Origin of the sequence: Corynebacterium sp. HMSC073H12 (assembly GCF_001837775.1) — a bacterium.
Classification (GTDB): Bacteria; Actinomycetota; Actinomycetes; order Mycobacteriales; family Mycobacteriaceae; genus Corynebacterium; species Corynebacterium amycolatum.
This window is the reverse complement of record NZ_KV834023.1, coordinates 1-56,221: the sequence shown is the minus strand read 5'-3', so window position 1 is coordinate 56,221 and position 56,221 is coordinate 1. Positions and strand designations below refer to the sequence as shown.

Sequence of the window (56,221 nt, the reverse complement as noted above, 5' to 3'; positions counted from 1 at the left end):
CGATCAGGTCACCGGTGACCAGCAGCTGGCGGTCATCACTGTGGCCGAAGCCGAGGAATAAAAGCCCACCCGAAACGCACCAAACAGGTCCCACACCAATCAGGTCCCACACCTACAAAACTTCAAGGAGCACTTACTATGTCTGAAAGCACCAAGATTGCAACCGCCATCCTCGACGACGAATACGTGGAACTGCAGAAAGTAGTTCGCGAATTTGCCAACGAAGTTGTCGATCCGGTTTCCGCCGAGCACGACCGCAACCACACCTTCCCGTACGAGATTGTCTCGCAGATGGGAGAAATGGGCCTGTTTGGTCTGCCATTCCCTGAGGAAGTCGGCGGCATGGGCGGCGACTACCTGTCCTTCGGTATCGCCCTGGAGGAGCTGGCTAAGGTCGATCAGTCGGTCGCTATCACCCTGGAAGCGGGCGTTGGCCTAGGTGCCATGCCGATCTTCCACTTCGGCAATGACAAGCAGAAGGAGACCTACCTGCCCGAGCTGACTGCTGGTAAGAAGCTCGCCGGTTTTGGTCTCACCGAGCCGGATGCAGGTTCCGACGCCGGTGCCACCCGCACCACAGCCCGTGAAGACGGCGATGATTTCGTCATCAACGGTGCCAAGCAGTTCATCACCAACTCCGGTACCGACATCACTTCGCTGGTTACCGTCACCGCAGTCACCGGCCAGAAGGACGATGGAAAGAAGGAGATTTCCACCATTATCGTGCCGAGTGGCACGGAGGGCTTCGTCGCGGAACCGGCTTACGACAAGGTCGGGTGGAATGCCTCCGACACCCACCCGCTGACCTTCACCGATGTCCGCGTCCCGCAGGAGAACCTGCTGGGCACCCGTGGTCGCGGCTTCGCTAACTTCCTGTCCATCTTGGCCGAGGGGCGTGTCGCAATCGCAGCGCTTGCCACCGGTGCTGCGCAGGGCTGTGTCGATGAGTCGGTCCGCCACGCCAAGGAACGCCAGTCCATGGGCCGTGCAATCGGCGAGTACCAGGCTGTTTCCTTCAAGATCGCACGAATGGAAGCGCGTGCGCATGCTGCACGTATGGCGTGGTACGACGCAGCCGCAAAGATGGCCGCGGGCGCAGAGTTCCGTCGTGAAGCGTACATCGCCAAGATGATTGCCTCCGAGGCCGCGATGGACAACGCGCGCGACGCGACGCAGATTTTCGGTGGCTACGGGTTCATGAACGAGTACCGCGTGGCACGCCACTACCGCGACTCCAAGATTCTGGAGATTGGCGAGGGCACCACCGAAGTGCAGCTCATGCTGATCGCGCGCGGATTGGGGCTGTAAAAATGGCTGACAACAACGCAACCGAAGTCACCCACGACGTCGTCCAGCGCGGACTGTGGTTCGAAGAGTACGAGGTCGGCGCGCGTTACCTGCACCGTCCGGGGCGAACCGTCACTGAAACCGATGACGTCCTCTTCACGACGCTGACCATGAACACCCAGCCACTGCATCTGGATGCGCACTGGTCGAGCCAGCAGCCGGGATTCGGCGGCGAGCGCCTGGTCAACTCCATGTGGACGCTGTCGACGGTTGTCGGGCTGTCCGTCGGGCAGCTGACGCTCGGCACCATCGTCGCCAACCTCGGCTTCACCGAAGTGGCGTTTCCTGCACCGATGTTCCACGGCGACACCCTGTATGCAGAGACCGTCTGCCGTAACAAGCGTCTGTCCAAGTCCCGCCCCAACCAGGGCATTGTCGAGCTCGAGCACATCGGACGCAATCAGGACGGCACCGTCGTCTGCCGCGCCGTCCGGTCCACGCTCGTCCAATGCGCACCGACTTCGCTTGACGACGGCTCCGAGAACGCAGCTTCAGCGGGGAAGTGAGTGGCCCATGTCTACGCATAACTCCTGGCAGCCGCTGGGCCCCGCAATTCTGTTTGCGCCGGCAGACAGGCCGGAACGATTCGCTAAAGCTGCTGACCGTGCCGACATGGTGATTCTGGACCTGGAGGACGGCTGTCGCGCAGAAAACCGTGAGGCTGCCCGCGAGGCTATCGCCTCCTGTGAGCTCGACCCGGCGCGCACGATTGTGCGTGTCAATCCACCGGAGGTTGAGGACTACGCAGCGGATATTGATATGCTGCGCGACACCGCTTTCCGCCAGGTGATGCTGCCCAAGGCTTCCTCGGCTCAGCAAGTGGATGAGTTGGTAGCGGCACTGGGGGAGAAGACCCAGGTCATTGCCCTTATTGAAACTCCGCTTGGGGTCATGCGCGCCGAAGAGCTGGCGCAGGCCGATGGTGTCGTTGCACTGTTCTGGGGCGCAGAGGACCTGGTGGCGGGATTGGCGGGAACGTCATCACGCTTTAGCGAAGCAGAGGCTGCACTCGCGCCGGGCCGTATCCATGCGGGTAGCTACCGCAGTGTGGCGGTGCATACCCGCAGCCACGTTCACCTGGCGGCAGCGGCGCACGGTAAGGCCAGTCTGGATTCCATCTACGTCAATATCTCCGACGCGAATGGGCTAGCTGCGGAGGCAGCGGATGCCGCTGCGTTGGGATTTGCCGCCACCGTCTGTATCCACCCCGGTCAGGTCCCGACAATCCGCCAGGCTTACCGCCCCAGCGACGAGGAGATTGACTGGGCGCGTCGGCTCTTGGCGGAAGCGGAAGAGAACACCGGTGCCTTCAGCTTTGACGGCCAGATGGTGGATGCGCCGCTCTTCCGTCAAGCAGAAGCCATTGCTCGGCGAGCTGCTGTAACCGGTTAGTCCCACAGCCGGTAACGACCACTGATTTATCCCCCTAAAGAACACATTTTCCTCTCACACACTCTGCACTCTGCGGAGTCACTTAAACCAAGGAGATCTCCCCATGACCGCGACATTGAAGAACCACGCAGAACAGCGCACTGCTGATCCTTCGAAGCTGCCGGAGGGCTTCACCACTGTGCCGGCACCATACGGCAAGGATGTTGTCGATGCCGATGGCAACAAGATGAGCCACGTGTTCGGCGCCGGTGTCGAGCAAGGTGCCGCTCCACTTCGTGATGAGACCCTCGGCGAGAACCTGCGTGCGATTGTGGAGAAATTCCCTTCCCGCGACGCCGTCGTTGACGTCTACGCGGATGTCTCCTTTACCTTTGAGCGTTTCTACAACCGAGTTCTGCGCCTGGCCAGCGCTTTCATCCGGGAGGGCTACCGTCCAGGAGACCGCATCGGCATTTGGTCCACCAACCGCTGGGAGTGGACCGTGGTGCAGTACGCCTGCCACCACATCGGCCTGGTGCTGGTCAACATCAACCCGGCTTACCGCCAGCACGAGCTGAACTACGTGCTGGAAAAGGCAGGTGTGCGTATGGTGTTTGCCGCTCGCCGCTACAAGGACTCCGATTACCGAACCATGCTGATCGAGGCCTCCAAGCAGCGCGGTGTGCGCTTGGACAAGGTCATTTACTTCGGTTCATCCGAATGGTACGAGCACATGCACAGCGAGATCGACGACCTGAGCGAGTACACCTCCCAGCTGAAGCCGGATGATCCGATCAACATCCAGTTCACCTCGGGCACGACAGGCTTTCCCAAGGGCGCTACGCTAACGCACCGCAACCTGCTGAACAATGGATACTTCATCGGTGAGCTGTTGGGCTACACCGAGACCGACCGCATCTGTGTGCCGGTGCCGTTCTTCCACACCTTCGGCATGGTGATTGGCACCTTCGCCGCCTTCACCCACGGTGCCGCTATTGTCATCCCGGCCCCGTCGTTTAAGGCGCGTGAAACACTCAAGGCTGTGCACTCGGCCAAGGCCACCAGCCTCTACGGTGTGCCGACGATGTTCATCAATGAGCTTGAAGAAGCTCATGATCAGGAGGAATACGGATCCCCTTACGACCTGTCGCTCCTGCGTACAGGTGTGATGGCAGGTACCTCGTGCCCGTCGAAGACCATGCGTGATGTGATGGACAAACTCAATATGCGCGAGATTGCCATCTGTTACGGCATGACGGAGACCTCGCCGGTGTCCTTCCAGACCCGCGCGGATTCTCCGCTGGAAAAGCGCGTCAACACCGTCGGCCAGATCATGCCGCACTTGGAAGCCCGCATCATTTGTGAAGAAACCGGAGAGACGCTGCCGCGAGGCGAACAGGGCGAGGTTGTCGTTCGCGGATACTCCGTTATGAAGGAGTACTGGGAGCACCCGGAAAAGACCGCCGAGGCCATCGACGCCGACGGCTGGATGCACACCGGCGACTTGGGTGTGCTTGACGACGAGGGCTACCTGTCCATCACCGGACGTATTAAGGACATGCTCATCCGCGGCGGTGAAAACATCTACCCGCGCGAAATTGAAGAGTTCCTGTTCACCCACCCGGCTGTCGTCGATGCGCAGGTCATCGGTGTGCCGGATGACAAGTACGGCGAAGAGATTATGGCATGGGTGATTCTGCACGACGATGTGGAAGACCTCACAGCTGACGATGTGGCGGCCTTTGCCCACGGCAAGCTGTCGCGTCACAAGATTCCGCGCTACGTCCACGTCGTCGAGGAGTTCCCGATGACCGCGTCGGGCAAGGTCCGCAAGGTCGAGATGCGTGAGATGGCTCCGCGAATCCTGGGCTGGGTGTAGAACAATGTCAAAAACAACTAATCAGACCGGCCGAGAGCTTGTCGCAGGCCTTGTCACCGATGGAATGACCCTGGCAGTTGGCGGCTTTGGCCTGTGTGGTGTGCCATATACCCTCATCGAAGGCGTGCGCGACTCCGGGGCAAAAGACCTCACCATCGTGTCCAACAACATGGGCATTGACGGTACTGGACTCGGCATTCTGTTGGAGAACAAACAGGTGGCAAAGGTAGTGGCCTCCTACGTCGGCGAGAACAAGGAGTTTGCCCGCCAGTACCTCGAAGGCGAAATCGAGGTGGAGTTCACCCCTCAGGGAACTCTGGCTGAGCGGCTTCGCGCAGGGGGCGCAGGTATTCCCGCGTTCTACACCGCAACCGGCGTCGGCACGCTCGTTGCAGAGGGCAAGCCTCACGCCGACTTCGACGGGCAGACCTACGTGCAGGAGCGTGGCATCGTTGCCGACATTGGCCTGGTGCACGCCTACCACGGCGATATCGACGGCAACCTTGTTTATCGCCGGACCGCGCAGAACTTCAACCCGCTGTGCGCAGCATCCGGCAGGGTGACCGTTGCGGAGGTGGAGCACTTGCTTGGCCGCGGTGAGATCGACCCGGATCTGGTGATGACTCCGGGTGTGTATATCCAGCACATCGTCCGCGGTGACGGCCGCGAGAAGCTCATTGAAAAGCGCACAACTCGGCCACGCAATACCGATTCCAGCCACGATGCCGGTGACGCGGCAGCAGGGGAGGAGATTTAAATGGCACCTGCGAAGACAATTATGGACAAGGGCTGGAGCCGTGACGAGATGGCACAGCAGGCCGCCGAAGAGCTGCGCGATGGCGACTATGTGAATCTGGGTATCGGCATTCCGACACTGGTGGCAAACCATATTCCCGAAGGTGTGCGCGTCCTGCTGCAGAGTGAAAACGGAATTCTGGGAATGGGCGCCTTCCCATATGAAGGTGAAGAGGATGCCGACCTTATCAATGCGGGCAAGCAGACCGTGACGTTGGTGCCGGGCGCGGCAATCTTCGACTCCGCCACCAGCTTCGGCATGATTCGCGGCGGTGCTGTGAAAATGGCCGTGTTGGGTGCAATGGAGGTTAGCCAGTGCGGTGATCTGGCCAACTGGATGATCCCGGGAAAGATGGTCAAGGGCATGGGCGGCGCGATGGACTTGGTCGCCGGTACCCCTCGAGTAGTGGTTTTGACCGATCATGTTTCCAAAGATGGCAAACCAAAATTGGTAAAAGCCTGCGAACTGCCCCTCACAGGTGCGAAAGTAGTGAAAAGGATTATTAGCAACCTGGGAAGCTTCGATGTCGCTGATGACCACCTGGTGCTACGCAGGCTGGCACCCGGGGTGACACTGGCTGATATCGAGGCCAACACCGAAGCCGCATACGTGGTTGACCTCGAGAATTAAATACGCAGCAATCATGGTCAGTCCACACTCATCAGATTTGACTTAGGAGAATCCATCCATGAGTAACCTTCCAGCTCCCAGCCCGAATGATGTCGTTATCCTCGCCGGTGCCCGCACCCCGCAGGGCAAGCTGCTCGGCCAGCTGGCACCGCTTACTTCCGTCGAACTCGGCGCACATGCTGTCAAGCATGCTGTCCAGCGTTCCGGCGTTGCCCCGGAAGAGGTTCAGCACGTCGTTCTGGGCCAGGTGATTCTCGCAGGCGCTGGCCAGAACCCGGCCCGACAGGTCGCCATTAAGGCAGGTCTGCCATGGAATACGACCGCTGAGATCGTTAACAAAGTCTGCCTCTCGGGCCTAAACGCTGTCATTCACGCTGCTCGCCTGATTCGTCTCGGTGACGCAGACGTCGTTGTTGCAGGTGGTCAGGAGTCCATGACGCACGCTCCGCACGTTGCACGCGGTGTTCGTCAGGGCAAGTCCTTCGGTGCGCTGAAGCTGGAGGACACCTTGGAGCGCGACGGTCTGGTCGACTCCTTCGATGGTGTGTCCATGGGTACGCTTACCGACGGTCCGAACAGCGACCTCGGCATTAGCCGCGAGCAGCAGGACGAAGTTGCGGCCGCTTCTCACCAGCGTGCAGCCAAGGCGCAGGAAGACGGCATTTTCGCGCAGGAAATCGCTCCAATCGAGATTCCGCAGCGCAAGGGTGACCCGGTAGTTGTCGACACCGACCAGGGCATTCGCCCGGAGACCACTGTGGAGACCCTGGCTAAGCTGCGTCCGGTCTTCCTGAAGGAAAACGGCACCATCACTGCCGGTAACTCCTCGCCGATTTCCGACGGTGCCGCAGCAGTTGTGCTGGCATCGCGTGCCTACGCAGAGAAGCACGGTCTGGACTACCTCGCAGTTGTGGGCAAGGCCGGCCAGACCGCAGGTCCGGATAACTCCCTGCACGCTCAGCCGGCGGACTCTTTGAAGGAGGCCCTGCGTCGCGCTGAGTGGGACGCGCAGGAGCTTGACTTCATCGAGATCAACGAGGCATTTGGTGCGGTGGCCGTCAAGTCCCTGCGTGAGCTGGACTACCCGCTGGAAAAGACCAACATCCACGGTGGCGCGATTGCCCTCGGCCACCCGATTGGCTGCTCCGGTGCCCGCCTGACTCTGACCGCTGCAATGGAGCTGAACCGTCGCGGTTCGGGTCGCGCTGGTGTGTCCCTGTGTGGTGGCGGCGGCCAGGGCGACGCGCTGCTGCTGTATCGCGACTAACCGCATAGGTTAAAAACTCAGCAAACCCGCGTTGTGGTTTCCGCTCTATGGGCCCCACAACGCGGGTTTTGTTACCTCCTGGGGGAGCCCCTGCGCGAAGGTGATTCGAGTTTTCAATTAGGTTAGGAGCTATGACAGGCTTTAGCTCCCTCGATGGTGAACAGTCCTTCCCTTGGCTTCCCTCTGGCCCGGCGCTACTCTTCGCCCCGGCTGACCGTCCGGAACGTTTCCAGAAAGCTGCTGAACGATCGGACATGGTCATTATTGACCTGGAGGACGGCGCTGCCGTTGACAATCACGAGCAGGCACGTGCGAACATCATCAACAATCCGCTCGACCCGGAGGCGACTATTCTTCGGATTACCGGTCCTGGGACTCCGACCTTCGCGGAGGATGTCGCCTTTGCCCGTACATGTGACTACGACATCGTCATGGTGCCCAAGATTCGAGGCTCCATCCCCGCAGAGCTCGAAGGGTTGAAGATCATCGCGATGATTGAAACCCCGCAGGCCATGATTAATATCCAGCAGATTGCCACGCACCCGGACGTTGTGGGTCTGTTCTGGGGTGCCGAAGACCTGACCGCCGAACTCGGTGGGGTGTCCTCGCGCCAGAGTGTGGATGAAAATCCTCGTCGCCACTACCGCGATCCGCAGCGATTGGCTCGTGCACTAGTTCAGGTGCATGCAGCTGCAGCGGGTATTGCCGCCATTGATGCCGTTCATACTGACTTTCGCGATGAGCGCGGCCAGTACCTAGAGGCTCTCGATGCCGTGGGCTGTGGTTTCTTGGCTACGGCCTGCATTCACCCGGCGATGGTGCCGCCGGTGCGCAAGGCATATAAGCCGTCGGAAGCAACGCTCGCCCGCGCCCGGAAGATTGTCGATCACGCAGGTACGCACACTGGCGCCTTCCAGCTCGATGGCGAGATGATTGACGCGCCCGTCGTAAAGCAAGCGGTGGCAGCGCTCGCGCGTGCGGGGATTTCGGAGTAACTAGCGGCGGGATTTCGCCAGGTTCTCGGTGACTTTCCGGTCGATGCGGCCGAAGTTGTAGTACGCCGCACAAGCGCCTTCGGGGGAGACCATGCAGGTGCCGATGGGGGTCGCCGGGGTGCAGGCGGTGCCGAAGACCGCGCATTGCCACGGCTTGATGTGTCCGGTGAGCACAGATCCGCATTCGCAGGTCACGGGGTCTGGGATACGGCGCCCCGGCACCTGGAAACGGCGCTCGGCGTCGAATGCTGCGTATTCCTCAGAGATGCCGAGGCCGGAGTTTTCAATCCAGCCGAGACCGCGCCACTCGAAGGTGTCGCGGAGGGAAAAGACGCGGTCCATAAGTTTCTGCGCAGTGGTGTTGCCTGAAGACCGAACGACACGCGCGTACTGGTTGTCCACCCGCGACTTACCGGCAGCAACGTCGCCGCTGACGAATTGATCTAGCAGCATGACGACGGCCTGGAGTACATCCAACGGCTCAAAACCGGTGACCGCCACTGGCAGATTGAACTCGCGCGGCAGGAACTCGAAAGCGTCCGTGCCGGTGGTGGTGGCCACGTGGCCTGGGCCGATAAACCCATCAACCTTGGTTTCGCCGCCGTTGACGATGGCGCGCAGCGGCGGTTCGATAAGTACGTGGTTGGAAAACACGGAGAAGTTTTCCACACCCTGCCGGCGTGCGGCCTCAACTGTCACGGCAGTCGACGGGGCGGTTGTCTCGAACCCGACGGCGAAGAAAACAACCTGCTTATCGGGGGTATCGGTGGCGATCTTCAGCGCGTCGAGAGGCGAGTAGACAAAGCGTACATCGGCGCCGCGCGCACGTGCCTGCATCAGCGAAGTCTCAGATCCTGGCACGCGCATCATGTCACCGAAGGTCGTGAAAATGACATCTTCTTGCTGTGCCAGCCAGATGGCATCATCGACGCGCCCCATGGGGATGACACAGACGGGGCAGCCGGGGCCGTGGATGAGCTCGATGTTATCGGGCAGAAGGTTTTCCAAGCCGTAGCGGTAAATGGTGTGCGTGTGCCCGCCACAGACTTCCATCAGTGCGATGGGCTTTTCCAGCTTGGTGGCCTCGCGATCAATGCGCGCGAGCAGCTTCTTGGCAGCAGCGGGATCACGGAATTCGTCGACGTATTTCATGATGTCTTATTGCCCTCAGTTGATTTGTGACGATGAGAAGGATTCCAGCTCGTCTTCGTAGGTGTCGCCACCAAGTTGTTTAATTTGCTGGAGCGAGAGTTTGGCTTCTTCCTCGTCAATCTTGCTCATGGCGAAACCGACATGTACGAGAACCCAATCACCTTGTGTGAGGTCCTCATCGACGAGTAAATCGGTGGAAATCATGCGTGCGACACCACCAATTTCAACTGTTGCGCGGGCCGCATCGTGGACTTCTGTGATCACTGCAGGGACACCAAGACACATACGCTTCTCCTCGTTTGCAATACTTTTCGAGACTACCATCAGGGGCAGTGCGCCTCGTTTTTGGAGTATTAGTTGCGCAATTTGTCATTGTCCGCCTCGCAGCCGTGCAGTTTAAGGATATGTAGCCATGCAGCCGAAGAATCGTCTGAACACCAACGAAGCCAAGGTCAACACCAATATCGGGCGCGTTCGGGCGCGTCCGTTCAGGCTTCTCGATGACTACGTCACCCTGCAACACGGCTCCGGCGGAAAGGCATCCGCCGCTCTGGTTGAACAGGTCTTTTTCGACGCCTACGGCAATGAGATTCTCGGACAGGGAGGAGATTCGGGACTCTTCGCAGCCGATGCTGTTGTCGAGGCTGCGGCCGCTTCCGCACATGGCGGAGCGCGGTTGGCTATGTCCACCGACTCCTATGTGGTCAACCCCATCGAGTTCCCGGGCGGCAACATCGGCGATTTGGCCGTCAACGGCACAATCAACGATCTGGCGGTAGCCGGAGCCAGGCCGCTGGCGCTGACCGCATCGTTCATCCTGGAAGAGGGGCTGGAGATCGCGACTCTCCGTCGCATCGTGGCGAGTATGCGCACCGCTGCCGATGCCGCAGGGGTGAGCATTGTCGCCGGCGACACCAAGGTTGTGCCGAAGGGCGCAGGTGACCAGGTCTACATCACCACGGCCGGGGTGGGCGTGGTCAGCAGCGACTACGCCGGTGCCGCTACGGCAGGATCTGTCTACGCAAACATCGAGGTTGGGGACCGAATTCTTGTCTCCGGTCCGATCGCCGATCACGGCATGGCCGTCATGCTCGCCCGTGGCGACTTGGCTTTGGCCGCACCTATCGAGTCCGATACCCGCGCCGTCAACGGTCTGGTCGAAGCGCTACTTGAAGCTGCACCCGGCACTCGCTGGATGCGCGATGCCACCCGCGGCGGCCTTGGCACGGTCGCCAACGAGCTCGCCCGTGGCACCGGTTTTGGTGTCGTGCTTGACGACGAATCCATTGCGGTTCGTGAAATGACCCGTGGGGCCTGTGACATGCTCGGCATCGACCCCCTCTACGTGGCCAATGAAGGCACCTTCGTCGCCGTTGTCCCCGCTGAGCAATCCGAGGCAGCGCTCAGTGCGCTCCACGCAGCCGGGGCTTCCGAGGCTCGTGATATCGGCTCCATCGAGGACGAGCCCGCCGCTTCCGTGGTGCTGGTCACCGGATTCGGTGGCACCCGCATGGTGGACATGTTGGTCGGCGACCCGCTGCCGCGCATCTGCTAGACATCCATGCCGGTTGCCGCCAGTAGGCGACCTGCCACCGCCTGGCCAAGACTCAAGCCGCCATCGCCCGGCGGCACGATTTGATGCTGCAACAGGGTAAAGCCCTCAGCTGCAACTTCGCGCCGCAGCAACTCCATCAACAGCGCATTATTTGCGCAACCCCCGCTGACACCGACAACATCGGTTCCAGCTTCCTCCGCCGCCTGCACCAATCGCTTGCCGACGACGGCCGCAACCCCACTGTGAAACAAGAATGCGGCCTGCTCAACGTCAGGCGATGCTACTGCCTCCGGGATGACCTCCTGGAGGGGCACCGGCTTCGTCCCCGAACTGACCGCTCCGAGCGCTTCCGCATGCGATCTCACGTAGCGAGTCGCCACTGCCTCCAACTCCATGGCCGCTTGCGCCTCATAGCTGATGGCCGCACCACCGCGCCAACGAGGAAGCATCAGAGCTGCGGCGGCATCGAATATGCGGCCTAGAGACGAAGTTTGCACGGTGCCGATTCCCGTCGCCAACTGGCTTTTAACCAGCGCTACTTCGTGTTCGTTGGGGAGGTTGCGTAGGAGACGGTCGTCGTCAAGCGCCCATGCGTGGGTGAGACCGAGGGCTAGCCGCCACGGATGCGTGACGGCACGATCGCCGCCTACCAATGGGAAAGAGGGGCAGTGCCAGGTGCGTTCCCAGCCTGCGGAATTGCGACTGAGCGTGAGGATTTCTCCGCCCCAGATGGAGCCATCAGTGCCATAGCCAGTGCCGTCGAGGGTAGCGACGACTGCGCGACCGGCACCGGGGGAAAGGAGGCGGTGTTCGGCGAGTAGGGAGAGCGCGTGGGCGAAGTGGTGTTGAACTGAGAGCAGCTCGATGTCGTGCTCGGCAGCGAAGCGTTCGGCGAAGGCGGTAGTGGCGTAGCCCGGGTGAAGGTCGCAGACGACAAAATCCGGGGTCGCGTCACGCATGGAAAGGAGCTGATCAACTGCTCTCTGGTAGGCCTTCTGACTGGCCCACGAACCCATGTCACCAATGTGTGCGGAGACGTGAACGAGGTCCCCATGCGCGATCGCGAAAGTGTTCTTCAGTTCCCCGCCAGTCGCGAAAATGGTGGGTTGCGACGTACTACGGGCGCTGGTGCCAGGGCCAGTGCCGGTGCTAGTGCCCGTGTCGCTACGAGAATCGGTGGCCGTGATTGAAACGGGGATGGGAGCGAAGCCACGGGACCGGCGCGATGGGGCGGTGCCGATGAAAACCGAATCTTCAACGGGTACGTGGATTTCGCGGTCGTGGAGGATGAAAGCGTCGGCGATGTGACCGAGCTTCTTCAGCGCGTCGGCATTGTCGGTACACACGGGCTCGCCACTGAGGTTGCCGCTGGTGACCACGAGCGGGCGATCGCAAAGCAACAGGTGAATGCCTGAGTATGGAAGCATAATGCCGAAGCTGTCGAGGCCAGGGGCGATGAGATCGGAAAGCGGCCCCGACCGCTGCTTCGGTGCAATCACAATCGGTGCCTCAGGGGAGTCGAGGAAACGCTTCTCCTGCTCAGTTAACTCAACCAGTTGGGCAGCGGTGTCAACAGTGGGAGCCATTACCGCCAACGGTTTGTCGGGTCGACGCTTGCGCATCCGTAGTTTCTCGCAGGCAGCGTCGTTGGCGGCATCGCAGACCAGGTGAAAACCACCAATACCTTTGACGGCGAGCAGGGCGCCGTCGTCAAGCAGCGCCTGTGCGCGACGAAAGAGTGCGAGAACCTCCTCGCGGGAGGTAGCGGTGGTGGTGCCGCCTGCATCGTGCCAGCTCAGACGCGGGCCGCAGTCAAAACAGCTGATTGGCTGGCGTGATAGCGGCGGTCGGCGGGGTCGGTGTATTCGCGCTCACACGGGGTGCACATCGGAAAGGCCGCCATAGTGGTGCGCGGACGGTCGTAGGGCAGTTCAGTGATGATGGACAGACGCGGCCCGCAGTTGGTGCAGGAAATGAAAGGGTAGAGGTAGCGCGGGTTGGTAGGGTCGAAAAACTCACGGCGGCAGTCCGGGCACAGTGCAGTGTCGGGCGGAAGCAGCGCGCGGCCGGAGTAGCTGTGGCGAGAGGGCACGATGGTGAACTCGCGCTCATGGCCCAGCGCAGCGATGTGCTCGGCGGAGTGATTGATGATGCGGGCAAGCGCCGGCAGTTCGGTGAAAAGCTGGCTGCGGAAGGCAACGAGGGCGTCTGACGCGCCTTCTACCTCGATGAATACGCCCTGCTCATCATTGCCGCAGAAGCCGACGAGACCCGCGCGCCGGGCGATGGTGGCCACAAAAGGGCGGAATCCGACCCCCTGGACGATTCCTTCGATACGCCAGCGAATGCGTTGAATGCCCGTGCCCATCCCCGCCCCGGTCGTGCCTGCCTTTTCCATGCGTTCAACTTTACGTAAGCGACTCGGGTCCGTTCGCACTGCTACTTTGGAGATTGTGCACGAAGTAGCGTTGAGCATGCAGTTGGCGAAGGTTGTCACGAGAGCAGCCGAAGGTCGAACTGTACGCACTGTGCACCTGCGGATAGGCGCTCTGCGTCAGGTTGTTCCAGAAACCCTTTCATACGCGTGGGATTTCGTCAGTCGCGATACCGGTTTGGGGCACGCGAAGTTGGAGATCGACTGGGTACCTGCCGTTGTCGAATGCGCGCACGGGCATCGCGAACAGGTCGGGCCACTCGACGGTCTGCTGTGCCCCACGTGCGGAAAGCCAGGACGCGTAATCTCGGGGGAAGAGTTCACAATCGTCGACATCGACGTCGACGCGCACAAGTAGGAGAGACGGTTTAATCATGGGACGTTTCCACCGGCATGACGGCGATGACGCACACCACCATCATCATCATGACCATGACCACCACCACGGCCATGACCACGTTCATCTCGCCGACCCCAATGACACCAGCCACGGCGACCACTCGGGTTATGAAACTGGTGTGGAACGCGTGACCATCCTCGAGGACATCTTCAGCGAGAACGACCACCGCGCGGAGCATAATCGCGAGCTGCTTGCCGAACATGGTGTTGAGGCCATCAACCTGATGAGCTCCCCGGGTTCAGGCAAGACCGCGCTGTTGGAGAAGACACTGGTGGCTGCGCAGGGCAAGCTGCGCGTCGGCATTATCGAGGGCGATATTGAAACGGCCCTCGATGCCGATCGCCTGGAGGGCTACGATGCCCAGATTTCGTTGCTGAACACGGGCAACGGATTCGGTGGCGAATGCCACTTGGACGCCCCCATGGTCTCCCGCGCGCTCGAGGGGCTGGATCTGGACACGCTTGACCTGGTCATGATTGAAAATGTGGGAAACCTCGTCTGTCCGGCTGAGTTTGAGGTCGGTGAGACTCGCAAGGCAATGGTCTACTCCATTACTGAAGGTGAGGATAAGCCGGTCAAGTATCCGGTGATGTTCCGCTCTGTGCAGGTAGTGGTTATCAACAAGATGGATCTTGCCCCGTACCTTGACTTCGACATGGAGCTCTTCCGCGCCAACCTGGAAAAGGTCAATCCAGGGGTGAAGGTGATTGAGGTCTCCGCTAAGACCGGGGAGGGCATCGACGAATGGCTCCGTTGGGTCAACCCTGCGCTGGTTGATTAAGCGCGCGCCGGGGTCGTCGTGAAGCAGGGGGCATTACGGCATGCTTGACGACGGTCCCGCTACCCCCTCGTTTCGCTCCACCTTAGTGGGGGATAGGTGATATTCGGCCGTAATCTGCCGCGGTTTTTCACGTTCATTCCCTGTACCTGGAGCTATATTTACGCAATATTTATCTTGCATATTATTTTGTTATAACCGCTGCGCAGCACCATTATTCAGGTTGTTCTTAGGTCGCTATACTTGGCCATGTATAGGCAATGGGCCTGGGTAGTTGTAAAACCTCGAAACCAATATTCCTAATAACTAAGCAGAAGGCGCAGCGAAAAAAATGATTAGTGGCGCGAATTGGCAGGAAGGCACCCTCGGCGACAACCTCGCTAGAGCTGGTGTCTCACGGCGCAGTTTCATGAAGTTTTGTGGCACCATGGCGGCAATTTTTGCCGCGGGAACTCCGAATGTCGGTGAGGCCGCGGCGCAGTCGCTGACTCCCTCGGCGGAGGAAATCGCAGACAAGCTCTCAGCTGTAAAGAAGCCGAAGGTGGCTTGGTTGCAATTGCAGGAGTGCACCGGATGTATGGAATCCGTATTGCGTTCCGGAGGCACTACTGCTGAAGACGTGGTGCTGAACTTAGTTTCGATGGACTATAACGAGCTGCTCATGGCGCCGTCCGGGCACGCGGCCGAAAAGGCTTTGGATGACATGAATGCCGAGGACCACATTCTGGTGGTCAATGGCTCGATTCCGACCGGCGAGCACGGTGCGTATTGCACCATCGGCGGTAAGTCGGCAGAACAGGTGCTGCTCGAGGCTGCTGAGAAGGCCACGGCAATCCTGGCCGTTGGTGCCTGTGCTGTCTGGGGTTCTGTTCAGGCCGCTAAGCCGAATCCGACCGGCGCTAAGGGCGTCGATGAGATTATCAAGGACAAGCCAGTGATTAACGTCTCTGGTTGTCCGCCGATTGGTGAGGTTATTACCGCCACTCTGACGTACGTGCTCACTTATGGCAAGACTCCGGAGGTTGACGCTGAGGGGCGGCCAAAGTTTGCCTACGACCAGCGTATTCACGACTCCTGCCCGCGCCGCGCACATTATGATGCCGGTCAGTTCGTGAAAACCTTCGATGACGAGGGTGCACGCAACGGCTGGTGCCTTTACGAGGTCGGCTGTAAGGGGCCATCCACGTTTAGCCCATGTCCAATCGTGCAGTGGAACCTTAAGTCTGGCTGGCCAATCGGTGCTGGTCACCCATGTATTGGCTGTACTGAGAAGGACTTCTTCGACCAGTTCACTCCGTTCTATGACAAGCTGCCGGGAATCCCGGGTATTGGGGTGGAGTCCAGCGTGAACAAGGTCGGCGTTGGACTGCTGGCTGCCACTGCCGCGGGTGCCGCAGTCCATGGCGGACTCACACTGGTGAAGGAACTGAAGATAAGGCGCTCCAACGGCGAAGAAAAGGTGTTGGCTGCGTTTGGCGGTGTGGAAGGCAAGGAGCCTCCGATGGTCGACCGTCCTTCAAACTCACCGGGCACGCAGAGTGAGACAGCATCCGATTCGAAGGACGACTAAGGGCATAGGACATGGCTACGGAAAAAGTTGTAATTGACCCGATTACCCGAATCGAGGGACACCTTCGCATTGAGCTGGAACGCGAGGGAGACCACATTAAAACCGCGTGGAGTGAAACTACTCAGTTCCGCGGTATCGAAACCATTGTGAAAAACCGTGATCCTCGCGATGTCTGGGCGTTCGTTGGTCGTATCTGTGGTGTGTGCACGGGTACTCACTCGGTGGCATCCATTGCCGCGGTCGAAGATGCCATTGGCTCGACACCGCCCCCGCAGGCACGTCGTATTCGCGACCTGGTGATTGGCTCGCAGGAGATTCACGACCACGTCGTGCACTTCTACCACCTGCACGGTCTGGACTGGATTGATGTCACGAAGGCTCTCGAGGCAGATCCGAAGAAGACCGTTGAGTTCGCGCAGTCGATTGGCTCGACGTGGAAGGGCAATACCGAAGAAACCTTCGCCCGAGTCAAGGAAACCGTGCAGGGCATTGTGGACTCCGGCCAGCTGTCCATCTTCACCGGCGGCTACTGGGGGCACGAGGACTACCGCCTGCCGCCCGAGGCCAACCTGATGGCAGTGTCGCACTACCTCGATGCCTTGGCTTTCCAGCGCTCTATCATCCGCATTAACACCGTATTTGGCGGTAAGAATCCCCACCCGAACTTCCTGGTCGGAGGTATGGCGTGTTCCATCGACCCGGAACGCTCGGAGACGGTCAACCAAGTCGGCATTGACCAGATCAAGTCCTGGATCGATGAGATCGTGGAGTTCGTCAATGACTGCTTCTACCCAGATGCAGTCGCCATCATGAGCGTTTACAAGGATTACTTCGACATCGGTCGCTCCTCCGACAGCTTCCTGGCGGTCGGCATGGCCGGCGCCACTTACTCAGGCGACCCGGCTAAGTCCCGTGTCCAAACCGTGCATCCAAACATCAAGCCCGGTGTCATTCTCGACGGTGATTACACCAAGCTCCACCCATTCCAGCCGGAGAAGATTGAGGAATTCATTAACTCCGCCTGGTACACGCAGGAAGCGGGCGACGATGTCGGCCTCAAGCCGTACGACGGTGAAACCACAGTGAACTACACCGGACCGAAACCGCCGTACGAGTGGCTGTCCGACAATGAAAAGTACACCTGGTCGAAGGCGCCGCGTTACGACGGTCGCGCTGTTCAAGTCGGTCCGGTTGCACGTGTGCTGTTGGCGTACCTGCAGAAGGAATCGGAGACGGTGCGCCTGGTCGACGAGGTTATGGACAAGCTCGACCTGCGTATTGAGCAGATGAACTCCACTGCGGGACGCACCTACGCTCGCGCCGTGGAATCTGTGACTACCGCCAATTACTTGGCAGATCACATTTTCCCAGAGTTCGTTGAGGCCTTGAAGAATGGCGATATTGATGTCTTCGACAACAGCCGTTGGGAGCCGTCCTCGTGGCCGGAAAAGTGCCAGGGCGTGGGCTTTCTCGAGGTCGCTCGCGGCATGCTCAGCCACTGGGTCAAAATCGAAAATGGCAAGGTGACCAACTACCAAGCCGTGGTTCCTACCACGTGGCTGGCCGGTGGCCGTGACCCCAAGGGGCAGCTTGGCCCGTACGAGCACGCGCTGGCTGGCGATGGCACGCATCCGCTGGTCGATCCTGAGCAGCCGCTTGAGCCACTTCGCACGATTCATTCCTTCGACCCATGTATGGCCTGCGCGGTCCACGTTTTGGATCCGTCTGGTCAGGAGATGTTTAAGGTGACGACGGCATGACATCCGACGGCATGACCCCCTCAGTGAGTGAAAACCCGGAACTGCGACTAAAGGATTCCAAGGGCAACCCCCTGGTTATTGCGGTTATTGACGCACACACCAGCCACTGGTTGTCGCCATCTGAGGTCATTCAGGCCGCAGCGATTGTTCCGGACGAGTCCCGCGATCCTGTCGACCTTGCGCTGAAGGTCAGCTTGCGTCGTCGTCGTGACGATCTTTTCCACCTCGACGGCACGCCACTGATGAAATTGACCCCGGATTCGTACGATCCGGCAACACCGGATCGCCGTTACTCCATCGCTAAGGTGCACGGTCTCAATATCGCCGATCAAACGGTCGATGTGGCAATCATGCGTGGTGAACTGGACTCAGTCGTAGAGGCATCCACGATGTCCCGCGAGGAAGGTGTTCTACTTCGTCGTAACGCGAACATGCACCATGGCCGCGGTCATCGCAGCATGGGTGTCGCACTCGCTCCCATTGACAAAGACGGAAATATCATCGGAGACTTCATCTTCGAAGGTTTCGTGGCAATGGGTCTGCGGAAACTTGACGAGGCCATTGCAGAGAATAAAAAGGGCTCCGGTTCGTGGGTCGAGGTTCACCTGTGGGGATGGGCACTGCGCGTTCAACACTGGTTGAACCTGGCGCTGATGTTGGTGATGACCTTTACCGGTTGGTACATCATGCAGCCCTATTTGACCGAGCGTACTTATGACGGCACGGCCGCGGGTTTTGCGATGGGGTATGTGCGTTTCGCGCACTTCTTAGCCGGATTCCTCTGGATTGCGGTGGGATTGTGGCGTGCCATTCTGTTGTTTGTTACCCACGACCGACAAACACGATGGCGTGCGCTATGGCCGATTTATAACAAGCAGGATGTTAAAGACCTCTGGCACACGATGCAGTACTACCTCTTCCTACGCAAGGAAGGGCCGTTCTACTTCGCTCACAATCCGCTGCAGCAGCTGGCATACACCGGCATTTACGCGATGTGTCTCATCCAGATGCTCACAGGTCTGTCGCTATACGCGATGATGGATCAGTCCAACTGGTTCTTCCAGCTGTTGGCTATGCCCACGCACTGGATTGGCATCGGTTACTTCCGCCTGATTCACACAATCATCATGTACCTGATTTGGCTGTTTGCCATCATTCACGTCTACCTGGTCATCCGCTCCGATGCGGTGCACAACCACGGTGGTCTGTCCTCGATGATTGGTGGCTCTGTCTGGCTACCGCGCGGAACGCAACCGGTTGACTCTCCACGCATTGGATAGGAGATCATTGGGTAACGATAAGACGTCCGACGGAGTCACCGGCGCCGATACTGGAACCCCGTTGGTGACGGTTCTTGGCATCGGCAACCCCGTCATGGGCGACGACGGCATTGGTCTCGAACTGCTGAGGCGCCTCGCCCCGGAACTGGAATCTGCAGGCATGAGGCAGACAACTCAGGCCGGAGATTCTGCGCATTTGGTCTGGTCGCCCTCTCATCTCGATGATCCTGCGAACATCGCCGGGCGAGGGGACGAATGGACGGGTGCGGTTGCCTACATCGATGGCGGCACCTGTGGTATGGAGTTGCTGCCCATAGTGCAGGAGGCCAAGAACTTATTGTTGCTCGATGCTCTCGCTGGTCCGGGGGATCCCGGTACCGTCGTCAAGCTCGTCGGTGACCAGATTCCTCGACTATTGGCGGCAAAGCTGTCCGCGCACCAGGTCGGCTTGCTGGATTTGCTCACCGCGGCGCGCCTGTTGGGGCAGGAGCCTGCGCGCGTCGGTGTGGTGGGAGTGGTCTACGAGTCGGCTGACATGGTGGTGGGGCTCAGCGACACGGCACTTGGCGGCATTGAGGAAGCGACTGAGGTTGCGCGCGAGCTCATCGACAGCTGGCTTGCCGATGAGCGCGACAGCGACGTCTAACTCTCGCCCTCAGCGTTGACTTCAATACTGGAGATTTCAAACTCGCGGCCGTGCCGTAGATCCGCAGTTGGTGTGCCGCAGACGGGGCAGGTTAGAGCATAGAATTCATCGATTTCATGCTCGGCCTCGCAGGTGGGGCAGTAGACCGTCGACACAATGAGCTCGGCGTCTAACTCGGCGCCCTCACACTGCGTCGCGGCACTGGCCACGGGCCACGCGGCGATGAGGGAATCGTAGACGACTCCGGAGCGGTCGCCCACACGCATTGACACCTTTGTCACGGTGCGTCCCGGGCAGACCTCGGCAATCTTTTCCACCACGCTGGTCAACAATCCAAGCTCATGCACAGATACCATTATGGCGAAGCACTCAGCGCAAAGGAGGCGCAGGCGGACCATGTCATCCAAATCCGTTCCGGTTACCCAGCACATCCAGCTCGATGAGCTTGTTGACCCATTCGAGGCACGACTGGATGTCTATCGCGATGACAACGGCGCCATCACACAGGTGTCCTTCGACCTTTCAGGGCTACCGCGTATCGACGGGATGCTCGTGGGCAAGCAGGCGCTGGCCGTACCAGATATCACCAAGCGGCTGTGTGGCCTGTGCCCGGTTGTGCATCATCTTGCAGGCGTGCGGGCGGTAGAGGACCTCTACGGGATCTCCGATATTCCTCGAACCGCACAGTTGATTCGAGAGCTGCTGGCGGCCGGGTCGACCTTGGATAATCTAGCGACCAAATTTGTGGCCGTCGACCGCGAGGGGGCACGGGCAATGAAGCGTGCCGGAAAAGCTCTGATGCGTGCAGCGGGAGCACCGTCGCACTTCCCGGATGTCGCCGTCCCCGGCGGTGTGCGCGCGACAGTGGATAAGACGCTGGTTTCTGAGGCAGAAACTGCTCTGGAGGTACTGGCTGAGACGGCGGTAATCAAGGAAGTGGAGCTTCTTCCCACTCCCGATGCTTCTGATGCTTGGACGGATACTTTTGACGGCCTCGATGTGGCAGTTGTCGATGCCGACGGTGAGCTTGCGCCACTGGGAAATTACCTGGCAGTCGCGCGGCATGACACCGATACCGCGGCGGAGATTTTCCCGGCTGCTGATTGGCCCACACGTGTTCGTGAATCCCGTCCGGGCGATGCCGCTCCCAGACCGGTGTTTGATGCCTCGAAGCAGCTGGGCAAGCATGGCTGTGAAGGTCAGCGGGCCGATTTCTACCGGGTGGGGCCGGTCTCCAGGCAGGTTGTCGTCGATAAGCGTGGAATTAGCCCACGCGACGCCCAACGCCAGCTTCTCGCCGACACCGCGGCTCGGGCGAGGCGGGTGCTTGCCGACGGGGAACTGCTCGGCGACCATGTGTGCGATCCGAATGCCGCGACGGCGATTGAGAATGCCGACTTCGAAGGACATCGCAGCGGTGTCGGGATGATTGACGGGCCGCGTGGGCTGTTAGTCCATCGCTATACGGCAGGAGCTGACGGCATCATCACGGATTGTCAGATCATGACGCCAACTGCGCAGAATGAACTCTGGCTGACTCGTATGCTCACCGAGCAGCTGTGCGGTGGCGGGGAGACTGCGGGGGTCGAGAAGTCCATCTGGGCCGCTGATCCGTGCTTACCGTGTAGCTCGGCACCCGCGGGAGTGATGACATTCAAAATGCAGGAACATGCCGGTGCACCTGTGGACAATATGACAACGGATAGCCGTGGTTCAGCGGACGCCCCGACTGTAGAGGAGAGGACGAAGTAACTCGATGTGTCTTGGAATTCCTGCCCGGGTTTTGGCAATCGCCGATGGTCCACTGCCGATGGCGACAGTGGATATGGCGGGGCAGAAGCGGCAATGCTCGGCAATGTACGTGCCTGAGCTGGTGGTAGGTGATTGGGTGTTCGTCCAGAACGGGTTCATCATGAACGTGCTGGACGAACAGGAAGCCAAGGAGTCCTTAGCCGCAATTGAGGAATATAACCTCATCGAACATGTCGCTGAGGTCTCCCCGAAGGGACGGGCCTAGTTCACGCAGGTCACACCGGCGGCGTCGATAGCGGGGCGATCTTCCTGCGGAATTTCCCCGCCCTCCTGGCCGATGATGTCGCCATTGGAACCATCCTCGACTTCAGGTGCGGGTTCGGCACCGTCGCCCGAATCAGGGGCCATTCCCTCTGGAGTCAATCCCGGGCCTTCGTAGTCACCGGCAATTGTCACTGAGATGTGGTGCGGATCGAGGTATGGATCGTGGACAATCGGTACGCCACCGAGTGCCTCAGAGATGGCCTCAGCTGCCGGATCCTCTGGGTCAGCCGCATTGATCTGGCTGGAGGCAACGCCGGCGAACTCAGCGTTGCCGACCTCTCCCTGGGTGTAGCCCTTTTCCGTTAAGAAACCTGAGACGCCGCTGGCCAAACCTTCAATGCCTGTGGCGTTGTAAACGCTGACTGTAGTTTCAGCCGCGTTGGGGTTAGCCTTCTTTTCGTCGCCTTCCTTCGCCGGAGCTTTTTCTTCTTTGGTGCCCAGCAGGGTCTCGAAGTACTGGTGAACCTGGCCCTTATCGATTGTGACCACCGACTCGCCATAGTCACCGACACCGTCAATCGAGGTCACCGGGATAGTTTCAAACTTCACGTTGCCACCACTGAGGCCCTGCATCTGGGTAGCAAATCCGGTGACATCCCAGTTGTCGTCGAGCACCACCGAGCGCTGGACGGCGTTGCCCAGTTCAGACAGCTTCGCGGGATTGGACAGTGTGCCAGCGCCGAGCAGCTTATTGGTGAACGAGGCCATGAAGACCTGTTGGCGAGTAATTCGGTCGAGGTCACCGCGGGGCAGGCCGTGGCGCTGGCGGACGAATGAGAGCGCGTCGGCACCCTTCAACGTCTGTGAGCCCGCCGGGAAGTCCGCACCAGAGAACTCGTCGTAGACAGCGTCATTCAGACATACATCGACACCGCCGATGGCGTCGGTGAGCAGGACGAAGCCGAGCAGGCCGACTTCTGCGTAGTGGTCAACGGTGATACCGCTGAGGTCGCTAATGGTTTCAATCAGAGCTCTACGTCCGGCCTCGGTCGAGCGACGCTCAATGTCTTCCGGCGAGGCCCCGCTTCCTGCGAGTTCCTCTTCCACCATCTGCTTTGTGTTGCCGTAGACACCATTAATCTTTGTGTTGCCTAGGCGATTGGTGTGGACATAGGTATCGCGCGGAATGGAAATTGCCGTCGCTGAAGAGCCATCGGCAGGAACACGAATCACAATAATCGTGTCTGTATTCGTGGCTTCTTCGTCGCCGGCACGCAGAAGCTCAACTTCTTCCGGAGTCAGCGGGTTGCCCTGGGCATCGGTGCGGGAGTCTGAGCCGACGAGCAGAATATCGGTTGCGCCGTCCTTCTCACTGCCCAGGCCGAAGTCGCCACCCGAACCCAAGTTGTCGGTGGTCCTACCGAGTGTCCACCAGCCAACTGCGGAAATAACCAGGATAATGGCCGAGAGCAGCACAAGCGCATTGCGCAGCATCGGCGGCCAAGCTTGGGCGGTACTCTCTGCAGAGGACGGTGGCGCTTGAATATCGCGTGCGTGACGCGCGCGTGGCGTGTGGCTGCTCAAACCGGGGCTCCTCTTAAACCGTTTTCGAAAATATAATTTGTGCTGCATGTCTGCGTGGGCATTCCACACATCGTGGAGGGCAGTAAGCAGCTGCGGAAACTACATAAACCTTAGCCGTCCAACCGTGTGCGGTTGCACCTCAACACAGTGTCAATCCGTATCCGGTTGCACCTCAACACAGTGTCAATCGTATCTACGATAGTGATAAAGAAGAATATGTCTGAAATATCAGTCTCGCATTTCGCCACTCATGGACCAACCCACAGCAACTCGCGGCGTCCCATTATTGCCATAACTGGTGCGGCTGGACAGCTGGGTACTGCGCTTCAGCGTGATTCTTTCGCCGCCGATGTTGAGGTGCGCCCTCTCACTCGGGCGCAGTTGGATATCACTGATTCGGATGCTGTGGAGGCATCGCCTCTGCTTGACGACGTCGACATCATCATTAACGCGGCAGCGGCGACCGATGTCGATGGTGCAGAATCCGATCCCGGTTCGGCACACCTAATCAATGCACTCGGACCGAAGTACTTGGCGGCTCGGGCGAAAAAGGAAGACGCGTATCTCATTCATATCTCCACCGACTATGTCTTCGGTGATGTAGCAATCGATGAGATGACGGGGCAGCGCCGAGCGCTGCGAGTTGATGATTTCACCGCGCCTCAGACTATGTACGGACGTACCAAGTTAGTGGGGGAGAACAATGTGCGTGATTCGGGCGCGCGTTCCGCTATTTTGCGTACGGCGTGGGTCTGGTCGGGGCCCACACAGCCAGAGGCCAAGGACTTCGTCTCCACGATGATGCGTCTGGCGGAGACGGCGACTGATGACAAGGGCAACCCGGCAATTATTAAGGTCGTTGACGATCAGCACGGCAACCCCACCTTTGTTGGTGATCTCGCCGGAGCTATCTGGGAGTTGTGCGATCGCGTGTTGTCCGAACCGAGCAGCGCACCGACCGGCACCTTCCATGTCACGGGCAGCGGTGAATCAACATGGTTCGAGGTGGCTCGCGAAGTGTTTCGGCTCACCGGTCACGATCCACAGCGTGTGGTGGCGTGTACCAGCAGTGAGTTCCCTCGTCCGGCCCCGCGTCCGGCCTGGTCCGTGTTGGATGGTTCCGCATGGAGTGAGGTAGGTCTACATTCGCTTCCGGAGTGGCAGGACACTTTGCGTGCAGTCCTGACCTAGGGTCTAGGTTTGTGAATGCAACCTCGAATTCCCCGCAACCCTCGCAGCTTCCGCTCGGTGTGGTCACCGTGACCTTTTCGCCCGGTGAGCACCTGAGCAAGCTGGTGGATTCGCTGGGCCCCGCCGCCAGTGCCTCCACGCGTCTGATCATGGCCGACAACGGCTCGACGGATGGTTCCGTGGAGAAGGAAGAAGTTCGGGCCAAGGAGACCGGAGCGGATGTTCAGCTTCTGCGCACCGGCGGCAACATTGGCTATGGTGCGGCCGCCAACCGTGGCATTGCGGAGCTGGGACGGGCTCGCCGTGCCGGTGAGATTAATCCTGATTACGTCATGCTGGTCAACCCTGACGTGGTGTTTGCCCCTGGCGCAATCGATGTTCTGTTGGAATGCGCGCAGCGCAATCCCAAAGCCGGAGCGATTGGTCCGCTGATTCGCGAGGCGGATGGCAGCGTGTACCCGTCGGCACGCGCGGTTCCTGAGCTTGTCAGCGGTATCGGACACGCGCTGCTTGCCGATATCTGGCCTACTAACCCTTTCTCACGGCGCTACCGGGATGACGCGGATATGGATCGCGAGCGACCGGCCGGCTGGTTGTCGGGCGCATGCCTGCTGCTGCGATGGGATGCGTTCGACCAGATTGATGGCTTTGATACCCGCTACTTCATGTACATGGAGGACGTGGATTTGGGCGACCGACTGGGCAAGGCTGGTTGGAGCAATATTTTCTGTCCCCGTGCAGAGATTCGTCACGCGCAGGGGCATTCTGCCAGTAAGCACCCAGAAATTACCGTAAAGGCCCATCACGAGTCGGCCTACCGCTTTATGTCAGATCGCCTGCCGGGGCAGGCGCTGGCACCTGTGCGACTGGCATTGCGTTTGGGGCTGTTCCTGCGTGGCAAAGTCATAATCGCGGTCAAAAAGCGTAGGAATTAATTAACTGTTGGAATGATCCATCGAAGAAAGTTACCGATTTCATGACTACCGAAGTTCGTCCGAGTGCTGGGCATGGCTCCGCTTTCCAGCCGGGAGCGGATGCTGCACAGCAGGCGGGGGCCACGTTGGCTGAACAGACTGACGCTGTCATTCTGGTCGGCGGGCAAGGTACGCGTTTGCGTCCCCTTACTGTGAATACGCCGAAGCCGATGCTGCCCACAGCAGGACATCCATTCCTGGAGCATCTGCTTGGCCGCATTCGTGCAGCAGGTATGAAGCACGTGGTATTGGGCACCTCCTACCGAGCTGAAGTATTTGAAGAACACTTCGGCGACGGTTCGGATTTGGGTCTCGAAATTGAATACGTCTTTGAGGCTGAGCCGCTGGGTACCGGTGGCGGTATCCGAAACGTCCTAGACAAGCTGCGCTATGACACCGCGATGATTTTCAACGGCGATGTCCTCGGCGGTACTGACTTGCGCGCGGTGTTGGGTACTCACGCGGAGAAGGATGCGGACGTCACGATGCACCTCGTGCGTGTGCCGGATCCACGCGCGTTCGGCTGTGTTCCGACCGATGAGGATGGGCGCGTCCTGGAGTTCCTGGAGAAGACCCAGGATCCGCCAACCGATCAGATTAATGCCGGTATCTACGTGTTCCGCCGCGAGATTATCGAATCGATTCCGGCTGGTCGTCCTATTAGCGTTGAGCGTGAAATCTTCCCAGCACTGCTCGACCGCGGTATGAACGTCTACGGTCACGTTGATTACGCCTACTGGCGTGACATGGGGACTCCGGGCGACTTCGTCCGCGGCTCCTCCGATTTGGTCCGCGGTATCGCGCCGTCACCACTACTAGAGGGTAAGCACGGCGAAGCGCTTGTCGACGAATCTGCGTCGGTCGGTGGCGGCGCTCTTCTCTACGGTGGCTCTGTCGTCGGCCGTGGGGCGGAGATTGGTGCGGGAGCTCGGATTGATCAATCAGTGATCTTCGACGGCGCACGCATCGGTGCCGGTGCTGTGATTGAGCGCTCTGTGATTGCCGATGGCGCCGATATTGGTCCGCGGACGGTCATCAGTGATGCCATTATCGGCGAGGGTGCCGTCGTTGGTGCGCGCTGTGAATTGATCAACGGTATCCGCGTTTGGCCGGGCGTCCAGATCCCCGATCACGGAGTACGTTTTTCGACGGATGTCTAGTCTGCAGCCTTCGGCGTGTCAGACTTTTGTCGGCAATATCTGATTAGAATTGCCGAAGTGTCGCCAAAGTTGCTGGTGAGAGGCATGTGGCGAATGTGGTTGAGTTCAGGTGACAGGTTTAGGGTTTAGGCACCATCCTTCAACCTGAACTTAATCCCCAACGCGGGGGGAGGGGCTTCAGGGGCAATGAAAAGTATTGGGGCAAATTCTCTCTTCGGCTTGACCGATGGTGGGTTACACGTGTGTAATCACAAATGTGTGTTTCGCACACTAAGCCCAATTTAAAGACCCGCAGCAACAACCATCAGGAGGCCCTCGGCATGGAAAAGTCCAGCATGTTTGATGGCGGCTCTGCTGTGGATAGTGAGACGAATGCGGGTGACATCGCTGTGAACGATAGCTCCTCTGAAAACCAGCCTCGGCCGTTGACAGAGTGGGCAGATGACCTTTCGGGGTTGTTTGAAGCCGTCGATCAGGACTGGCAGGAGCAGGCTCTGTGTGCCCAGACTGATCCAGAAGCTTTCTTCCCTGAGAAGGGTGGATCCACTCGCGAAGCAAAGCGTATTTGTCGTGCTTGTGGTGTGCGAGATGAATGCCTGGAGTTTGCTCTCGAGCATGATGAGCGCTTCGGTATTTGGGGTGGCCTCTCTGAGCGTGAGCGTCGCCGTTTGAAGCGGCAGATTGGCTAGAACCGCGCGGCTAGTTTTCGTGTGCGCGCAATGCCACAGTCTCCCTTGGGGTAAACCCCTGAGGGATTTTTCGTTGAACGAGTTTTTCTCTGCTCTCTAGGGAGCTCCTTAGAAGAAAGCTTTCTACAGGAAGTTCTCGTCGAAACTAGGGTCCACCTCAGCCGGATCAATGCCCAGATATACCGCCACCAGGCGGGTCAGTACATATTGCAGCATCTGGTCCAGTTCCACTCGGCCCGACACACGGCGCTCAATGGGGCGGCGGAACACTACTACGCAGGGGCGGGTGGGGTTGCCTACGCGGTCAATACCAGCAGGGATAAGCCGTCCCAGTGGTACGGGCCCGTCAGCGACAACCTCTTCCGGGAAGTACATGTCCGGGCGCAACTGCATGCGAGGAATCGTATCGATGGCGATGTCCAGGTGTGACAGTTGTCGGGACCAGCGCTGATCCAATGGGGCATAGGCGTCAATAACCGCCTGGTCAAAAGCTTCTGAACGGCTCTTCCAACGAGGTACTTCCGGCGGCAACAGAGGTCCCCGAGGTCCGCGACCGCGTCGCAGTGAGCGTCGCAATGAGCGCGGAGTATAAGCCGATGAATTCATATTAGTTGAGCATAATCGGTCGGCTTGTCAACGTGGGTGAGGCCAGTTTCCGGCCATGTCGCAGGTTTACTGGGTAAGGCTGGGTTGCTCCGGGGGAGCGTCGGAAAGCGAAAAACGCCCGGAGTGGGAGAAAAACTATCGAAACTTAAAGTTAGGGTCTAGACTTTGATGCCGTGAGTGTTTTTAGACGTTGTTGCCGGCCCGGCTGTGGCAAACCTGCCGTAGCTACGTTGACGTATGCCTACGCGGAGTCGACGGCTGTGGTGGGGCCGCTCGCCGCCGCGTCCGAACCGCATAGCTGGGATCTCTGTGAGAAGCACGCGCGTTCCATCACCGCACCGCTGGGTTGGGAGCTCGTGCGTTACGACGTGCCGACGCCCGCCCAGGACGATGATGATTTGACCGCATTGGCGGAAGCCGTCCGTGAAGCTGGCCGCAATGCGACTGGCCTGGTGCTGCGGGATGAGGTCGACAACCGTCCTCAGACCTACAAGATTGATTCCAGCCGTCACCCGTCGACGCGGAAATCCGCGCGCGGTCACCTGCATGTAGTTCGCGATCCGGAGGATTCGGACGACTAACGGGTCGGGCGCCGTGCCCCAGCTCATGCCATCTTGCCGCGGCATTTCTTTGTGAGAGCCTCTCTGTGGCTAGTATCATTTTTCACAAAACTGATACTTACCCAGAGAGGTTTTTCGTGGGCACTTACAATCGTTCCGATTTGGATGCCGTCATCAAGGCCTATGACGTGCGCGGTGTTGTCGGTGAGGGCATCGACGCGGACCTTGTCGGAGCCATCGGCGCCGCCTTTGGACACATCATGCGTTCAGAGGGCGCAACGCGTGCCGTAGTTGGCCACGATATGCGTGAGTCCTCGCCGGAGTTGGCGGCTAGTTTCGCCGATGGCGCCGCAGCGCAGGGGCTCAATGTCACCCTGCTTGGCCTGACCTCTACGGACGAGCTGTATTTCGCCTCCGGAGTAAGGGAATGCCCGGGCGCGATGTTCACTGCCAGCCACAACCCAGCTGAATACAACGGCATCAAGATGTGCCGTTCGCTGGCCCGCCCAATCGGGCAGGAGACAGGGCTTGCTCAGATTAAGGATCTGCTTGTCGACGGAATCCCGGAGTACACCGGCACTCCGGGCGAAATTGATCGTGAGGATGTTCTGCAGGATTACGCGGCGTTCCTCCATGGGCTGGTCGACATCCGCTCCGGCCGTCGCCTGAAGGTCGCAGTCGATGCCGGTAACGGTATGGGAGGACTGACAGTCCCGGCAGTGCTCGGAGAAGACATGGATGTTGCTGACCTCTACTTTGAGCTCGACGGCAACTTCCCGAATCACGAGGCCAATCCATTAGAGCCCGCCAACCTCGTTGACCTACAGAAGTTTACGGTGGAGCAGGGCGCAGACATCGGTATTGCCTTCGACGGCGACGCTGACCGCTGCTTCGTCGTCGACGAGAAGGGCAACCCGGTCAGCCCATCGGCCATCTGTGCGTTGGTGGCCACCCGCTACCTGGAGCAGAACCCGGGCGCGGCTATCATCCATAACCTAATCACCTCGCACGTCGTGCCGGAGATGATTGTGGAAAACGGCGGAACCCCGGTTCGTACCCGTGTTGGGCACTCCTTTATTAAGGCGCAAATGGCCGAGCACAGTGCTGTTTTTGGTGGCGAGCATTCGGCGCACTACTACTTCAAGGAATTCTTCAACGCTGACTCCGGCATGCTGGCTGCCATGCATGTCCTGGCCGCACTGGCAGAGCAGGATAAGCCACTGAGCGAATTCATGGCCGAGTACAACCGCTACGAGGCCTCCGGTGAGATTAATTCCCGCCTGGGCAGCGCAGAGGAGCAGCAGGCCAAGCAGAAGGAAATCGAGGCTGTGTTTGCCGATCGCACAGAGTCCTCGGACTGGATGGATGGTCTGACCATTGAGCTGGCGGACTCCAAGGCGTGGTTCAACGTCCGGGCCTCCAATACGGAGCCGCTGTTGCGTCTGAACGTCGAGGCGCCGACGCGTGCTGAGGTCGACGCTCTTGTCGACGAAGTTCTCGGCATCATCCGCGGTTAATCAACCCCACGCACCCGTTTTCAGGCATGCTTGGGAGTATGACCTCGTCATTTAACTCCTCCCATAACCCGCGCCAAGAGGCCCTGTTCTACCGTATGGCCACTGCCGGTGCAGGTCTTAGAGCTGCTGCCTCCGCGACTCGCGGGGGAGCGTTTGCTCAACTTCCACTGCCGCGCAGTGCGGTCATCCTCGTGGGAAATCGTCGGGCGCAGCTCGCCGCCGAATCCGTGCGCGCGCTTGCCGACGACATCCGCTGCCCGGTGGTAATTGCGCATCGGTTGCCCAGTTATGTCGGTGCCCTCGACCTGGTCATCGTCTGTGACGACAACCCCGGCAGCCCACTGGGGGCAGCTCTGGCTGAAGCTGATAGGCGAGGTGCTGCCACGGTCGTGGTGGATCCCGGTGAAGGGCCACTGCGTGCCGCCGGTAGCCCCGATACGGTTGTGGTTCCGCGCCCGGCGATGGCGGAGTCCGCGTCCTTTACCGCCTATGTCGGTGCCATCGCCAGCGCGCTCACCGAATGTGGTGCCACCACCCTGGCTCCGGCCGGGGTAGTGGAGGAAGTCGCTGATGCGGTGGACGCCGATATTGCCGCCTGTGCTCCGCAGCGAGATGAAACAGTTAACCCCGCGCGGCAAGTAGCGCAGTGGGTGGCAGGCCGCAGAATGCTTGCAGTGTCGACGACCTCGGCGCTGGCACCGGTAGCGGAACTGGCATCGTTACAGATGCTTGAGGCGGGCGTGGTCTCGGCAGCGTCGTCGATAGGCGAATTGTCTCTTAGCGTGGGCGCGTTGCTCGCTGCAGAACCCCAGGAAAGCCGCGATATTTTCTATGACCCGTTCATTGATGGTGGGGATGAAGGGGCGACAGTGCTACCGTTGGGGGCGATTGTTTTAGCTGCGCCGAACAATGTGGGCCACTACCGGGACCACTACGGCGAGGTTGGATGGGCTCGTGTGGAGTGCCCTGCGCTCGATGCGGAGACTCATCATCCATTGGTTGAAGTATGTGTTGCTGCAGCCAGAGTTGGTGCGATTGCGGCGTTTTCTGCGTAATCGCCGGGTGTCACCGAAGGCTTTTGGGCCTTCGGTGAGATTGGCGTGCTTGCGCCAGAAGTGACTATTAGAGGAGTGATACGGGCATGGAGCTGTTGGACCCCGTGCTGCAGTCGTACCCCTGGGGGTCTCGTACACATTTGGCGAGAATCACCGGTGCGGACGCTCCCACATCGAAGCCCTGGGCGGAACTGTGGTTTGGTGCGCATGCACTGGCATCGGCCACGGTGGCCGGCACGCCGCTGGATGAGCTCATTGCGCAGGATCCGGCAGCTGCGCTCGGATATGCAATTGACACCGACAACGGCAGGCTGCCGTTCCTGTTGAAGCTGCTCGCAGCCGATGAGCCGCTATCGCTGCAGGCACACCCCACCTTGGCAGAAGCTCAGGAGGGATTTGCACGCGAAAATGCAGAGGGCATTCCGGCTACTGCACATTTCCGCAATTACCGGGACAACAACCACAAGCCAGAACTTATTGTCGCCCTGACTACCTTCGACGCGTTGGCCGGATTCCGCCCGGTGGAGCGCACGAAGGAGTTGCTCGCGACGCTGGCGGTACCGGAGCTCGACCACTACATGGGACTGCTCGATGCCGCCGATGACGAGAGTGCTCTGCGGGCATTGTTTACAACGTGGTTGACGTTGCCCCAGGATGTTCTCGATGAGCTGGTCGAGGCCGTGGCTGCCAAGTGCGCGGATTACAGTGGCGATGACGAGGAGTTCTCGCGAGTGGCCGAGACCACTTGCGAACTGGCTCGAAAGTATCCGGGGGACCCGGGAGTCCTGGGGTCGATGCTGCTTAATCGCCTTCGCTTACAGCCGGGCGAAGCCATCTACCTTGGTGCGGGACAGCTGCATGCTTACCTCAATGGCATGGGCGTGGAAATCATGGCCAACTCCGACAACGTGCTGCGCGGAGGCCTGACCTCTAAGCACGTTGATGTCGTGGAGCTACTACGTGTCCTCTCTTTCCGCCCGCTGCCAGATCCGGTGCTGCAGTCGCGGCTGACCGATGATGGCTGGAATGACTATGACGCGCCGGTGCGCGAGTTCCGCCTTCGTTCGCGGGACCTAGAGCCGGGCGAACATGTTCTGCTCGACGAAGAATCCGCCACGGTTGTGTTGTCTACAGCGGGCACGGTGGCGTTGCGTCACGACGACTCCGTGGTTGAGGTTCCCAGCGGCCATGCGGCCTGGGTTCCGGCTGTCGACGCAGTCGATATTGAGCTGACTGCGCGCCAAGACGGGGCAACCGTCTTTGTCGCGACAGTCCCGCGGGTGGGTTAGTCCTCGTCGTTATCGAAGAGATTTCCCAGGAATCCGGAGTCCTTGGGCTTTTCCGGGATTGGGGGAATCTTGCTATTGCTAGCCCCATTGCCGCCAGTGGTGTCCTTCTCCTGCGAAGAGGTCTGGCTCTTCGGAGGTGTCGGCTCCTTCGGGGACGTCGGCTCCTTCGAAGGAGTTTTCTGAGGAGTCTCGGACGGAGTTGTGGTTTGCGTACCCGACTGGGACTGCGCCTGCGATGAAGGCGGCTTCGGCTCCGCTGCTGCACCACCGTCGCCTTCCGGAAGGCTGTCGTTCGGCTTTTCCGAGTTATCTTCCGGTAGCAGTGGCACCGGCTTGCTGGGCGTCGGCGAAGATACATCGTCAGAGGTGGGCTCTGTGGTCTCCGTGGTCGTCGGAGGTGTCGATGTCGTCGACGTCGGAGTTGTCGCACTTGAGCTTGTGGAAGTCGGGGGGATGTACGCCTGCGGTGGCAGGTACGGATCCTCAGCGATCTCGGTGCTCGATGACGTGGTCGGACGAGGTACTAGACTGTCGTTCGTCTCAGTCAGCGAGGAATCTGAATTCGGTTCAGTGGTCTGCCGCAGCTCGGCATCACTAGGAACTGGAGGCAGTGGAGCAGAGGTCTCCATTTTCGACTGAGAGCCGGCGTTTTCCGGATTCGCCCCCTTGGCGGCACTGCTATCGGAGCAGCCTACGAGCGTAGCGCTCAGGGGAAGGGCTGCGAGCAGAAGAGCTCCAAAAGCCTTCTTCACCATGGTAGGTACTCCTTTCGTGTCATGCATGAGGTCGCCCTGTAACGAAAAAGATAACAGTTGCATTACGAGGTCTGGGAACTAACTTAACATGCCCGTTATCTTCTCTCTAGGGTGAAAATTGTGTTGAAGGGATTAAATATGTCTCTCGAACTGTAAAAGCGACGAAAAGTCGGGTAGAACTTCGGTAAGGCCACATGTGGTTTTCCGGCTAGCGGTACGTGCAGGCGACAGCCCTTAGGTCGGCGGCCAGATTACCGTGGGCTCGTCGAAAAGCGCTCTTTGGAAAGCGCTCGTCGATAGACGAAACTGGCTATTGGTTCGAAGCGCGAAAGGAGCGTGGCCACCTATCATGTCCATCTGGGATACTGAGATTTTTGGTAGCGATTCGGTCATTGAACTCTTCGATGAGGTTCAGGATCTCGACTCACAGGATCGTGTTGGTGCATTGATTGATGCTGGCCGCATTGGAGTGGATTCCGAAAATAGCGATGAGAAAGCATGCGCACTCGCGGCGGCTGTGATTATTGCAATTTGGAATGGTGCGCCATTTAGCGGCGGTGACATTGTGGAGGACTACAGCTTCATCCGGGAGGGAATCTCGGAGGCGCACGGCAGCGAGGAAGATGCGTTGGCTATCGCATCCGAGGTGTTCGATAGTCTTCTGGGGGAACTCAGTGAGTCTGACCAGGCGGCGCTGGAAAACTGCGTCGAAGCGGTAGAGTAACTCTCGCGTCCCCAGTAGTAATTCTTTAAGAAGAATCTCACGTCAAAGAATCTAGAGAAAGCGTTACATGTCCTCGAAGAACATTGATTTCAAGGTTGCAGACCTCTCCCTGGCTGAGGCCGGTCGTCACCAGATTCGTCTGGCTGAGCACGAGATGCCAGGTCTAATGGCGCTGCGCGAAGAGTACGCAGAGCAGCAGCCACTGGCCGGTGCCCGTATTTCCGGCTCCATTCACATGACGGTTCAAACCGCAGTGCTCATCGAGACGTTGACGGCGCTGGGCGCACAGGTCCGTTGGGCCTCGTGCAACATCTTCTCCACACAGGATGAGGCCGCTGCGGCAGTCGTCGTTGGGCGAAACGGCACTCCGGAGGATCCGCAGGGTGTTCCGGTTTTCGCTTGGAAGGGCGAGACACTGGAAGAGTACTGGTGGTGCCTCGACCGCATCTTCGACTGGGGCGATGAAGATGCCAACATGATTCTGGACGACGGCGGCGACGCCACCATGGCTGTCATTAAGGGCATGGAATTCGAGGATGCTGGCCTGGTGCCGCCTGCAGAAGAGTCGGATTCGGATGAGTTTATTGCCTTCAAGGACATGCTTCGCGCCAGCCTGGAGAAGGATGCCGGCCGTTGGCACCGAATTGCAGAGTCGGTCAAGGGTGTCACAGAGGAGACCACCACTGGTGTCCACCGTCTCTACCACTTCGCAGAGCAGGGAGTGCTGCCATTCCCGGCCATGAACGTCAACGATGCGGTCACCAAGTCCAAGTTCGATAACAAGTACGGCACCCGGCACAGCCTTCTGGACGGCATCAACCGCGGTACCGACATGCTGGTTGGCGGCAAGAGCGTACTGGTCTGTGGCTACGGTGACGTGGGTAAGGGATGCGCAGAGGCACTGGCTGGCCAGGGCGCTCGCGTTCAGGTCACCGAGGCCGACCCGATTAACGCATTGCAGGCATTGATGGACGGTTTCGACGTTGTCGCTACTGAGAGCGTCATCGCAGATGTCGACATTGTCATCACCGCCACAGGCAACAAGGACGTCATTACTTTCGAGCACATGCAGCAGATGAAGAACCACGCGCTGCTGGGCAACATCGGACACTTCGACAACGAGATTGACATGCACAGCCTGCACCATCGCGATGATGTCCGTCGTGTGGAGATCAAGCCGCAGGTCACCGAGTATATCTTCCCGCATGCAGACGGCGAAGAGCGCTCTCTGATCGTGCTTTCCGAGGGGCGTTTGCTCAACCTGGGCAATGCCACCGGACACCCGTCCTTCGTAATGTCGAACTCCTTCGCCGACCAGACGATCGCGCAGATTGAGCTCTACTGTAACGGCGAAAAGTACGACAACTCTGTCCACCGTCTGCCGAAGATTCTGGATGAGAAGGTCGCTCGCATTCACGTCGAGGCACTTGGCGGCGAGCTCACCCGGCTGTCCAAGGAACAGGCCGAATACATTGGCGTTGATGTCGAGGGCCCGTATAAGCCAGAGCACTACCGCTACTAGTTCTAGCCAAGGCTAGGCCGTAGCCATGTGTGCGAGGGGAAAGATTTGATTATCGCAGTCGAAGGAATCGACGGTGCTGGCAAGAACACGCTTGTCACAGCTGTTACCAATCAACTCCGAAGTCAAGGGCACTCCGTTTCATCGATGACCTTTCCGGCGTACCGGCAGACAATCTTCGCTGATTTCGCCGATCAAGCCTTGCACGATCAGCTCGGCGACACTGCGGACTCCGCCTGGGCAATGGCACTCCTGTTCGCTCTGGACCGCAAAGAACGTCGTCAAGCGATTGTTGATGCAGCGCGCGAGAACGATGTTCTGATTATCGACCGCTACGTCGCGTCCAACGCGGCCTACTCCCTGGCTCGCACACAGGATCCGGCGATCGTCGAGTGGATTGAGAAGACCGAATTCGGAGATTTCCAGCTTCCGCTTCCCGACGTTCAGGTCTGTCTGGCCACGTCGGTGGGAGTGGCAGCCGAACGCGCACGCAATCGGGAAGCCGCTGATGTGCAGCGAACTAGGGATACCTACGAAAAGGACTCGGGTTTGCAGGAGCGCACGCTGGCGGCGTACCAGAAGTTCGCGGGGGGCTCGTGGCAGTCACCATGGTTGATGCTTACGGGGGATGATGGGGCGGACCGTCTTGTGGAATGGATTAGTGCACGCCTGCGCTAGCCACCTCAACTGGAAACTACAGAACTAGATAGCTTTACGTTTAGAATATGACGCATGAGCTCAAAAATCCTGGTTGTTGATGATGATCCGGCCATCGCCGAAATGCTCACGATGGTGATGGAGCGCGAGGGCTTCGACACTGTAGTAGTCGACGATGGCCTCGAAGCTGTCAAGGCAGCAGAGCGGGAGAATCCAGATTTGATTCTGCTGGATCTCATGTTGCCGGGCATGGGTGGTGTCGATGTCTGTCGCACTGTGCGAGAGACATCGGCGGTGCCGATCATCATGTTGACTGCGAAGACCGACACGGTCGATGTGGTCCTCGGCCTGGAATCCGGTGCGGATGACTATGTCACGAAGCCCTTTAAGCCGAAGGAGCTCGTGGCGCGTGTGCGCGCTCGGCTGCGTCGTCAAGAGGACAGCCCGAGTGAGACCCTCGAGGTCGGCGACCTGACTATCGACGTGCCCGGTCACGCCGTGTTCCGCGATGGCAAGGAGATTTCTCTGACCCCGTTGGAGTTTGACCTATTGCACACTCTTGCATCCCGTCCGAAGCAGGTCTTTTCCCGTGATGAGTTGTTGGAAAAGGTCTGGGGATATCAGCACACCTCGGATACTCGACTCGTCAACGTTCACGTTCAGCGGCTGCGCTCGAAGATTGAACTGGATCCGGAAAACCCCCAGATTGTGCTGACCGTCCGCGGTGTCGGGTACAAGACGGGTGACTAATCAAGGCCAGTCAGCTTTAGTGGGAGCCGATTCTTGCGTCGATTAATAACGAAGCTTCGAGACTTCACCAATAGGGGAGTGACCTGGGCGGTTACGCTCTGGCGCACGTCTATCCAAGCGCGCATTCTGACCTCTGTGGTGGTACTGAGCGCGATGGTGATTGCGGTACTCGGTTTCGCGCTGGCAACTATTGTTACCCAGCGGCTTATCGACGCAAAGGTTACCGCTGCCGACGAGGAAATTGACCGTGCTCGCGCGGTGGTGGAGCAGGCGATTGAGAACTCTTCGTCCAACGAGCTGCAAGCTCTGCTCAACGTGGGGCGCGATGCCCTTGTGAACCGTGCAGCCGGTTCCGGTGCTGCGCCACTGACAAGCTATGAACCGCTGCTCGTGGCGCCGGTGCCACGAGGCACGGTGTTGGCTTCATCGCCGATTAAGGCCGATGTCCCAGAACGATTGCATGAAGTAGTCCGACAAGGGCAAATTGCGTATCAGGTACGCCAAGTCACTGATAATCGCGGAGATACGTACTCGGCGTTAATCATCGGTAGCCCTACTTCTACCTCGGTTGATGGGCTCGAGCTCTATCTGGTCACCTCTATGGCTGCAGAGGAATCGACTATTAAGTTGGTTCGTGGTCTGCTCGCCGGTGCGACTGTAGTCATCATGGCGCTTCTCGGCGGTATTACTTGGTTCTTCTCCAATCAGGTGACGACACCAGTGCGTTCCGCCGCCCAGATTGCCCAGCGCTTTGCCGACGGCCACTTGCGCGAACGCATGGTCGTGCAGGGTGAAGATGACATGGCGCGACTGGCCATGAGCTTTAACAAGATGGCCGAATCGCTGTCGACGCAGATTAGACAGCTGGAGGAATACGGCAGTCTGCAGCGACAGTTCACCTCCGATGTTTCGCATGAGTTGAGGACGCCTTTGACCACGGTGCGTATGGCCGCCGATCTTATTGCTGACGGCGCTGAGGACCTCGATCCGGCGACTCGCCGCGCAGCTGAGCTGATGAATGAGGAGCTTGAACGTTTTGAGATGCTTCTCAATGACCTGCTTGAGATCTCACGTCACGATGCCGGCGTCGCTGACCTGTCCGCAGAAAAGGTCGATGTCCGTCGCTGCGTGGATGCTGCCTATCAGCAGGTAACGGTCGTGGCTAAGGAGACCGGTACACCCATCCGCTTCCACCTGCCCGATGAACCGGTAATGGCAACAGTCGACTCGCGTCGTATCGAGCGCGTGCTACGCAATCTTATGGCCAACGCTGTTGACCACAGTGAGGGCAATCCGGTGGATGTTACCGTGCGGGCGAGCGACTCCGCCGTCTCGTTTACGGTTGTTGACCACGGTGTGGGGCTCAAGCCGGAGCAGCAAGAGCTGGTGTTTAACCGGTTCTGGCGTGCTGACCCCTCGCGTGTCCGACGCACCGGCGGTACCGGACTTGGCTTGGCGATCGCGCGTGAGGACACACAATTGCATGGTGGGGAACTGGAGGCATTTGGCGTGCCGACGGTCGGTAGCTGTTTCCGCCTGACTGTGCCACTGGAGCCTGATGCGAGCTTCGGTGAGCATCCGCTCGGCCTGGGAGTTCCTCCGCTGCCCGATCAGATTCCGCATCAGCGGGAAATTGGTGCACGGGAGTTGGAATCGGATTCGATTGCACCGCAAGTCAAGAGCCAGAATCAGGGTAAGGGGCAGCCGACTAGCGATAGCGAATCCCGACAGGCACGAGAGGAGGATAGTTAAATGACGGCGCAGCAACAGTCAAAGGCTCGTCGCGTCCTGCGTAAGACAGTGGCGCTTAGCTCAGTGATCATTTTGGGCACAGCCGCAGGATGTACCACCATTCCGAGGAACACCAGCCCCCAGGTGCTGCGTCCGTTTGAGCCGCCCCAAGTTCGTATTGAAGTTCCGCAGCCACGACCGAATGTCAATGCAGACATTGTTCTGCGCGACTTTTTCGCCGCAGCCGCGCATCCGGTTGATGATTTTCAAGCTATGCGTGCCTTCATGACCCCGGAACTTGCGGCCAGTTGGAAGCCGCATGATAGCGCCCGCATTCTCGACGGTGTCAACCTCATCGCTCAACGGGATGAAGGAGGTTCTCGACAGTCCTTCGTTGCCCGAGGTCGCAGCGTTGGTCAATTTGGTACTGACGGTGCCTATGAGCCCCAGTCCGGTGACTATGAGGAAACCGTGGAGATGAAGCTCGGTTCGGATGGGCAGTGGCGCATTTCCTCGCTGCCCGACGGTGTTGTCATGGAGCGTCAGGCATTCCTGGAAAACAATGTGCCTCGCAATGTCTATTTCCTCGACCCGGCGGGTAATCATTTGGTCACAGATCGTCGTTGGCTCTATCGTGGCGTCACCGATGGCGCGACCAATCTGTTGACAAAGCTGAAGAACGGACCATCAGCACCACTGCGGCCGGGCGTCACCACAGTGCTCAAGCCCAATGCGTCAATTGCGGTGGAAGCAGGACCTGTGTCCAACTCGGACGGTCGCAGGGTCGAAATCACCGGATTGGGTGATGTTTCCGAGGAACTGCGTGTCATGCTCGCGGCACAGATTATCTGGACTCTCGACTCGGCAGATTTCCGTGGTCCGTGGGTCCTCATGGCCGACGGCGAACCACTAGTTGCCAGCCACGACGAGCCGTGGACGAAGGATACCGACGCAATCCAGCTCTACGACCCGAATCATCTACCGGCTGATAACGCACCGTTGCGGACGGTCGACCGCAGCGGTATCTACGAGATTGCTGACGGCCACGCCACACCTGTGGGACGCGGCTGGTCCGCCAGCGGCAGCACTGCGGTGTTTTCCGCGGCAGTGGGCATCAATCCCAATGGCAGCGAGCTTATTGCCGCCGTGTTCCGCTCGGCTGTGGGTGGTCGTACCGGTTCGTATGACCTTGGGGAGTCCACATTGATGCTCGGCGGAATACAAGATCAGCCGGTTCCTGTGCTGACTGGCGAGAGTCTCACCCGTCCGACATGGTCGCCAGATGCCGAGGCGGTCTGGACAGTGAAGGACGGCACAACCGTCGTACGCCTGGTTCGGCAGCCGACGTCATCCCGGATTCAGCAGGAGGAGGTTGATACCTCTGAGGTCAATCACCTTCTTGACGGCGGCGAAGGCACGGGGCACCCTAGCGCCGGTATTTCTGAATTCCGCGTCGATTCTTCAGGCACCCAGGTAGCGATGATTATCGCTGGTGAGGTCTATATCGCCACCATCGAAAGACATGACGACAAACCGTGGAAGTTGACGCATCCGCGCGCTCTGCCGCTCCCTGAAAACGTTTCCCCGGTGTCGCTGACGTGGTCGCCGAATCAAACGGTCACGGTGGGCGGTTACAGCGGAGACACCCCGATGTGGAGTGCCTTCCCGGACGGTGCGACCAGCTCCGTTCTGCCGAAGCTCAACCTGACACCGCCAATTCCTGTGGTTACCGCGACCTCGTCGAAGCGTTACGCATTGGATGCCACCGGTGTCATGGAGCTGATCTCCAGCGAGGGGCAGCAGCAGTTCTGGCGCCAGGTTCCGGGTGCGCATGGTCGAATGGCTCCGGTGTCTGTGGAGTAAGCGCAAATCGGGGAGGGGATCAATGGCGCAGGGGAAATCATTGCAGGGTGTACTGCGCGTGCTTTACGACGTCACTCGCGATGCGATCGGCCTCGTGATACCGGAAACCTGTCCGGTGTGCGGCTGCTCCGGGACACTGTGTCGTGATTGCAAGGACGATCTTCAGCAACCTCCAGTGCGGTTTTCACCGCGGGCTGCGTTACGCGCAGCAGCGTGGACCTGCGGTCCGTACTCCGGTGCAAGGAGACATCTCATTTTGTCGGCCAAAGAACGGGGCAGTGGTGAAGCCAGACGAATCATGGGGGCCGTGTTCGCCGCTGCGGTACGAAGGCTGGTCTCAGACGGCCATATAATGCCCCCGGAAATTACCCCCGTCATTTTGATTCCCGCGCCGACAAGATTGTCATCCCGCCGACAACGGGGTGGGGATCCGGTAACAATTGCCTGCGACTTTGCCTGCAGTCAGCTCCCCTCTAGTTCGGTATTGTCCCTGGTGCGCATTGGTGGGCGCACGCGGGATTCTGCGGAGCTTGGGGCTTCTCAACGCAGACGAAATCTTTCTGGCCACATTGTGCCGCTGACGCAATTCAAGCACGGAATTAGTGACAAGCTGCGACAACGGTGTGCCCAGGCGACAGTGATTCTGGTTGATGATGTGGCCACCACTGGTGCCACTGCAGCGGAAACCGAGTTGGTGGCAGCGTCATTGGGGATTCGCATCGACATGGTGTTGGTGCTCGCCCGAGCGTAGGCGCAGGGGTGTCGTCGGCAAGCGAAAAATAAACGAGGGGAACGTGGCATTGGTTACCCCCGGAACTGTATCCTGGGGGTGCAGAAAGACTCGTCACCGTAGACGCCGTGAGTAATCCCGCTCACGGAAGGGCGGTGGCCATACCGGGAGGTAGGTAGCAAGTGTCCACACCTGCTGACAACAACGAGGTACTCAGCCCGAACGCTCAGGTGACCATCACCGGGCGCAATGTTGAGGTTCCAGAGCACTTCGCAGATCGTGTTAAGGCGAAGCTGGCGAAGATTGAGCGCCTCGACCCGACTTTGACCTTCTTCCACGTGGAGCTCCAGCACGAGCCGAATCCGCGCCGTGCAGACCGCTCTGACCGTATTCAGATCACCGCTACTGGCAAGGGGCACCTGGCTCGTGCGGAAGCGAAGGAAGATAGCTTCTACGCTGCACTGGAGTCTGCTCTGGGCAAGATGGAGCGCTCCCTGCGTAAGGTGAAGGCTCGCCGCAAGATTAGCCGTTCTGGCCACCGTGCACCTATGTCCGTCGGCGAGGCAACTGCTTCGCTGGTTGCAGAGGCTGAGGCAGCGGCTCCGGAAAAGGCTGATCCGTACGAGGATCTGGTTGAGGACGTACGTCCGGGCCAGGTTGTGCGTACCAAGCAGCACTCCGCAACTCCGATGACGGTGGAAGATGCTCTGTCTGAGATGGAGCTCGTCGGTCACGACTTCTACCTCTTCGTTAACGAGGCAACCTCTCGTCCGTCCGTGGTCTACCGTCGTCACGCATACGACTACGGTCTGATTGAGCTGGCAGAGGAAGACGAGAAGTAAGTCTTCACCAAAAAGAGCACGCAATACCGCACAGAGTTGTGTATTGGTAAGTAATTGCTCACATGAGCCCGTCTTCTCTTAGAAGGGAAGGCGGGTTCGTCGTATAATCAACCGTTGCACATTAAAGTTCGACGTGAATCGGCCGGAAAGGTCCCAATTTAGTGTTTTCGCTCAGCAAGTTGCTCCGCATTGGTGAAGGCCGCGCTGTCAAGAGGCTTGGCAATATTGCAGATCAGGTCATCGCCAAGGAAGACGAGTACGCAGCTCTTTCAGACGATGAACTCCGTGCCAAGACCGAGGAGTTTAAGAAGCAGCTGGCTGACGGTGCCGATGTGGACGATTTGCTGCTGGATGCTTTCGCCACGGCGCGCGAGGCATCCTGGCGCGTGCTGGGGCAGAAGCACTACCGCGTCCAGGTTATGGGCGGTGCGGCACTGCACTTCGGCAACGTTGCCGAGATGGGTACTGGTGAAGGTAAGACCCTGACCTGTGTGCTGCCCGCATACCTCAATGCGTTGGCAGGCAAGGGCGTTCATGTCGTTACGGTTAATGACTACCTGGCTAAGCGTGACGCCGAGTGGATGGGTCGAGTCCACCGCTTCCTGGGGCTTGAGACCTCCGTGATTCTCTCTGAGCTCAGCCCGGACCAGCGCCGCAAGGCCTATGCTGCCGACATCACTTACGGCACGAACAACGAGTTCGGCTTTGACTACCTGCGCGACAACATGGCGCATTCGCTCGACGATTTGGTGCAGCGTGGGCACCACTTCGCCATCGTCGATGAGGTTGACTCGATTCTGATTGACGAGGCCCGTACCCCGTTAATTATTTCCGGTCCGGCGGATGGCGATCCGCACTGGTACCTGGCGTTCTCCAAGATTGTGCCGCGTATGAAGCGCGACATTCACTACGAAGTCGATGAGCGTAAGCGCACCATCGGTATTCGTGAAGAGGGTGTTGAATTCGTTGAGGATCAGCTGGGTATTTCAAACCTGTATGCTCCGGAAAATTCCTCGCTGGTCAGCTACCTGAACAATGCCCTGAAGGCCAAGGAGCTGTTCACCCGCGACAAGGATTACATTATCCGTAATGGTGAGATTCTCATTGTCGATGAGTTCACCGGTCGTGTGCTGGCAGGCCGTCGCTATAACGAGGGCATGCACCAGGCAATTGAGGCCAAGGAAGGGGTGGAGATTAAAAACGAGAACCAGACGCTGGCAACCGTTACGCTCCAGAACTATTTCCGCCTCTACGACAAGCTGTCCGGTATGACCGGTACGGCTGAGACTGAAGCGGCTGAGCTGCACCAGATTTACAAGCTGAACGTCATGGCGATCCCGCCGAATCGCCCGAAGCAGCGTGAGGATCTGCCCGACCTGATTTACAAGACTCAGGAGGCAAAGTTCGCCGCTGTTGTCGAGGACATCCGCGAATGCCATGAAAAGGGCCAGCCAGTTCTCGTTGGTACGACATCAGTCGAGAAATCCGAGTACCTTTCCAAGCTCCTGCAGCGCGAAGGTATTCCTCACTCTGTGCTGAACGCAAAGCACCACGAGAAGGAAGCTGAGATTGTCGCGGTGGCGGGTCGTCTCGGAGGCGTTACCGTGGCAACTAACATGGCCGGTCGTGGTACTGACATCGTGCTGGGCGGTAACCCGGACATCATCGCTGACCTGAATCTGCGCTCTCGTGGTCTGGACCCGGTGGAAACTCCGGAAGAGTACGAAGAGGCGTGGGACGCTGAGATTGAGCGTGTTCGTCAGCAGTCGAAGGAAGAAGCTGACAAGGTACGTGAGGCCGGTGGACTCTACGTCCTGGGCACTGAGCGCCATGAGTCGCGCCGCATTGACAACCAGTTGCGTGGTCGTACCGGTCGTCAGGGAGACCCGGGTGTTACCCGCTTCTACCTGTCCATGCGCGATGACCTCATGGTTCGCTTCAACGGTCAGCGCATGGAAGCGCTGATGAACACTCTGAATGTCCCGGATGACGTTCCTATTGACTCCAAGGTTGTCTCCAACTCCATTAAGAGCGTTCAGGCTCAGGTGGAAAGCCAGAACTTCGAAATCCGTAAGAATGTTCTGAAGTATGACGAGGTTATGAACCAGCAGCGTAAGGTCATCTACGCTGAGCGCCGTCGCATCCTCGAAGGTGAGGATTTGAAGACTCAGGTTCGCGACATGCAGGACGACGTCGTCGATGCGTATGTCAACGGTGCCACCGCTGACGGTTACGTGGAGGATTGGGACCTCGACGAGCTGTGGAACGCCCTTGAGCAGCTCTACAGCCCGACGTTTACGGCGCAGGAGCTCATCGATGGCTCTGACTTCGGTACCCCGGGTGACCTCTCGGCCGATGAGCTGTCCAAGGCTCTGCACACGGACATCTCCGCCAGCTACGACCAGCTTGAGGATGCGGTCTCCGCAATTGGTGGCGACGACCAGATGCGCAACATTGAGCGCTTCACCATCCTGAATGTCATGGACCAGAAGTGGCGCGAGCACCTCTACGAGATGGACTACCTCAAGGAGGGTATTGGCTTGCGCGCCATGGCCCAGGCTGATCCGCTGGTGGAGTACCAGCGTGAGGGCTACGACATGTTCACCGCGATGATGGACGGCATCAAGGAAGAATCGGTTCGTCAGCTGTTCCTAATCCGTAAGCAGGTTATGCCCGCAGTGGAAAATACTGAGGGGCAGGAAAACCAGGCTCCAGCTCTGCCGACGGAAGCTGCTGAGCAAAATCAGCAGATGACCTACTCGGGCCCCAGCGAGGACGGCAGTGCAGAGCAGCAGCGCGTGGATCAAGAGCCTGAGGGCAACCGAGCACAGCGTCGGAAGGCGGCTCGCAAGCGCCGTCGCTAAGCACTAAAGCACACGAAACGCGGTCATGATCCATGGCCGCGTTTTTGCTGTTCCGCGGCGGAACGTACCCGTGAACGCGCGAACGCGCGGACCGACACGGCAACTACCCAGGAACTCCACCTTTTTGCCATCCGCGGAAGCGCTGGCGTGGAAGGATTGCAACGCGACACCTTTGAGGCTGGTGTTTTTCGACAGCGTAAGTATCGCAGCGTGAATAATTGGGTCGATGTTGATGCGACGCAAATCGTTGACTCGCCTGCGACCCGCGATGATGTCGAAGACGCGGCGAGTAATCGTGCCAAGCTCCTGTCTCAGATTCTGCTCACAGTGCTGGACGACGTGCGGTGTTTGCGGCGTCTTTTTTGCAGCAGGAGTGGCCACGGCGGGCGGTAGCGCCGTCATGACAGCGGTCCCGGAAGCAACGGAACATCCGCTATAGGCCGATGTCACTTTTGCGGTTGGAGAAGTGGCGACATTAGCTGACTGGCCAAGTTGAATTGTGTGGAGAAGCGAGAAGCCCGTTGCCGGTTCGATGAATTCCCTGCCACTGGATCGGTTCTCAGCGGCGTGTGACAGCGCGTAAGGCATCGGCGCCTGCGATGTTGGTACGTGAGACGTAGGTGCCATGGATTAATCCCCCTAAAAACTCTCCATTGGCAAGTTCCCCCTTGCTGAAGACCATTGTCCTACAAGTGCTTTAAGTGTGCAGCTTGTGAAGGGGAATTCACGGCTGGCATGGGGGTGGGGAGAAGATGCAGCCGCGAAATGGGCTGAGTGTCTCGCTGCTAATAGCCCTATAGGTTTCCGTCAAAGCCGTTCTGGTCGTCTATAAATTGGCGTAACGAACAGCCAATTAACACGCTGAACTGGAAAAAAGGCAAACGTGCAGGTCATGCGATAAACTACAGGCCATGCGCGGAATGATTATCGATTACTGTGGTGTCCTCGACGGTACGGATGAAGACCAGGCACGTTGGCGTAATTTGCTGGTAGAGGCGCGTGCAAATGGTGTTGGCCTGGCAGTCCTGTCGAATGACCCAGGTGGCCCATCGGCGGATCCGATTCGCAAGCTCGAAGATGAGGGCCTGGTAGACGCAGTTGTGCTCTCTGGTGAAATTGGCCATGAGAAGCCTTCGGCAGAGGCTTTTAATGCAGCTGCTGCGGCTATTGAGCTGCCGGCACGGGACTGTGTGTTGGTGGATGATTCGATTGAGAACATCCATGCTGCCGTCTCTAACGGCATGGTGGGAGTCTTCTATCAGCAGTTCGACCGCGCAGTGGTCGAGATTGCCGGTCTACTGGGTCTCGAGGGCGAGTTCTAATGCGTGTCTATATTCCAGCGACTTTCTCCATGCTTGAGGCGCTGAAGGAGGATGAGCTCTTCCACGCCCGCGGTGGTTGGGGCTTTGCTGTCACTGAGGCGCTGCGCGATTTCTTTACTGAGGGCGATGATGAGGAACTGGCAGATGTGGCCTTTGATGAGGCTGCGCGTGCGTCGCTCCGTCTGCTCGATGCTGCAGAAGAGAAGTTCCCGCACCGCCGAGTAGTCATTTCCGTCGATGTGGAGGCGGAACCGCAGTCGGATATGGGCGATGCTGTGGTTAAGGTCGGCGGCCCAATTTCGCTTGCCGACGTTGCAGCGCTCCACATTGATGTGGAAGAGGCGGAAAGCAAGGTTGAGGCTGCGATCGAAGCCGTCGATAAGGCAGATCTCGGTGACGAGGATGCGGAGCTCACTGTCGGCGATGCGCTGGAGATTCCGCTGGCGTGGTATGACGTAGCTGAGCTCGGCATGGTGGTCGACTTTCTGTAGTAGCGCGTGCTTGGCGTTGAAGAAAGGGACTGGGTTTTGGAACCCAGTCCCTTTTTGTATGGCACAAGTTTTTTCTGCGGGGGTATAAAAGGCGGGATTGTTTTGTGTGGAGAAGCTCCATGTCAAAGGGGGCGTTTCGCAGGAGAGCGGGGGTAATGACAATTTCGCTATTTGTGTCAAAATCATTTGTTTCTCTTGACCAATAACTTACCGCTCCGTAGTCTACGTCTAAGTAACTTACGGACACGTAATAATGAATCGGGCGGGGAATGCCTGCTGGTGAACAGTGTTATTACTTGTTCTCCCGTGACAGTCAGGAGGGCCAAGAATGGGGCTTAAGACCAAAGTTTCCCGGGTATTCAAGCATTTATCCACGCCACTTTTGCCCGATGACTACACGCATTTGCTAAATCCGCTGTGGTCAAGTCGCGAGCTGCGCGGTCAGATTGAGGCCATTAATCCCACATCTCCTACTTCAGCAGAGTTGATAATCCGTCCGGGGTGGGGGATGCCAACAGACTTCAAGCCGGGTCAGTTCATCGGACTCGGCGTAGAGGTCAAGGGGAAATACCTGTGGCGTTCCTACTCACTGACAAATGCACCGCGGCCTCATGACGGGCTGCTGACTATCAACATTCGTGCACTCAACGACGGCTACGTGTCCCAACACCTCGTCGCCAATGTAAAACCGGGTACTATCGTCCGCCTGGCTGCCCCGGCTGGGGATTTCCATCTTCCGGAGCCACTCCCAGCCCGCATTGCGTTTGTTACCGCAGGCTCCGGCGTAACTCCTGTGATTTCCATGCTGCGTGATCTTTCAGCTCGCAATGCATCAGTGGAAGTCGAACACATTCACTCCTACCGCGGCGAGGCAGAAGCTGTGTTTGTCAACGAACTCCGGGAGCTGGAACAGCGCAGCGCTGTTAGCGCGTTGAAGTATCGCCTGCATGCCCGGAATACGGAGACGCAGCCGCGGATTGACGCTGCTGCGGTTACCGACATCATTGCTGACTTTGGAGCGCTGGCATCGTCGGCAAGCGCCTATGCCTGTGGTCCGGTTGAACTGCTGAAAAACCTTGAGCCGGAGTTCCCCGGGCTGCGGACGGAACGTTTCACCGTTGACCGCTCGGCGGCGGAGGACGTCGGTGGCACGGTGAGTTTCGGCAGCCGAGGCGATATCGACGTAGACGGTGCAACCACCATCCTGGAGGCGGCGGAGAGCGTCGGGATTGACCTGCCGTACGGCTGTCGGATGGGAATCTGTGCGACGTGCGTGCAGCAGCTCTCCGACGGCGCAGCGCGGGACATCCGCACCGGTGCGACGTTTGTGGCGGGGGAGCGAGTCCGAACGTGCGTCTGTGCGCCGGCGGGGCACGCGCGTATCGAACTGTAAGTTCGCCCCACATCTATCTCAACCTGCATTAACCAGGAAAAACTACCTCAAAGGAGTTGGGACCCTTCCCATGGCAATTTCCGATATCGCATCGTATGCGCACTTGAGCGAAGAAGACGTCGCAGAGATTGGGCGTCGGTTTGCGGAAATCGAAAAGCAACACCGCGATTCGCTGGGGCAGAAGGATGCTCGCTACATCCGCACGCTCATCCGCATTCAACGTACCCTTGAGGTGACTGGTCGAGGTCTGCTGATGGTGCCGACCGCAGGCATGGCCCTGAACAAATTGGGGCTGCTGCCGAAGTCGTGGAAGAACACCGCGCACTGGGGTTTCAAATGGGCGGGTGCCTCAGCGCTGGGGCTGGCAAAGATTTTGGAAAACCTCGAAATCGGCCACAACACCATGCACGGTCAGTGGGACTGGATGAATGACCCCGAGATTCACTCGGCCACCTGGGAGTGGGACAATTCCTGCCCATCCAGCGGGTGGAAGCACTCCCACAACTTTGTCCACCACAAGTACACCAACGTGCTCGGTATGGACAATGATGTGGGATACGGCATTCTCCGGGTGACTCGTGACCGCCGTTGGAAGCCATCGACGCTGCTGCAGCCGGTGTCGAACGTGGTGTTGGCCAGCCTTTTTCAATGGGCAGTGGCTTTCTACGACGTTGAGCTCGGGCGTGTGTTCGCAGGCAAGAAATCCTGGGATGAGGCCCGGTCGCAGCTCATGGAGGTTCTCAACAAGTCGGGGCGCCAGGTGATTAAGGACTACGTTCTCTTCCCGGCGATGGCGGGTCCTCGTTACCGCGAAGTGGCATTTGCGAACATGATGGCGAACCTCGCCCGTAATCTGTGGGCCTACGCTGTCATCTTCTGCGGACACTTCCCGGATGATGCCGAAACCTTCACCAAAGAGCAGTACAACACCGAGGACAAGAGTGAGTGGTATTTGCGCCAAATGCTGGGCTCGGCGAACTTCCACGGTGGGCTGGCGTTGTCGGTGCTCTCGGGAAATCTGAATTACCAGATTGAGCACCACCTCTTCCCAGACATGCCATCCAACAGGCTCGCGCAGATTTCGAAGCAGGTTCAGCAGATTTGCCGAGAATACGACCTGCCATACAACACGGGGTCGTTCCCGAAGCAGTTCTTCCAGGTCCAGCGCACACTGCTAAAGTTGTCGCTGCCGGATCGCTTCTTAGTCGCTGACCCGGACAACGCTCCAGAGGTACGTTCGGAGGCGGCGTTCAAGAAGTATCCGCAGGTTGAAGCGGAGCTCCAGTCCAGTTCCCCGCAACGCAAGGGCTTAGCGACGGGCCTGCGAATGCTCCGCCGTCTTCGCCCAGGCGTCCGGGAAATTGTCCGAGCCTATACAGGTCGCTCAACGCACACTGCTGCGTGCGGTTAGCCCTCGACCCGCTTGCGGACCGCAGCTGCGGCTGCTGGTTCGCGGTTCCATGGCATTGATTGCTTGTGGGGGAGCCGTAGCCAGGCACGAATTATGGTCACAGTTAGTGTCGCAGTTGCACCAGCGAGGAAGAGCGCTAGGTAAGCCGAGGAATTCTGGCCGGTAAACTCCACGGTCACGATCAGTGCGAAAAGTGGAGCTGCCATGGATGCCGACAGGAAGGCCGCCGCTCCGAGAATCGCAAAGTCGCTCAGCGGAACTGAGGGCATCAATGGCTGTACGAAGCAGCCGACGATGAAACCGCTGAGCGCGCCAAGGGCAAAGCCGGGCGTCAAGAGACCACCGACGGCACCCGAACGGAAAGTAACGAGAACCGCGACAGCTTTCGCAATCAGCAGCATGACCGCAAAACCCAGCAGCGGGCGGTCCATGAGAACTGTGGTCGCAGCGATACGACCATTGCCCAACACTTCTGGAACCCACAGTGAAATCACACCAACCAGCGTGAATGCGAGGGGGATGGCCCAGGCAGAATGCCAGCCAGTCGGTGCTTTGTCCGACATCCGCGAGCTGAGAATGCGAAATGCGTAGCCAATGGCGCCGCAGATAACACCGATGAGCAGTGCTGCCCCGAGGTTGCCCCATCCGTCTGAGAGATTGATTGGGCTGTAGAGCGGGCTACTGCCGACCACAATGCCCGACGTCACCGTCGCAATGGCCGAACAAGCCAGCACCACCATCACCGCGGTAATGCTCAGTGAGCCCAGCAGAATCTCCAACGAGAAAACCGCTCCAGCCAGCGGGATGTGATAAATCGCCCCCAGGCCGGCACCGGCCGCTGCTGCGACCAGAATACGGCGGTGTAGCGGATCGATGCGTAGTCGATGCGACACCTGTGAGGCCACCATTGCACCTAGCTCACGCGGGGCATTCTCGCGTCCCATGGATGCACCTGCGGCTACGGTCGCCATCTGCAAAAACACATTGACAAGAGTCGACCACACAGGCATGAGACGGCCGTGCATGCCTGCCTCAACGCTTTCAATGGGCTTGGCTTTTGTGCGCAGCGCCGCCCACAGCGGTCCTGCAATCAGGCCCGCCACCACAATTCCGACAAAGCGCTGGAGACCGGTGGTTCCATCGGTCACGACGGCCACGTCACCCTCGTGCTGTCCGTAGACCGCGTACTCGATGCCGTGCATAATCAGTGCGAGGCCGGCTGCTCCGAGCCCTGTCGCAAGCCCAACGATAAGCGTGTAGATGCACAGCCGAATCCAGCTTCCGGGCCCGGGGTAGAGCCCGGATTCCCCCTTGTCCGTCTCAGCACTTGCCGAGGCTTCAGAGGACGTCTCTTCAGAATCGGTGTGGCTAGTCTCTTTCAATGTCCAGCTCCCAGTCCTCGTTGTCGCTGATAGCGATCAATAGACGACGCACTGCCATCGCTCGACGGTGCTGAACTCCCTCCAGCTTGTCCAGGGCGCACTCTGGATCCGCGGGTGGTCCCAAATGGGTGCAACCACGTGGGCATTCATCTGTTGCCGCCTGGATATCTGGAAACGCCGCCAGTAGCGTCTCCGGTGTCACATGAGCCAGGCCAAAGGAACGAATACCCGGGGTATCAATGATCCACGAGGGCGCGCTGTTTTCGCTTTCCGACGGCAACATCAGCGCCACCGACTGCGTGGAGGTATGGCGGCCCTTACCCACACCACTGACTTCGCCGGTCTCACGGTTGGCTTCGGGAACAATCCGGTTGACGAGGGTTGATTTCCCAACACCGGAATGCCCAACCAAAGCTGTCACTCGTCCGGGAATATCGATGAGCTCTGACAAAGGAGCCAAGTCATCGTTAATACCGCAGACAACGACATCCACTCCGAGTGCGGAAAACTCCCCGGCGAATTCCTCTGGATCAGCCAAATCAGACTTAGTCAGGCAGAGCACGGGACGGACACCGCCGGCGTAGGCCGCGACCAGCGCGCGTTCGACAAAACCGGTGCGGGGTTCAGGATCGGCGACTGCACACACAATGAGCAGCAGGCTGGCATTGGCCACGACAATGCGCTCATACGGGTCATTGTCATCAGCGGTGCGACGCAAGACCGTGCTGCGCTCTGCCAGCTTGACGATGCGGGCCAGTGTGCCCTCACGGCCGCTGACATCGCCGACGACACCGACACGGTCACCGACAACGATATTGGTGCGGCCGAGCTCGCGGGCACGCATGCATGTCACTGCAACATCGGCGTTGTTATCGAGGACTACACCCCAACGACCACGATCCTTGGTCACCACCATGCCCCAGTGGGCATCTGCGTGGCTGGGGCGATCCTTCGTCCGTGGCCGAGACCCTCTACCGGGGCGGATGCGTACATCGGACTCGTCCCATTGCCGTCCACGCCTGCGTGCCGCCACTGTTATTTCCCTGCCTCGGTTCCGTCCTCCATGCCATCAAGTCGAGCTTCGACCGACTTTTCCAACGAGCTAGGGCTGGGGGAGGCCAGTCCGAGCATCTCCAGCCAGCGCAGGTCGAATCCAGGCATGGTCTTAGCGGTGGTACCGATGTTTTCGACTTCCACGCCCTCCGTGCGCAGGCCAACAATGGCACCAGCGGTGGCCATTCGATGGTCGGCGTAGCTGTGCCAGAGGCCACCGTGGAGCGGAACGGGGTCAATCGCAATGCCGTCGTCAAGCTCCGTAGCGCGACCGCCGAGGCGGTTGATTTCCGTGGTGAGCGCGGCAAGACGGTTGGTTTCGTGACCGCGCAGGTGTGCGATACCCGCCAGCTCGGTGCGGGTGGTGGCCAGGGCGGCGATGGCAGCGACCGTTGGGGTCAGCTCGCCAATCTCGGACATGTCCATCGTGATTCCGCGCAGCTCCGATGGTCTTGGACCCACGACGGTGAGGCTGGTGCGGCCACCCTCGTGACGGTTGAACGTCACGGTAGCGCCCATCGCGGTGAGGATGTCTCGAATGCGGTCGCCCGGCTGCGTGGTGTGCTCTGGCCAGTCGGGCACGGTGACGCTGCCACCAGTGACGGCCGCAGCGGCCAGGAAGGCGGCAGCGTTGGACAGGTCGGGCTCGATCTGCCAAGTACGACCCATCATTTCGGTGGGGCGAATGGTGAACGTTGTGCGTGGTCCCTCAGGTGTGTCGGCCGTGGTCTCCTCGATCTGCACACCGGCCTCGCGAAGCATGTCCAGGGTCATGTCAATGTGTGGGCGGGATGGAATCTCACCGGTCGGGCGAAGTACGAGGCCACGGCCATAGCGCGGCGCTGACAGCAACAGGCCAGAGACGAACTGGCTTGAGGCCGAAGCGTCAATTTCCACTTCGCCGCCGATGTCCGGCAGATCTTGCTCTTGGACCGAGTCACCGAGGCGGTTGCCCTGGTTCGGACCCTGTGGATTGACCGTGAAAGGAAGCCCATTGCCGGCGATGTTCACACCGAGGCTGCGCAGGGCATCCAGCACGGCCGACATCGGGCGAGCCTTGGCCTCTACGTCGCCTTCGAAGAACACCGACCCCTGCGCAAGAGCTGCGATAGGCGGCACGAAGCGCATAACCGTACCTGCAAGGCCACATTCCACGACACCACCGCGGAGCATGCGTGGAGTGACACGGAGCGTGTGGTTCGGGGCACCCGAATATGTCGAGTCGGCACTGATATCAGTTCCCAGGGCCTGCAGTGCGCGAATCATAAGATCGGTATCGCGAGAGCGCAGAGCACCATGGATAACCGATGGGGTCGAAGATAGCGACGCGATGACAAGAGCACGGTTCGTAATCGACTTCGAGCCGGCAATCTGCACCGTGGCGCTAAAAGGCCGTCGACCGGATTCGGCACCGTCGACACTTACAGTAGGGGCGGACCAATTCTGATTTTGGGAACACACACAACCAATTATGGAACACTTCCACCCCAGACCTCGACTAGAGGGGGAGTCATCGGCACAATCAGTTGGTATGTGTGGTCGTTTCGTCAATTTCGCAGTCGCCGAAAAGCTGCTCAGCACCACGGCTGAGATTCCCGGTTTGGCGCCCGTGCGTGCCGACGGCCCGTTGTCCACCTCCCGCTACAACATCGGCCCGACCATGCCAATAGTCGCTCTTGCCCGCGAGCACCCCGGCCGCACAGGAACCATTGCAGCCACCGTGCGCTGGGGTTTAATTCCGCAGTGGGCCCGCGAAGTGCCAACGACACCTTTCTTCAACGCCCGTGCGGAAACCTGGCAGTCCAAACCGACTTTCCAGGACGGCCTTCCCTGCGCAATCCCCATGAACGGTTGGTATGAATGGAAAAATCGCCAGCCCTACTTCGTCAGCTTCGGTGATGATGCACCACTTTTCACCGTCGCGGGGCTGTGGGCACGCTGGGGAGATATAGTCTCCGCCACAATTCTCACCACCGACGCCGTGGGACAGCTCGCGGATCTGCATCATCGTATGCCACGCGTGCTTGCCGACGATGAAGTCAGCGATTGGCTGGATCTTTCGGCCTGGGCAGCAAACGGAGATGTTGGCGTGACCAGCGCCGAGGTGGTGGAAAAGCTGACCATCCGACCGGTCAACCGCGCCGTCGGCAATGTTGCGAATGAAGGGCCGCACCTGCTGGATGAGCCCGATGGTGCGGTACCCGGCCACAACGAGGAGCTGTTCTAAGGCCGTATCAGCGGGGAGGTTGCAGGAGTAGCCGCAGGATTAACGGGCGATGTCGGCGACCGTGGCGTCGCAAAGCGAAACCAGATCAGTGGGTGACAGTTCGATGTCCCACCCGCGGCGACCACCGGAGACGAACACAGTGTCGGAGAGAGTGGCTGTCTCATCAATGACGGTGGGGAGCTTGCGGCGACCGCCAAGCGGGGAGATGCCGCCAGGAACGTAGCCGGTGGCAAGCGACGCGTCATGGGGGTCGGCCATCGTGGCCTTGGAAGCCCCGATAGCCGCGGCGGCGGCCTTGAGGTTGAGCATTCCGGTGGCGGGGACGACGGCGATGGCCAGCCCAGTGCGTTTGCCGGATAGCTCGATAATGAGAGTTTTGAAGATGCGTTCGGGCTCGACGCCGAGGTGCTCTAGCAGCCAAGATGCGGCCTCTTCGCCGAAGTTGTCGCTGCCGTGGGGAAATTGGTGAACGTGGAAGTCGATTCCGGCGTTCTGACAGAAGGCGATGGCCGGGGTGGCGGCAGCAGATTTTTTGGCGGACTTCTTCGACATACTTTCCCATCGTTGCACACCAGCGCAGTGACGCTACGAAATGCCTGGTGACGGGGTCTGGCCGACTCGTGGGTGAGGATGTTTTAGGATAGGTAGCATGTCAGGTGATCAGACAGGAACATCGGCCATCCGGACTGATGAGTCGGATGAGGAGCTTGCGCAGCGCTTTGAGCGTGATGCCATGCCGCTTTTGGATCAGCTCTATGGAGCGGCGCTGCGGATGACACGCAACCCCGCCGATGCCGAAGACCTGGTGCAGGAGACCTATATAAAGGCTTTTCAGGGCTTCCGCTCCTACAAGCCGGGCACGAATCTGAAAGCGTGGCTCTACCGCATTCTGACGAATGCGTACATCAACAACTACCGCAAGGCGCAGCGTCGTCCTGCCGAGTACGCCACCGATGACATTACGGATTCACAGATCGCGGAAACCGCGTCGCACACTTCGATAGGGCTGCGCTCTGCTGAGGTTGAAGCGCTGGAAAAGCTTCCTGACGAGGAAATTCGTGACGCTTTGATGAGTCTCAAAGAGGATTACCGGATGGTGGTCTACTACGCCGATGTCGAGGGATTGCCCTACAAGGAAATCGCCGAAATCATGGGCACGCCCATCGGAACTGTGATGAGTCGGCTCCACCGTGGAAGAAAACAGCTCCGAGACGCGTTGCACAACGTGGCCGTGGAACGTGGATTCTTGAAAGAAGAGAAGGGAGATTCTCCGCGATGAGCCGAGAGTCGAGCCAAGATATGGAGCAGACGCCAGAGCGCGGGCACGCCTGTGAAGATGCTTTCTGTCAGGATGTCCACTCGCGCCTACACGCATTTTTGGATGGCGAGTGTGATTCGGAGGAGCGCCGCTTTCTCGAGGAACACATTCACAAATGCCCTCAGTGCTTAGAAGAGTTCGGTTCCGAGCAAGCTATCCGACGGCTGCTGCGCCGGTGCTGCCAGCAACCTGCCCCTGAGGATCTCCGCCAGCGCATTACCACCCGTATTCGCGTGTCCTATACGCGGGTGGAGTACCGCAGGTAGTTGCTGGCGGCTGGGTTTTGACGTGTATTCCTTTGATGCTTAATGCGATGTTGCGTAATGCGGTAATGCGAAATACGGAAAATCCCAGGTCACGGAGATGTGGCCTGGGATATTTTTGTGGAATTATTTGTGGAGCTAAGGGGAATCGAACCCCTGACCTTCGCATTGCGAACGCGACGCTCTACCAACTGAGCTATAGCCCCATTGCCTTCGAGCAACCTAGCTGGAGCTCCTGTAAAAGCTCTATTTTTAGACGTTACTCCCGGTGGGGTTTGGGCTCCAAACTCGCTGGTAGTGATCTGGTGGATGGTTAATCCTGAAAAGCGAGGATGGGGGATCGCAGGGGTATCGAAAAGGTGCAGAAAGTGACTAGGTTTATGACAAAAAACGCGGGTAGGTTCATGCGGTGAATGCATCACCAC

Annotated in this window: 55 protein-coding genes and 1 tRNA gene (1 of these 56 cut by a window edge); 42 read left to right on the top strand and 14 right to left on the bottom strand. The window is 59.0% G+C overall.

Features of this window, described 5'->3' with window-relative positions; translation table 11 throughout:
- The 9 genes from HMPREF2708_RS00280 to HMPREF2708_RS00240 all read left to right on the top strand — a co-directional run.
- Positions 1-61: the 3' end of an acetyl-CoA carboxylase biotin carboxylase subunit gene (locus tag HMPREF2708_RS00280; RefSeq protein ID WP_070830918.1), read on the top strand. The gene continues 2,033 nt to the left of window position 1, outside the view; only the last 61 of its 2,094 coding nucleotides appear in the window; the start codon falls outside the window, past its left edge; its stop codon occupies positions 59-61.
- Positions 62-138: 77 nt separating this feature from the next.
- On the top strand, positions 139-1,308 hold the full coding sequence (locus tag HMPREF2708_RS00275; protein ID WP_070830915.1) for an acyl-CoA dehydrogenase family protein: 1,170 nt from the start codon (positions 139-141) through the stop codon (positions 1,306-1,308).
- Between the two features lie 2 nt (positions 1,309-1,310).
- Positions 1,311-1,853, top strand: a complete 543-nt coding sequence (locus tag HMPREF2708_RS00270; protein WP_069359443.1) for a MaoC family dehydratase — start codon at positions 1,311-1,313, stop codon at positions 1,851-1,853.
- Positions 1,854-1,860: 7 nt separating this feature from the next.
- The gene (locus HMPREF2708_RS00265; protein ID WP_070830912.1) at positions 1,861-2,739 is read left to right on the top strand and encodes an HpcH/HpaI aldolase/citrate lyase family protein; all 879 of its coding nucleotides are present in this window, start codon (positions 1,861-1,863) and stop codon (positions 2,737-2,739) included.
- 103 nt (positions 2,740-2,842) lie between these two features.
- Positions 2,843-4,597, top strand: a complete 1,755-nt coding sequence (locus HMPREF2708_RS00260; RefSeq protein ID WP_070830908.1) for an AMP-binding protein — start codon at positions 2,843-2,845, stop codon at positions 4,595-4,597.
- 4 nt (positions 4,598-4,601) lie between these two features.
- Positions 4,602-5,354: a CoA transferase subunit A gene (locus HMPREF2708_RS11215; RefSeq protein WP_070830905.1), complete on the top strand. Its 753-nt coding sequence runs from the start codon at positions 4,602-4,604 to the stop codon at positions 5,352-5,354.
- Positions 5,355-6,023, top strand: coding sequence for a CoA transferase subunit B (locus HMPREF2708_RS11210; protein ID WP_005509864.1), 669 nt, complete (start codon positions 5,355-5,357; stop codon positions 6,021-6,023). It abuts the gene before it with no gap.
- A gap of 58 nt (positions 6,024-6,081) precedes the next feature.
- Positions 6,082-7,290, top strand: a complete 1,209-nt coding sequence (locus tag HMPREF2708_RS00245; protein ID WP_038627863.1) for an acetyl-CoA C-acetyltransferase — start codon at positions 6,082-6,084, stop codon at positions 7,288-7,290.
- 131 nt (positions 7,291-7,421) lie between these two features.
- Positions 7,422-8,285 carry an HpcH/HpaI aldolase/citrate lyase family protein gene (locus tag HMPREF2708_RS00240; RefSeq protein WP_005509801.1) on the top strand — a complete coding sequence of 288 codons (864 nt, stop codon included), beginning with the start codon at positions 7,422-7,424 and terminating at the stop codon, positions 8,283-8,285.
- On the opposite strand, the gene hypD is transcribed toward HMPREF2708_RS00240, so the two are convergent.
- A complete protein-coding gene (hypD, locus tag HMPREF2708_RS00235) occupies positions 8,286-9,437 on the bottom strand; it encodes a hydrogenase formation protein HypD (protein ID WP_070830902.1) in 1,152 nt (383 codons plus the stop codon). It abuts the gene before it with no gap.
- Positions 9,438-9,452: 15 nt separating this feature from the next.
- Positions 9,453-9,722 carry a HypC/HybG/HupF family hydrogenase formation chaperone gene (locus HMPREF2708_RS00230; RefSeq protein ID WP_048731707.1) on the bottom strand — a complete coding sequence of 90 codons (270 nt, stop codon included), beginning with the start codon at positions 9,720-9,722 and terminating at the stop codon, positions 9,453-9,455.
- Positions 9,723-9,849: 127 nt separating this feature from the next.
- On the opposite strand from HMPREF2708_RS00230, the gene hypE reads away from it, so the two are divergent.
- On the top strand, positions 9,850-10,992 hold the full coding sequence (gene hypE / locus HMPREF2708_RS00225) for a hydrogenase expression/formation protein HypE (protein ID WP_048731632.1): 1,143 nt from the start codon (positions 9,850-9,852) through the stop codon (positions 10,990-10,992).
- Here the strand turns inward: hypE and HMPREF2708_RS00220 are convergent.
- Positions 10,989-12,791, bottom strand: a complete 1,803-nt coding sequence (locus HMPREF2708_RS00220) for a Kae1-like domain-containing protein (RefSeq protein ID WP_246840294.1) — start codon at positions 12,789-12,791, stop codon at positions 10,989-10,991. The two genes, hypE and HMPREF2708_RS00220, sit on opposite strands and share 4 nt — an antisense overlap.
- Positions 12,788-13,390, bottom strand: coding sequence for an acylphosphatase (locus tag HMPREF2708_RS11205; RefSeq protein ID WP_246840276.1), 603 nt, complete (start codon positions 13,388-13,390; stop codon positions 12,788-12,790). Before HMPREF2708_RS11205 ends, HMPREF2708_RS00220 begins: the two co-directional genes overlap by 4 nt.
- Before the next feature lie 76 nt (positions 13,391-13,466).
- Between HMPREF2708_RS11205 and HMPREF2708_RS00215 the strand changes: the two genes are divergently transcribed.
- From HMPREF2708_RS00215 to HMPREF2708_RS00190, 6 genes are all read left to right on the top strand, one after another.
- Positions 13,467-13,784 (top strand): hydrogenase maturation nickel metallochaperone HypA, encoded by a 318-nt coding sequence (locus HMPREF2708_RS00215; RefSeq protein WP_241482030.1) that lies wholly within the window; start codon positions 13,467-13,469, stop codon positions 13,782-13,784.
- Positions 13,785-13,800: 16 nt separating this feature from the next.
- On the top strand, positions 13,801-14,607 hold the full coding sequence (gene hypB, locus HMPREF2708_RS00210; RefSeq protein WP_070830897.1) for a hydrogenase nickel incorporation protein HypB: 807 nt from the start codon (positions 13,801-13,803) through the stop codon (positions 14,605-14,607).
- Between the two features lie 328 nt (positions 14,608-14,935).
- Positions 14,936-16,174, top strand: coding sequence for a hydrogenase small subunit (locus HMPREF2708_RS00205; protein ID WP_070830894.1), 1,239 nt, complete (start codon positions 14,936-14,938; stop codon positions 16,172-16,174).
- 11 nt (positions 16,175-16,185) lie between these two features.
- Complete coding sequence (locus HMPREF2708_RS00200) at positions 16,186-17,934, top strand: nickel-dependent hydrogenase large subunit (protein ID WP_070830890.1); 1,749 nt, start codon at positions 16,186-16,188, stop codon at positions 17,932-17,934.
- Positions 17,931-19,214: a Ni/Fe-hydrogenase, b-type cytochrome subunit gene (gene cybH, locus HMPREF2708_RS00195; protein ID WP_246840275.1), complete on the top strand. Its 1,284-nt coding sequence runs from the start codon at positions 17,931-17,933 to the stop codon at positions 19,212-19,214. The genes HMPREF2708_RS00200 and cybH overlap by 4 nt, the downstream gene beginning before the upstream one ends.
- Before the next feature lie 61 nt (positions 19,215-19,275).
- Positions 19,276-19,860: a hydrogenase maturation protease gene (locus HMPREF2708_RS00190; RefSeq protein WP_070831407.1), complete on the top strand. Its 585-nt coding sequence runs from the start codon at positions 19,276-19,278 to the stop codon at positions 19,858-19,860.
- On the opposite strand, the gene HMPREF2708_RS00185 is transcribed toward HMPREF2708_RS00190, so the two are convergent.
- The gene (locus tag HMPREF2708_RS00185; RefSeq protein WP_187271236.1) at positions 19,857-20,216 is read right to left on the bottom strand and encodes a hydrogenase maturation nickel metallochaperone HypA/HybF; all 360 of its coding nucleotides are present in this window, start codon (positions 20,214-20,216) and stop codon (positions 19,857-19,859) included. The genes HMPREF2708_RS00190 and HMPREF2708_RS00185 overlap by 4 nt on opposite strands.
- A gap of 40 nt (positions 20,217-20,256) precedes the next feature.
- Between HMPREF2708_RS00185 and HMPREF2708_RS00180 the strand changes: the two genes are divergently transcribed.
- A complete protein-coding gene (locus HMPREF2708_RS00180; protein ID WP_070830887.1) occupies positions 20,257-21,612 on the top strand; it encodes a nickel-dependent hydrogenase large subunit in 1,356 nt (451 codons plus the stop codon).
- 4 nt (positions 21,613-21,616) lie between these two features.
- Positions 21,617-21,877: a HypC/HybG/HupF family hydrogenase formation chaperone gene (locus HMPREF2708_RS00175; protein ID WP_070830884.1), complete on the top strand. Its 261-nt coding sequence runs from the start codon at positions 21,617-21,619 to the stop codon at positions 21,875-21,877.
- Here the strand turns inward: HMPREF2708_RS00175 and HMPREF2708_RS00170 are convergent.
- Positions 21,874-23,508, bottom strand: coding sequence for an LCP family protein (locus tag HMPREF2708_RS00170; RefSeq protein WP_371326285.1), 1,635 nt, complete (start codon positions 23,506-23,508; stop codon positions 21,874-21,876). The genes HMPREF2708_RS00175 and HMPREF2708_RS00170 overlap by 4 nt on opposite strands.
- Positions 23,509-23,676: 168 nt before the next feature.
- Here HMPREF2708_RS00170 and rfbD point away from each other — a divergent pair, with 168 nt between their 5' ends.
- From rfbD to HMPREF2708_RS00150, 4 genes are all read left to right on the top strand, one after another.
- A complete protein-coding gene (rfbD, locus tag HMPREF2708_RS00165; RefSeq protein ID WP_070830877.1) occupies positions 23,677-24,651 on the top strand; it encodes a dTDP-4-dehydrorhamnose reductase in 975 nt (324 codons plus the stop codon).
- 11 nt (positions 24,652-24,662) lie between these two features.
- The gene (locus HMPREF2708_RS00160) at positions 24,663-25,586 is read left to right on the top strand and encodes a glycosyltransferase family 2 protein (protein ID WP_070830873.1); all 924 of its coding nucleotides are present in this window, start codon (positions 24,663-24,665) and stop codon (positions 25,584-25,586) included.
- A gap of 41 nt (positions 25,587-25,627) precedes the next feature.
- A complete protein-coding gene (locus HMPREF2708_RS00155) occupies positions 25,628-26,785 on the top strand; it encodes a mannose-1-phosphate guanylyltransferase (RefSeq protein WP_048731655.1) in 1,158 nt (385 codons plus the stop codon).
- 320 nt (positions 26,786-27,105) lie between these two features.
- Positions 27,106-27,474, top strand: a complete 369-nt coding sequence (locus HMPREF2708_RS00150) for a WhiB family transcriptional regulator (RefSeq protein ID WP_005510060.1) — start codon at positions 27,106-27,108, stop codon at positions 27,472-27,474.
- Positions 27,475-27,597: 123 nt separating this feature from the next.
- Here HMPREF2708_RS00150 and HMPREF2708_RS00145 read toward each other — a convergent pair whose 3' ends face one another.
- Positions 27,598-28,080, bottom strand: coding sequence for a metallopeptidase family protein (locus HMPREF2708_RS00145; RefSeq protein WP_070830870.1), 483 nt, complete (start codon positions 28,078-28,080; stop codon positions 27,598-27,600).
- 173 nt (positions 28,081-28,253) lie between these two features.
- On the opposite strand from HMPREF2708_RS00145, the gene HMPREF2708_RS00140 reads away from it, so the two are divergent.
- From HMPREF2708_RS00140 to manA, 4 genes are all read left to right on the top strand, one after another.
- A complete protein-coding gene (locus HMPREF2708_RS00140; RefSeq protein WP_005509890.1) occupies positions 28,254-28,661 on the top strand; it encodes a DUF3499 domain-containing protein in 408 nt (135 codons plus the stop codon).
- 116 nt (positions 28,662-28,777) lie between these two features.
- Positions 28,778-30,157: a phosphomannomutase/phosphoglucomutase gene (locus tag HMPREF2708_RS00135; protein ID WP_083321815.1), complete on the top strand. Its 1,380-nt coding sequence runs from the start codon at positions 28,778-28,780 to the stop codon at positions 30,155-30,157.
- A 38-nt stretch (positions 30,158-30,195) separates the two neighbouring features.
- Positions 30,196-31,212, top strand: coding sequence for a hypothetical protein (locus HMPREF2708_RS00130; protein ID WP_070830867.1), 1,017 nt, complete (start codon positions 30,196-30,198; stop codon positions 31,210-31,212).
- A gap of 86 nt (positions 31,213-31,298) precedes the next feature.
- A complete protein-coding gene (manA, locus tag HMPREF2708_RS00125) occupies positions 31,299-32,501 on the top strand; it encodes a mannose-6-phosphate isomerase, class I (protein ID WP_049172794.1) in 1,203 nt (400 codons plus the stop codon).
- Here the strand turns inward: manA and HMPREF2708_RS00120 are convergent.
- Positions 32,498-33,256: a hypothetical protein gene (locus tag HMPREF2708_RS00120; protein WP_070830864.1), complete on the bottom strand. Its 759-nt coding sequence runs from the start codon at positions 33,254-33,256 to the stop codon at positions 32,498-32,500. The genes manA and HMPREF2708_RS00120 overlap by 4 nt on opposite strands.
- Before the next feature lie 349 nt (positions 33,257-33,605).
- Between HMPREF2708_RS00120 and HMPREF2708_RS00115 the strand changes: the two genes are divergently transcribed.
- The 9 genes from HMPREF2708_RS00115 to secA all read left to right on the top strand — a co-directional run bounded on the left by HMPREF2708_RS00115 (position 33,606) and on the right by secA (position 44,936).
- Positions 33,606-33,980 (top strand): DUF4259 domain-containing protein, encoded by a 375-nt coding sequence (locus HMPREF2708_RS00115; RefSeq protein WP_038627901.1) that lies wholly within the window; start codon positions 33,606-33,608, stop codon positions 33,978-33,980.
- Between the two features lie 67 nt (positions 33,981-34,047).
- A complete protein-coding gene (gene ahcY / locus HMPREF2708_RS00110; protein ID WP_070830861.1) occupies positions 34,048-35,502 on the top strand; it encodes an adenosylhomocysteinase in 1,455 nt (484 codons plus the stop codon).
- A 45-nt stretch (positions 35,503-35,547) separates the two neighbouring features.
- Positions 35,548-36,177 (top strand): dTMP kinase, encoded by a 630-nt coding sequence (locus HMPREF2708_RS00105; RefSeq protein ID WP_070830858.1) that lies wholly within the window; start codon positions 35,548-35,550, stop codon positions 36,175-36,177.
- A gap of 54 nt (positions 36,178-36,231) precedes the next feature.
- Positions 36,232-36,906, top strand: coding sequence for an MtrAB system response regulator MtrA (gene mtrA / locus HMPREF2708_RS00100; protein ID WP_048731669.1), 675 nt, complete (start codon positions 36,232-36,234; stop codon positions 36,904-36,906).
- Between the two features lie 78 nt (positions 36,907-36,984).
- On the top strand, positions 36,985-38,658 hold the full coding sequence (mtrB, locus tag HMPREF2708_RS00095) for an MtrAB system histidine kinase MtrB (RefSeq protein WP_070830855.1): 1,674 nt from the start codon (positions 36,985-36,987) through the stop codon (positions 38,656-38,658).
- A complete protein-coding gene (locus HMPREF2708_RS00090; RefSeq protein ID WP_070830852.1) occupies positions 38,659-40,500 on the top strand; it encodes an LpqB family beta-propeller domain-containing protein in 1,842 nt (613 codons plus the stop codon). It begins immediately after the preceding gene.
- Between the two features lie 484 nt (positions 40,501-40,984).
- Complete coding sequence (locus HMPREF2708_RS10795; RefSeq protein WP_141762894.1) at positions 40,985-41,251, top strand: hypothetical protein; 267 nt, start codon at positions 40,985-40,987, stop codon at positions 41,249-41,251.
- A 161-nt stretch (positions 41,252-41,412) separates the two neighbouring features.
- Positions 41,413-42,072, top strand: a complete 660-nt coding sequence (hpf, locus tag HMPREF2708_RS00080) for a ribosome hibernation-promoting factor, HPF/YfiA family (RefSeq protein ID WP_038627911.1) — start codon at positions 41,413-41,415, stop codon at positions 42,070-42,072.
- 161 nt (positions 42,073-42,233) lie between these two features.
- The gene (gene secA / locus HMPREF2708_RS00075; protein ID WP_070830848.1) at positions 42,234-44,936 is read left to right on the top strand and encodes a preprotein translocase subunit SecA; all 2,703 of its coding nucleotides are present in this window, start codon (positions 42,234-42,236) and stop codon (positions 44,934-44,936) included.
- A gap of 3 nt (positions 44,937-44,939) precedes the next feature.
- On the opposite strand, the gene HMPREF2708_RS00070 is transcribed toward secA, so the two are convergent.
- Positions 44,940-45,563, bottom strand: coding sequence for a hypothetical protein (locus tag HMPREF2708_RS00070; protein WP_070830845.1), 624 nt, complete (start codon positions 45,561-45,563; stop codon positions 44,940-44,942).
- Positions 45,564-45,847: 284 nt separating this feature from the next.
- Here HMPREF2708_RS00070 and HMPREF2708_RS00065 point away from each other — a divergent pair, with 284 nt between their 5' ends.
- From HMPREF2708_RS00065 to HMPREF2708_RS00050, 4 genes are all read left to right on the top strand, one after another.
- Positions 45,848-46,258, top strand: coding sequence for an HAD-IA family hydrolase (locus tag HMPREF2708_RS00065; protein ID WP_038627918.1), 411 nt, complete (start codon positions 45,848-45,850; stop codon positions 46,256-46,258).
- A complete protein-coding gene (locus HMPREF2708_RS00060) occupies positions 46,258-46,749 on the top strand; it encodes a DUF6912 family protein (RefSeq protein ID WP_038627920.1) in 492 nt (163 codons plus the stop codon). Before HMPREF2708_RS00065 ends, HMPREF2708_RS00060 begins: the two co-directional genes overlap by 1 nt.
- Positions 46,750-47,077: 328 nt before the next feature.
- The gene (locus HMPREF2708_RS00055; protein ID WP_070830842.1) at positions 47,078-48,142 is read left to right on the top strand and encodes a flavin reductase family protein; all 1,065 of its coding nucleotides are present in this window, start codon (positions 47,078-47,080) and stop codon (positions 48,140-48,142) included.
- Positions 48,143-48,212: 70 nt separating this feature from the next.
- Positions 48,213-49,553, top strand: a complete 1,341-nt coding sequence (locus HMPREF2708_RS00050; protein ID WP_070830839.1) for a fatty acid desaturase family protein — start codon at positions 48,213-48,215, stop codon at positions 49,551-49,553.
- On the opposite strand, the gene HMPREF2708_RS00045 is transcribed toward HMPREF2708_RS00050, so the two are convergent.
- From HMPREF2708_RS00045 to aroA, 3 genes are read right to left on the bottom strand one after another with little or no spacing between them, the layout of a single operon-like run.
- Complete coding sequence (locus tag HMPREF2708_RS00045) at positions 49,550-50,935, bottom strand: chloride channel protein (protein WP_070830836.1); 1,386 nt, start codon at positions 50,933-50,935, stop codon at positions 49,550-49,552. The two genes, HMPREF2708_RS00050 and HMPREF2708_RS00045, sit on opposite strands and share 4 nt — an antisense overlap.
- The gene (gene rsgA, locus HMPREF2708_RS00040) at positions 50,922-51,968 is read right to left on the bottom strand and encodes a ribosome small subunit-dependent GTPase A (RefSeq protein ID WP_070830833.1); all 1,047 of its coding nucleotides are present in this window, start codon (positions 51,966-51,968) and stop codon (positions 50,922-50,924) included. The genes HMPREF2708_RS00045 and rsgA overlap by 14 nt, the downstream gene beginning before the upstream one ends.
- Before the next feature lie 2 nt (positions 51,969-51,970).
- A complete protein-coding gene (gene aroA, locus HMPREF2708_RS00035) occupies positions 51,971-53,449 on the bottom strand; it encodes a 3-phosphoshikimate 1-carboxyvinyltransferase (RefSeq protein ID WP_083321812.1) in 1,479 nt (492 codons plus the stop codon).
- Positions 53,450-53,519: 70 nt separating this feature from the next.
- Between aroA and HMPREF2708_RS00030 the strand changes: the two genes are divergently transcribed.
- A complete protein-coding gene (locus HMPREF2708_RS00030) occupies positions 53,520-54,215 on the top strand; it encodes an SOS response-associated peptidase (RefSeq protein ID WP_070830827.1) in 696 nt (231 codons plus the stop codon).
- A gap of 39 nt (positions 54,216-54,254) precedes the next feature.
- Here HMPREF2708_RS00030 and ybaK read toward each other — a convergent pair whose 3' ends face one another.
- Complete coding sequence (gene ybaK / locus HMPREF2708_RS00025; RefSeq protein ID WP_070830824.1) at positions 54,255-54,767, bottom strand: Cys-tRNA(Pro) deacylase; 513 nt, start codon at positions 54,765-54,767, stop codon at positions 54,255-54,257.
- A 97-nt stretch (positions 54,768-54,864) separates the two neighbouring features.
- Between ybaK and HMPREF2708_RS00020 the strand changes: the two genes are divergently transcribed.
- Both HMPREF2708_RS00020 and rsrA read left to right on the top strand, forming a co-directional pair.
- Positions 54,865-55,494, top strand: a complete 630-nt coding sequence (locus HMPREF2708_RS00020) for a sigma-70 family RNA polymerase sigma factor (RefSeq protein ID WP_016422221.1) — start codon at positions 54,865-54,867, stop codon at positions 55,492-55,494.
- Positions 55,491-55,799: a mycothiol system anti-sigma-R factor gene (gene rsrA / locus HMPREF2708_RS00015; protein WP_016422222.1), complete on the top strand. Its 309-nt coding sequence runs from the start codon at positions 55,491-55,493 to the stop codon at positions 55,797-55,799. The genes HMPREF2708_RS00020 and rsrA overlap by 4 nt, the downstream gene beginning before the upstream one ends.
- Before the next feature lie 130 nt (positions 55,800-55,929).
- Here rsrA and HMPREF2708_RS00010 read toward each other — a convergent pair.
- Positions 55,930-56,002, bottom strand: a tRNA-Ala gene (locus HMPREF2708_RS00010).
- Between the last annotated feature and the right edge of the window lie 219 nt (positions 56,003-56,221).

What these genes read in the sequence shown, in the direction of transcription:
- HMPREF2708_RS00050 (WP_070830839.1), top strand. Translation starts at nt 48,213, where the DNA reads ATGGCAATTTCCGATATCGCATCGTATGCGCACTTGAGCGAAGAAGAC.
- HMPREF2708_RS11205 (WP_246840276.1), bottom strand. Translation starts at nt 13,390, where the DNA reads ATGGAAAAGGCAGGCACGACCGGGGCGGGGATGGGCACGGGCATTCAA.
- HMPREF2708_RS00180 (WP_070830887.1), top strand. Translation starts at nt 20,257, where the DNA reads ATGTCATCCAAATCCGTTCCGGTTACCCAGCACATCCAGCTCGATGAG.
- HMPREF2708_RS00275 (WP_070830915.1), top strand. Translation starts at nt 139, where the DNA reads ATGTCTGAAAGCACCAAGATTGCAACCGCCATCCTCGACGACGAATAC.
- HMPREF2708_RS11215 (WP_070830905.1), top strand. Translation starts at nt 4,602, where the DNA reads ATGTCAAAAACAACTAATCAGACCGGCCGAGAGCTTGTCGCAGGCCTT.
- HMPREF2708_RS00205 (WP_070830894.1), top strand. Translation starts at nt 14,936, where the DNA reads ATGATTAGTGGCGCGAATTGGCAGGAAGGCACCCTCGGCGACAACCTC.
- HMPREF2708_RS00055 (WP_070830842.1), top strand. Translation starts at nt 47,078, where the DNA reads ATGGGGCTTAAGACCAAAGTTTCCCGGGTATTCAAGCATTTATCCACG.
- HMPREF2708_RS00175 (WP_070830884.1), top strand. Translation starts at nt 21,617, where the DNA reads ATGTGTCTTGGAATTCCTGCCCGGGTTTTGGCAATCGCCGATGGTCCA.
- HMPREF2708_RS00240 (WP_005509801.1), top strand. Translation starts at nt 7,422, where the DNA reads ATGACAGGCTTTAGCTCCCTCGATGGTGAACAGTCCTTCCCTTGGCTT.
- HMPREF2708_RS00230 (WP_048731707.1), bottom strand. Translation starts at nt 9,722, where the DNA reads ATGTGTCTTGGTGTCCCTGCAGTGATCACAGAAGTCCACGATGCGGCC.
- HMPREF2708_RS00270 (WP_069359443.1), top strand. Translation starts at nt 1,311, where the DNA reads ATGGCTGACAACAACGCAACCGAAGTCACCCACGACGTCGTCCAGCGC.
- HMPREF2708_RS00090 (WP_070830852.1), top strand. Translation starts at nt 38,659, where the DNA reads ATGACGGCGCAGCAACAGTCAAAGGCTCGTCGCGTCCTGCGTAAGACA.
- HMPREF2708_RS11210 (WP_005509864.1), top strand. Translation starts at nt 5,355, where the DNA reads ATGGCACCTGCGAAGACAATTATGGACAAGGGCTGGAGCCGTGACGAG.
- ybaK (WP_070830824.1), bottom strand. Translation starts at nt 54,767, where the DNA reads ATGTCGAAGAAGTCCGCCAAAAAATCTGCTGCCGCCACCCCGGCCATC.
- manA (WP_049172794.1), top strand. Translation starts at nt 31,299, where the DNA reads ATGGAGCTGTTGGACCCCGTGCTGCAGTCGTACCCCTGGGGGTCTCGT.
- HMPREF2708_RS00245 (WP_038627863.1), top strand. Translation starts at nt 6,082, where the DNA reads ATGAGTAACCTTCCAGCTCCCAGCCCGAATGATGTCGTTATCCTCGCC.
- hypB (WP_070830897.1), top strand. Translation starts at nt 13,801, where the DNA reads ATGGGACGTTTCCACCGGCATGACGGCGATGACGCACACCACCATCAT.
- HMPREF2708_RS00215 (WP_241482030.1), top strand. Translation starts at nt 13,467, where the DNA reads ATGCAGTTGGCGAAGGTTGTCACGAGAGCAGCCGAAGGTCGAACTGTA.
- HMPREF2708_RS00120 (WP_070830864.1), bottom strand. Translation starts at nt 33,256, where the DNA reads ATGGTGAAGAAGGCTTTTGGAGCTCTTCTGCTCGCAGCCCTTCCCCTG.
- hypD (WP_070830902.1), bottom strand. Translation starts at nt 9,437, where the DNA reads ATGAAATACGTCGACGAATTCCGTGATCCCGCTGCTGCCAAGAAGCTG.
- HMPREF2708_RS00115 (WP_038627901.1), top strand. Translation starts at nt 33,606, where the DNA reads ATGTCCATCTGGGATACTGAGATTTTTGGTAGCGATTCGGTCATTGAA.
- HMPREF2708_RS00260 (WP_070830908.1), top strand. Translation starts at nt 2,843, where the DNA reads ATGACCGCGACATTGAAGAACCACGCAGAACAGCGCACTGCTGATCCT.
- hypE (WP_048731632.1), top strand. Translation starts at nt 9,850, where the DNA reads ATGCAGCCGAAGAATCGTCTGAACACCAACGAAGCCAAGGTCAACACC.
- HMPREF2708_RS00145 (WP_070830870.1), bottom strand. Translation starts at nt 28,080, where the DNA reads ATGAATTCATCGGCTTATACTCCGCGCTCATTGCGACGCTCACTGCGA.
- ahcY (WP_070830861.1), top strand. Translation starts at nt 34,048, where the DNA reads ATGTCCTCGAAGAACATTGATTTCAAGGTTGCAGACCTCTCCCTGGCT.
- HMPREF2708_RS00200 (WP_070830890.1), top strand. Translation starts at nt 16,186, where the DNA reads ATGGCTACGGAAAAAGTTGTAATTGACCCGATTACCCGAATCGAGGGA.
- HMPREF2708_RS00155 (WP_048731655.1), top strand. Translation starts at nt 25,628, where the DNA reads ATGACTACCGAAGTTCGTCCGAGTGCTGGGCATGGCTCCGCTTTCCAG.
- HMPREF2708_RS00020 (WP_016422221.1), top strand. Translation starts at nt 54,865, where the DNA reads ATGTCAGGTGATCAGACAGGAACATCGGCCATCCGGACTGATGAGTCG.
- mtrA (WP_048731669.1), top strand. Translation starts at nt 36,232, where the DNA reads ATGAGCTCAAAAATCCTGGTTGTTGATGATGATCCGGCCATCGCCGAA.
- HMPREF2708_RS00070 (WP_070830845.1), bottom strand. Translation starts at nt 45,563, where the DNA reads ATGGCACCTACGTCTCACGTACCAACATCGCAGGCGCCGATGCCTTAC.
- HMPREF2708_RS00065 (WP_038627918.1), top strand. Translation starts at nt 45,848, where the DNA reads ATGCGCGGAATGATTATCGATTACTGTGGTGTCCTCGACGGTACGGAT.
- cybH (WP_246840275.1), top strand. Translation starts at nt 17,931, where the DNA reads ATGACATCCGACGGCATGACCCCCTCAGTGAGTGAAAACCCGGAACTG.
- HMPREF2708_RS00265 (WP_070830912.1), top strand. Translation starts at nt 1,861, where the DNA reads ATGTCTACGCATAACTCCTGGCAGCCGCTGGGCCCCGCAATTCTGTTT.
- HMPREF2708_RS00170 (WP_371326285.1), bottom strand. Translation starts at nt 23,508, where the DNA reads ATGCAGCACAAATTATATTTTCGAAAACGGTTTAAGAGGAGCCCCGGT.
- rfbD (WP_070830877.1), top strand. Translation starts at nt 23,677, where the DNA reads ATGTCTGAAATATCAGTCTCGCATTTCGCCACTCATGGACCAACCCAC.
- HMPREF2708_RS00060 (WP_038627920.1), top strand. Translation starts at nt 46,258, where the DNA reads ATGCGTGTCTATATTCCAGCGACTTTCTCCATGCTTGAGGCGCTGAAG.
- HMPREF2708_RS00130 (WP_070830867.1), top strand. Translation starts at nt 30,196, where the DNA reads ATGACCTCGTCATTTAACTCCTCCCATAACCCGCGCCAAGAGGCCCTG.
- HMPREF2708_RS00150 (WP_005510060.1), top strand. Translation starts at nt 27,106, where the DNA reads ATGGAAAAGTCCAGCATGTTTGATGGCGGCTCTGCTGTGGATAGTGAG.
- HMPREF2708_RS00030 (WP_070830827.1), top strand. Translation starts at nt 53,520, where the DNA reads ATGTGTGGTCGTTTCGTCAATTTCGCAGTCGCCGAAAAGCTGCTCAGC.
- HMPREF2708_RS00185 (WP_187271236.1), bottom strand. Translation starts at nt 20,216, where the DNA reads ATGGTATCTGTGCATGAGCTTGGATTGTTGACCAGCGTGGTGGAAAAG.
- rsrA (WP_016422222.1), top strand. Translation starts at nt 55,491, where the DNA reads ATGAGCCGAGAGTCGAGCCAAGATATGGAGCAGACGCCAGAGCGCGGG.